Below are 57,671 nucleotides of genomic sequence, written 5' to 3' on the forward strand. Positions count from 1 at the left end.
GGTATAACTTCTGTATCAGTTTCTGATAAGAATTCATATCCTTTACCAGTTAACCATTCTCTTAATCTCATATAGTTTTCAATAATTCCATTATGTACAACACTAATTGTTGCATTACCATTTGAATGTGGATGAGAGTTAACATCTGATGGCTCACCATGAGTTGCCCATCTTGTATGACCTATCCCTATATGTCCATTTATTGAATTAGCATTTAGATCATTTTCTAAATTAGCTAATCTACCTTTTAATTTTCTAACGCTTATTTTTTTATCTTCTATGATTGCAACACCTGCTGAATCATATCCTCTATATTCTAATTTTGAAAGACCTTCAACTAATAAATCAGCTGCTTGTCTTTTCCCTATATATCCTACTATTCCACACATATTTATTCCCCTTATTACTATGATTTGTAGTACGTTTAATTTCTTTTAAATGTATAGTAATTATAGCGCTTTATTTATTATGAATATACACGATGTACTTCAATATATATGATCTAATTGGGTTATATTATATATTTTTTTATTTATATTTATAATATCACCACGTTTAAGTAAAAAAATATAATTTATACTCTTTCTATTTAATTCATCTTAACTTCCAAGCAATAAACTTTTTAATACCTTCCTTAAAAGTAGTTTTTGGATTATACCCTATAGTTGCCTTAGAGTGAGTTATATCAGCACAAGTTCTATTAACATCGCCAGGTTGCATTGGTAATCTATTTAACTTAGCTTTCTTTCCTAAAACTTCTTCAATAGTTTCTACCATTTCAATTAAAGATACAGTCTTATCTCCACCAATATTAAATATTTCAAATACTTTCTTATCAGTATTTACATAGTTAATACTTCCAATTATTCCAGTAACAATATCTTCAACAAAAGTATAATCTCTTGAAGTAGTCCCATCACCATAGAACGGTATCTCTTTATCTTCTAATATTAATGAAGTAAATTTATTAATTGCTAAATCTGGACGTTGCCTTGGTCCATATACTGTAAAGAATCTTAAACAAGCAAAGTTTATATCAAATAAATGATGATATGTATGACATAAAAGCTCACCTGATTTTTTTGTTGCTGCATATGGTGATATAGGATTGTCTACTCTATCAGCTTCAGAAAATGGTACTTTTTCATTATTTCCATATACTGATGAACTTGAAGCAAATACAAATTGTTTAACTCCTGTTTCTCTACATCTTTCTAAAAGATTAACTGTTCCAGTTATATTTACATCATAATATAATGATGGATCTTCTATTGAAGGTCTAACACCTGCACATGCAGCTAAATGCATTATTGAATCTATCTTGTTAGAAAATACTTTTTTTAAAAATTCATTATCTCTAATATCACCTTCAAATACTTTATAATTATCTAAAGATATATTATTTTCTATACAAGTTTTCTTAACTTCTTCTACATTATTTCTTTTTATTGATGGATCATAATAATTATTAAAGTTATCTATAATTAATACTTTATTGCCTTCTTTTAATAATCTCTCTGATAGATGAGATCCTATAAAACCAGCTCCACCTGTAACTAATATTGTTCTCATATAATATTCCTCTTTCCTTTATTTAATTAAAATAGTAATACCCTAAAGTATTACTATTTTATATATTAATGTCTATTTTTAACCTAAGCTAGTCCCTATTAAATAAATCTCTAGTATATACTTTTTCTTCTACATCAAATAATTCTTTTGATAATCTATTTGATACTATAACATCAGATACTGATTTAAACTCATCTAAATCTTTAATTACTTTTGAATGGAAAAACTCATCTTCTTTTAAAACTGGTTCATAAACTACTACTTCAATTCCTTTAGCCTTTATTCTCTTCATTATTCCTTGAATAGAAGAAGCTCTAAAGTTATCTGAATCTGTTTTCATTGTTAATCTATATATACCAACTTTTTTAGGATTTTTAGCTATTATTTGATCTGCAATATGGTCTTTTCTAGTTCTATTGGCATCCACTATAGCACTAATTATATTATTAGGTACATCATCATAATTAGCTCTTAATTGTTTAGTATCCTTCGGCAGGCAATATCCCCCATATCCAAATGAAGGATTATTATAATGAGTTCCTATTCTTGGATCTAAACCTACCCCTTCAATTATCTGTTGGGTATTTAATCCTCTAAGTTCTGCATATGTATCTAGTTCATTAAAGTATGCTACTCTTAATGCTAAATATGTATTAGAGAATAATTTAACGGCTTCAGCTTCAGTACTATCTGTAAATAATACTGGAATGTCTTCTTTAATTGCACCTTCTATTAAAAGATTAGCGAACTTCTTAGCTCTTTCAGATTGCTCTCCAACTATTATTCTTGAAGGATGAAGGTTATCATATAAAGCTCGTCCCTCCCTTAAGAATTCTGGTGAGAAAATTATATTATCGCACTCAAACATAGCTCTTACTTTTTCAGTATATCCAACTGGAACTGTTGATTTAATAACCATTGTTGCTTCTGGATTAATTGAAAGTACATTTGCTATTACAGCTTCAACACTTCTTGTATTAAAATAATTCTTTTCTGGATCATAATTCGTTGGAGTTGAAATTATAACAAACTCTGCATCCTTATATGCTAAATATACATCTGTTGTTGCTACTAAATTTAACTCTTTATTAGTTAAGTAATCTTGTATCTCCTTGTCCACTATTGGAGATACTTTATTATTAATCATATCTACTTTTTCTTGGATAATATCTACTGCTACTACCTCGTTATTTTGAGCTAATAGAACCGCATTAGATAATCCAACATATCCTGTTCCTGCTATTGCTATCTTCATTTTCTATTTTCCCCTTTACATTTAATTAGTACAAACTTTGCAGATTCTATCCTTATTTAAACCATTTATACACTCTCTCGTAAATCTACACAATAAAACTAATTTCCTATTTTTATATTATAATTTAATCTCAATTAACTTATATCAACTTCTAAAATCTATATGTCACTACAACTTTTATTCACAAACAAATTATCATTTGTATTTTTTCCGACTTTTTTACATCCTAACTATACAGAAATTATATTTTATAATTGTTTTCATAATTATTTATTTTTTATATGTGTATCTATATTCCATAATTCCCCTAACATTTTATCATATTCTTCAGGAATTATTTTATCTAATCCACTACCATTAGTAAATGTCATTTCTCCAAAATATATTTTTCCATCTATATTATAGAAATCAACTCTTACATGTGAAAATCCTTCTGATAAAATCGTTGCTAACTCTATCATTTTATCTAAGTTTTTAGGCTTTGGAATAGGCTTTTCATAAACACCATACGTAGCTTGATTCCAAGGTTGCAATTCCCATTCCATATTATATACATTTCTTGTATGCTTAGAGTAACGCCCCATATCCACCCAGCAAAAATATGGCTTTCCATCAAAACATAAAAACTTATAATCTTGTAAATCTCCTAATTCTGTTTCTATATATTCTTCTGCAATTATTTTAGGCGCAATTTTTGAGTAATGTAATTCAAAACCTGTGTTATATCCATAATCTGTCGCTAACCAATCTGAAAACATAACCCTAGCTTTTTTTTTATCTAACTTATTCTTATCTTTTACTATGAGTATTGTTCCTGATCCATGATTAGTTTTTAAAACAAACTTATTCGGTAATTGTGCAAAATTTATTTCATTAAAGCAATTCCAGCATCCTAATATTGGAATTAGATATTCTTTCCCTATTTTTTGGGATATCCACTTTCTTACTTCATATTTATCAGCTAATACTGACTTATATGGATTATTATTAAATAACTTTTCCCATTGCATTTTTTCTGTATATGTAATTAAATTATCCCAATTTAATTTATGACCTATCTTATCCTCATATAATTTTTCAAGTATCTTTTGATAAGTCCCAATCGGCATTGCCTTTATTTTTTCAATTTCTTTTATTTTTCTCTGTCTTTTTATATGTAAATAGTATTCATATAAACTTGGAAATTTACTTTTTAATTTTTTTTTCATTTTCTACACCTCATTTTATTTATTTTGAAAAATATTTACCTTTTTTTTAATCTCATTTCTAATGTTGGAATTAACTAATATAGTTATAATTCCATATGATAAGATTCCAGTAAATACAATTAGTATAACTCCTATAATAGATTCATTAATAAGATTATTCACTATAAATGTACATCCTAACATAAAAGCTGTTGAAATAAATACTGATTTTTGAGAGAGCAGAAAATCTTTTATATATATTTCATCACGTACATAGTATATTTGATAAATACAAACAACTATTTCTGTAATTACTGTAGCAATCGCAGCTCCTATAGCTCCGAATTTAGGTATTAAAAAATAATTGATAATAACATTAATTATCGCTCCAGCTATAACTGAATTTACAAATATTTTATCTCTTTTCAAAGGAATTAAAAATTGTGTTCGTATAACATTACCTAATGAAATAAAAGGTATTGTTAATGCTAAAATAGACATAATATATCCACACTTGATAAAATTCCTTCCATAAAATAATACACAAAACTTTTCACTAACAATTATTAATCCTACGCACATTGGTAAAGCAATAAGTAAAACAAATCTAAGTGATTTATTTACAAGTGAATTTGCCTCTTTCATCTTGTTATTAGCATATAAATTTGACATTCTAGGCAACATTACAGTTCCTAGTGCTGTAATTATACCAAGTGGAGCACTTATGATCTTATATGCATAATCATAATATGTTACTTCTTCCATTGATGAAATATTTCCTAGTATTATCTTAGACATATATGCATATATGCTTACAGCTAACACTGGAATAAAAAGAATTAAAATTTGTTTAATGTGCTTTTTAACTTCATGTAGACCTACAATTCTAAATTTCTCTTCCTTAATCGCCATAACCCATAATGCTACTTGACCAACTAAGGTAAACCCAGACATTATAATTGTATATATATATATATCTTCTTCATTTTTTACAAATGTAAATATACAGATTACAGCTAAAATTTTAATAATAATATTTCTTGTCACAGAAAGCTTAAATTGTTCTCTCCCAAAAAGATACCAACTTACATCAAAAACAGCTGATATTACATAAAAAAACTGTATAATATATATATATATATCTATATTGTCATTTTTAATAAATATAAATAAAATATATATTATAGATATAATTCCTCCCCATATAAGCTGAAAGGTATAAATTTCAGTAAATACTTTATTTCTATCTTTCTTATTTTCTGTAGCTGCTATACACCTATTTCCATAATTAGAAATACCCATCATAACAAACATAACAAAATAATATGCAATTGTGTATGTATAAGTATATTGCCCAAGTAAATCTGCTCCAAGTATTCTTGAAACATATGGTGCAGTAATTATCGGTAACAAAATAATTAATAACTGATATACACAACTGTATATAAAGTTACCTTTTAATTTACTCAATTCTATAATTCCCCTTTCTGCTATAAGCCCATATACTACCAATTATTATCCACAAAACTATATCACAAAAGTGTGCTTCTCCAATACAATTAATAATCATTTCTAAAAATATTCCTAATAACATTAATCCACTTAATCCTAATTTATATTTTTTAAAGCATTTTTTAAAAGTTATAAGAATTAAAATTACAAATGGTATTAATCCAAATAACCCCAACTCTCCCCATGCTTCAATAAATAAATTATGTGTATGCGCATAATTCCTATTAACTAAAGGACTTACGATTAATGATGAACAATAATGTCCTGGACCATATCCAAATAACATATACTTTTGAATAATTAACTCTATTACTTTTTTCCATAAAGTCATCCTATTAGTACCGCCACTTTCAGCTAATTCAACGTAGTTAAATCTCGCTAAGTCTATTCCAAAACTTGGGAGTATTATTAATCCAATAATCATCAGTACACTTCCTATTATCATCATTTTCATTAATCTTCCTATAATTCTCCCCTCTCTCTTTGCATTAATAATATATACTATCACAAGTGATCCTATAAGCCCTAAAAATGCATTACGAGAACCCGATAAAATTGTGATCATAATAGCTATTATCAATATTATTTTATATGCCAGCCTAGATTTTTTTATAATAAATACCTTTACTCCTAATATAACTCCCATTTGAGCAACCGACATACCAAATGTATTAAAATCAACTAGTTTTGATATTGACCATCTTCCATATTCATTAACGCCAAACAACATCATAACTACTGCATACATTAATACTTGAGTGCAAGCTAATAACGGCAAGAAGTTTGTTAATGTATCACTTTCAAATTTAATAGAAATCATTATTATAATAGCAATAGTAATATTGTATATTAATAAGAATAATCCGTTTTTATAATTAAATTCCGAAAGATTATATGAAATAATTGTTGCAATTACTATTAATAGAAACAATATAATATTCTGCTTTTGTATTCTTTTTGTAATAACTATATTTATAAAAGCTAGTATTACTAAAATAGTATATATACTCCAAATTCCTTCATCCGCTCCAATAAAATAATAAGCAATTGTTGATATAATATAACAAATCATTAAATATTTATCTAAATGTTTTATAAATGGTATTGCGCACACAAAATAGATAATATATATTAATATATTATCTTGTTTTAAAAAAAGAGTTACACTAAAAACTATTAAAATATATGCTATTCCCCAAATATAAATAATAAAATTAGAGTTTGTTGCAACATTTTTATTTTGTTTCACTATTCCATTTTTTTCTTCTATGTATCCATCCACTATAGCTACCTCCACTAATTACATATAATAATAATTTTTATTATTACTATTTATGAATATACTTTAGTAATCCATTTTTTTGAACTTCAACTTTAAAATACATTAATATATAAGCTAATTTAAAATATTTTCCTTTAATTAACTTATATATAATTTTTTGATATAACCCTAAGCATATAGGTAATTCATTTTCTAACAACTGCGAACTATTAACAGTATCTTTTATCCATTCAATTCTATTTTTTTTATCCAATCTAAACTTAGGAGAAAATGACAATTCCAAAGATTTTATAACTCCACAAATAAATTCTCTATATACTAACTCCTTTACGGTTTTATTATTTGGATTCCAAGTCAAAATATTTTTATTTCTTTCCGCATATAACCCTTTAACTGCTTCAATATAGTCGATTGGGTATTTATCCCATTCGCTTGATAAATCATTAGTATAATACGTATATAGGACATCAGGAATAAAATGAATGCTATTTGCATACGTCATATACCTAGCTATAAATCCTTCATCTTGGTGCCTTCTTAGATTTGGATATTTAATATTATGCTGCTTAATTAATTTCATATTAAAAAATTTGTTCCATGGGGCCCCTTGGATTCCATATTCAGATGATATTGTCATATAATCAGCATAATCATTTCTAACTTCATCCCCATACTTAATAATATCAGGATACCTTTTTATTTTTTTTACCTTATCGTTTTTTAATACACTTTTAAATCCAAAAACTACCAAATCATGATTGCCTTCTCTCATTATTTTTTCTAAAATTTCTATCGTATTTGGTTCAATATAATCATCTGCATCTGGAAAATATACATATACTCCACTTGCTCTACTTATACCATAATTTCTCGCTGGTCCTGATCCCATATTTATTGTATGAAACACTTGTATTCTAGAATCTTTTTCCTTTACTCTTTCACAAATAGATGCACTATCATCCGTCGATCCATCATTAACCAAAATAATTTCTATATTCTTATAAGTTTGCATAATTAATGATTTAACACATATTTCAAGTTTACTTCCCATATTATAAATAGGAACTATAATACTTACTTTATTCATTGTATCTGCCCCTTTATTTTTTCTACTTACTAAATATTCTGTATTCTCTTTCAATATATTCTTAATATTATCTGTTCTTACTTCTATCTCTTTATACTTTTTATAAAAATCAAATTATATCTTAAATACATAGTATTCTATATTCTTTCAGTTTAACATATAATGTAAAAAATCCATCTAAATTATCGTCTAACCATCCCTTTAATCTTTGCCACAACAATAATTGCCCAAATCATATTAGCTTTTATCATAGGCAATATAACTTTCACTCTATATTCTAAAGAATCCAAGTCAATATTAAATCCATAATTCTCTTTAAAATTATTTAAAGCGTTTTTTCCTTTAGATAAAGCTTCAAAAAAGCTATAATTTTGCGATATTCTATTAATAGATACTAATAAAGCTGTAATTGCAAAACTATTTATTGTTTTTTCATAAACTTTAATAATTCCCTCCGACTTTAAATATTCACATAAATTATTACATACCCCGCCCCATGGATCATCATTACCTTTTTTAGATTGACTATCTGGATGATTTACATAATGATAACAAATTTTATCAACAAAAGATATTATCTCTGAATTATACAATATCCTAAAACTAAATAATGCTTCTTCTCCAACATCTCCACCAGAGTATCTTATGTTATTTGCTTTAACAAGTGATGTTCTTACAACCTTTCTTACTCCCCCCCAAGGTAGTTTTCCAGTCATTTGATGTCTTATTATCATATCCTTAGAACATTCTTTATATTTAGACATTAATTCATTCTTTAAAATATTTCCATTTGTATCTTCTTGTATTATATCTATAAAAATTATATCCGAGTTATTCCTTATTATGCATTTATTTATTTCCTCAAAGTAATATTCCTCAATATAATCATCAGAATCTATAAAAACAATATATTTTCCCGTAGCATACTCTATTCCCTTATTTCTCGCAGCTCCAGGTCCTTGGTTTTTTTGAGTATATACTTTAATTCTTTTATCCTTAATAGAATATTCTTTTAATATTTTATAACTATTATCACTAGATCCATCATCTATAGCTATAACTTCCCATTTATCATATTTCTGATTTCTTATACTCTCTATACATCTTTTTAAATATTTACCTGAATTATATACAGGTATTACTACCGATATTTTCATACTATACATCCTTTATAATACCTAACTCCTTAACAACTTCTTATATAACCAATTTTGAACTATTACTGGGCATAAAAACATTATAACTTGTCCTATAAAAACTATAGTATAATCCGAAACTCCTGAATATCCAAGCTTATGTAATTTATATATAGTAGTTATATAGCTTTTTGTATTTTCCCAACTTTTGCGTCTCTTTGCAAGATCTCTATTTGACCTAAACAATAGAAGTGATTCTCCCACATTTGCAGCTTTGTTTCCTACAAATAACATCCTTCCAAATAAATCAACATCCTGATTTCTCCTTAAATCTGAGTAACCTCCAACTCCAAGTACTGCACTTTTTTTATACATAACAGTTGGATGATTGAATGCACTCCTTCTCTTAGCAAATTTATATATTTCTTCATGGCTAGTAGGAACTATTCTTGATGATATTATCTCTTCAGGATTATCATAAAACTCATCTACCATTGCTCCAACTATACATAACTCTTTATCCATATTAAATGCTTTTAATTGTTTTTCACATCTATCTGCTAATGATATATCATCAGTATCCATTCTAGCTACCAATTCATTCTTACAATTTTCAAGACCTAAATTCAATGCTTTTCCTAAGCCAACATTTTTCTTACTAACAATTACATTAATTAATGTTGGATATGTATTTTTATATTCATCTAATACCACTTCTAATTCACTTGTTAACGGTCCATCTTTTACAATAACAATTTCATCTGGTTTAACAGATTGATTTATCATACTTTCTAAGCTTAATCTTAAATATTCCGGTTTTTCTTTGATGTAAAGTGACATTAATACACTATATTTATCCACTCTTTCTCCTCCATTTTATAAAACTGTATCTACTATATACTTAATATCTTTTAAAAATGAATATTCATTTATATACTGAGAATTAATATAAACTTTATCCCTAAATATAACCTCAATACTATATCTCTCTGGATTACTTACTTTAGCTAATATCTCTTCTTCATTTTTATACTTTATAGAAGCAGGACCTGTAATCCCTGGCCTAACAGACAGATAAACCTTTTTTTCTATAGGACTTAAAGTATTAATTACTTCCTCCACATCTGGCCTTGGTCCAACAAAACTCATTTCTCCCTTAACTACATTAATTAATTGGGGTAATTCATCAATTTTAGTTTTTCTAAACAGCTTACCTAATTTAGTAATTCTAGGATCATGCTCTGTCGTAACTGTAGTATCATATTTAATCTTAGATGACATACTCTTTATCTTAAATATTTTAAACTTTTTACCATCTTTACCTACTCTCACTTGAGTAAAAAAGCCTGATTCTCCATAACAAATTCTAAATAATAAAGCACTTATTAATATAATAGGTAATGCTATTACTAATCCAATGCTTCCTATAATAATATCAAAACTTCTCTTTAATATTTTATTACCTTTGCTTATCTCAATTATTTCATTACTACTTTGAACTAATGCTTCCATTACTCCTCCTAATTAAATAATTCTTTAATAATATTTATAACCTTATTAACTTCATTTTCACTCATCTTAGTATCAGACGGTAAACATAACCCCCTATTAAATATATCTTCTCCAACACTAATTTGTTCATTATGACTAAAGAAATCAAACTCATCATAATATGGTTGCATATGCATTGGCTTCCATATTGGTCTTGATTCAATATTCATCTCTTCTAAAGCTAAAATAATATCAATAGGTTTAATATGACTTTCTTCTTTTAAAGTCATACAAGATAACCAATAATTAGGTTCACCATATTCACATATTGGCATCATTTCAATATCACTAATATTTTTAAAAGCTTCACTATACCTTTCAAAAATATATTTCTTTTGAGCTATCCTTTCATCTAAAACTCTAAGTTGACCTCTCCCAATTCCAGCTGTTATATTAGACATTCTATAGTTATATCCAAGTTCTGTATGCTCATAATGTCTAGCATTATCTCTAGCTTGAGTAGACCAAAATCTAGCTTTTGCTATTTTTTCTTTATCGTCGGAAACTAACATTCCACCACCCGAAGTAGTAATTATTTTATTTCCATTAAATGAAAATATTCCAAACTTTCCAAATGTCCCTGTTTGTTTTCCCTTATATGTGGCACCTAAGCTTTCTGCTGCATCTTCAATTATTGGAATATTATACATATTGCATATTTCCATTATTTTATCCATATCTGCGGATTGTCCATAAAGATGAACTACTATAACAGCTATAGGCATTTTATTTTCTTCATTAGCTTTAATAAAAGCTCTTTCTAAAGCTATAGGTGACATATTCCAACTATTTGGCTCAGAATCAATAAATACTGGTTCACCTTTTTCATACATTATTGGATTACAACTTGCTGCAAAAGTTAAACTTGTACAAAAAACTCTATCTCCAGCCTTCATTCCTAAAGCCTTTAATGCTAAATGAATTGCTGATGTTCCTGAAACTAATGCTGCCGCATCCTTAGATCCAACATATTCCGCTACTTCTCTTTCAAACTCATTAACATTTGGTCCAAGTGGAGCAACCCAATTAGTATCAAATGCTTCTTTAACAAATTTCTGCTCCATTCCTCCCATATGAGGAGATGCTAAATATATTCTCTTATTTTCCATGTTCTCTTCCCCCATTTTTTTATTTTTATATCAGAATACTTTACATTACTATCTACTAACATAAAATTTATCTTTTATTAATAACCTTAAACCACCTTACTATTAACTTCATCCGGTTCCTTAAAAGTATCAACAACACTCTTAAGTTGCCTTTTAAGTCTAACCTTACTTCCCTTAGTCGCATACATAAGAAGTTCATCAGTCTTTTTAGCAATGTCAGATATTTCAAAATCACCTGGTTTACCAATAAATATCTTTTTATGTTTTGTTTCAGTTAAACCTTCTTCATTCATAAGAAGCTCTTCATAAAGCTTTTCTCCTGGTCTAAGCCCTGTAACTTCAATCTTAATATCCTTATTTGGTTCAAATCCACTAAGCTTAATAAGATTTTCAGCTAAATCATATATTCTTACTGGTTTACCCATATCAAGAACAAAAATTTCTCCACCTTCAGCATAAGCACCTGCTTGAAGTACTAATTGAGATGCTTCAGGTATAGTCATAAAATATCTAGTAATATCTTTATGCGTTAAAGTAACAGGGCCACCTGCTGCAATTTGCTTTTTAAATAAAGGAATTACAGAACCATTACTTCCAAGAACATTACCAAATCTAACTGCAACATACTCTGTATCACTTACTTTATTAAAGGCTTGAACTATCATTTCACACATTCTCTTAGTTGCACCCATTATATTTGTTGGGTTAACTGCTTTATCAGTAGAAATAAGAACAAACTTTTCTACTCCATAACTATTGGCAAACTCTGCTGTATTAAATGTACCAACAACATTATTTTTTATTGCTTCTTCTGGACTAACCTCCATAAGCGGCACATGCTTATGGGCTGCTGCATGGAATACTACATTAGGACTATATTTCATATAAACTTGTCTAAGTCTTTGTCTATCTCTAACAGATCCTATAAGAGTTATTAAATCTAACTCTGGGAATGTTCTTTTTAATTCATTTTGTATTTCATAAGCATTATTTTCATAAATATCAAAAATAATAAGCTGCTTAGGCTTAAATTTAGAAATCTGTCTACAAAGTTCTGAACCAATAGATCCTCCCCCACCAGTAACAAGAACTACTTTTTCTTCTAAATAATCTGCTATACCATCATAATCTAACTTAATTGATTCTCTTCCTAATAAATCTTCTACATCTACATCTCTTATTTTATTAATAGAGAACTTACCATCTATCATTTCAGCAACACCTGGCATAATCTTTACTGATATATGAGCATCCTTACAACAATGTATTATTTCCTTTAGGACACCTTCCTTAATAGATGCAATTGCAATTATTATTTCATCGACCTTTTTAGCCTTAGCAACTTCTATAATGTTGTTTCTATTTCCCAACACCTTAATACCATTAACATAAGTTCCAAGCTTTTGCTTATCATCATCAATAAATGCAACTACCTTCTTACCTAAGTTAGGGTGTTTCTTATACTCATTAGAAACAAGAGCACCACCTGAACCTGCTCCTACTATAAGAATCTTTTTAAAATCTTGATTCTTTTCAATTTCAGTATACTTAATAGCTCTTCTTAATACTCTCCAAGCGATTCTTACTCCATTACAAAGAACTAAAATCATAATTCCAGCAAGTATATTTACCATTAATGGAATTCTATCAATACTAATCAGTGAAATTCCTAAAGTTAAAGTAATACCAATAATTACAGCTATTACTCCATTTACAAGTTCATCAATTCCAGCTAAAGTCCATACACTTTTATACTGTTTATTAATATAAAAAGATATAATATAAGTTATTGCAAAAAATATAACCTTAGATATATGTCCTCTAAAATAAATAATAATTTCATTTAAACTATTATTATCCAAGTAAAGTCTAAATATAAAAGCTAAAAAATATGCTAATAATATTAATAAAAAATCTACTATTAATAATGTTGCTATCTTTAACTTTCTATTACTAAATACCCTTCCTACTAATCTCTCTTCTTCCACATATATTCCCCCGCATCTATTAAATTAAAATCTAATTTCATTACTTTATCTCAAAAAAAGGCAAATTATTCGTCCCCTAATAATTTGCCATCTTAAATTATAATTACACCCTAAAATTTATTTTTTACTATTAACTCTTCTTCCTGTTCTACTATTATCGTCTCCATAATGATAGTAGTATTTATCTTTTTTATTTTCCGCTGCATTAAGAACAGTTCCAATAATATGTCCATTAACCTTTTTAAGTATAGAAACCGAATTATGAACATCATCTTTTTTAGTTGCTCCAGCTCTTACAACTATTAATGTACCATCAACCTTAGTTGATAATATTTGTGCATCCGCAACAGCTTGAAGTGGTGGAGTATCTAAAACAATATAATCATATTCCTTTTTCATTTCTTCTAAAAAACTAGCCATTGCTTTAGATGCTAGCATTTCAGCTGGATTTGGAGGTACATTTCCTGCTGTTATAATAGATAAATTAGATTTTACCTTATTTACAACAGTTTCTAGCTTTTGCTTACCAACTAATAAATCTGAAATACCATATGTATTAGTAACTCTAAACTTCTTATGCATAGAAGGCTTTCTCATATCACAATCAACTAAAAGCACCTTGCTCTCCCCTTGAGCTAATACTAAAGCTAAATTTCCTGATACAGTACTTTTACCTTCTCCTGGATTGGCACTAGTAACAACTAAAGTTTGATACTTCTTATCAAAAGAAGAATATTGTATGTTAGTTCTTAAACTTCTATAAGCTTCTGCAGCTATAGACTTTGGTTTTCTTTCAACTATAAACATTTAGCATCCCTCCTATACTTCTTCAACATCTGGAATAATTCCAACTACAGGTATATCTAATTCTCTTTCAAGTTGTTCTTTATTCTTGAAAGTATTATCAAGATATTCAATAAGGAATACTAATCCTACACTCACCATAAGTCCTAATAAAAATGCAATTGCAACATTCATTGTTTTATTAGGAGCAACTGGGTGTTCTGGTAATTGAACTGCTTCAATTATTCTAACATTCCCATTTGGAACAAGTTCCTTTGCTAAAACAACAAATTCATTAGTTATATTTTCTAATATAGATTTTGCTACTTCTGGATTTTTATTTTGATATTTAATTTGAAGTATTTGTGTATCAGTTATTGGTGTTACTGTTAAACTGCCTTTGACATCTTTAACTGTTAAATCTGAATTTGTATTATTAATTGCAGCTTGTGCAACCTCATTAGTCTTTATCATTTCTGCATAAGTTTGTAAAAGTTGCTTATACATTTGAATATCACTACTGTTATATCCCTCTAAGTTAGTTTCTTCCTTACCTACGAAAACCTTAGTGCTTGTCTCATAAGTTGGCTTAATTACAAAGAAGCTTAATACCCCTGAAATTAATGTAGCAACTAAAGTTATTGAAACTATAAGAGTCCAACGTTTTTTTAATGCTTCAAAAATTTCCGATATACTTATTACTTGTTCTTCCATTTCGTTCATCAATATACTCTCCTTTTCTTCTAATAAGTAAAATTATTCCTTTTTAATTTTACCTTTTATAGTTTTTATTTAAATTTATAAAAAACTTTAATTTAACCATCTTTAATTTTAATTTTAATAATATTCTACATTTTTATCAATCTTTTTTTTCTATTTTTACCTTTTTTCTCTAATTTTATCTCTTTTTCAACATCTTTCTGCCATGAAGTATTATATCATAAAAAAAAATTTCTTAAAAGTTTCTTAAAATCTAACTTTTTACTTTAAGTAAACGTTTGTTATAACTTTTATGTTTTATTTTGTAATTAAAATTGTTTTATTTATTCATTTACTGCCTTTATTTAATAATTTTATTTAAGATTTTTTAATTTATATTTTTTTACGCTTTAATTTTTTTCTTTCTCTTGTCGAAACTTGTTGTACATTTTTTTGTTAAAAATTTTTAAACAATAGTGATATTCTACAAATATTCAATTTCCACTTCCATTTTATTGAATATATGTTATAATAAACATATGTTCTAGAATGTATGTTCGTTTCAACTTTTATTTTAATGTTATTTTTGAATTAAATATAAATATTTATAAAAAAGGGGGAATTTATTTTGAAATCTTTATGTATAGAAAATAAAGAAACTATTAATTTAAAGAAAAAGTTAAATAATCTAAACTACTCTTCTAATAATTTATTTAATACTTTATGTAATGCTAAAAATAATGATAAAAATGCCATTCTTTTTTTAATTGAAAAATACCAACCTTTAATAAGAAAATATGCTTTTAAATATAAACTTAAAAACTATGATAGTGATGACTTAATTCAAATTGGAAACATATCTGTTATTACCGCAATAAATAAATATAATCTCGCTAAGGGTAATGAATTTATTGATTCTTATATTATTAATACTATTAAAAATGGATTTAGAAACTTAGCTAGAGGTGAAATTAAATATACCTCTGAATCTAGTCTTAATATTACCGTTGATGAAAATAATGAAATTGAAGATTTAATTAGTGATTCTCTTGATTTAGAAGACTACATTATTAACTCCATGATGCATGACTTATTAAAAACTATTCTAGCTACCCTTTCTCATGATGAACATGAACTAATTCGTATTGCTTATTTTACTCCTAATACTACTTTATATAGATATTGTCTTGATAATAATTTAAACTATCCAAAGAAAAGAAGAGAACTTATTGCTTTAATAGAGAAGCTTCGTAAACTTATTGAAATTTAAAATAAAAAAAGAATTACTTAATATAAGGTAGGTGAACCTTTATTAAGTAATTCTATCTTAAATGAGATTTTTAAATATATAATATCTTACTATAAATATATTATATAAGTTATATAATTATTCTATTGATTTTTAGGTTTTTATTATCTATTTTAAAAATATACTTTTAGAAAATTCCTAAGAATTTTTTTTCTTTAACTAAAATTCCTTTAAAATCTATCTCTTCATCTTTAAGCATTGCTTTTCCATTCTCATCAAAAGTACTTCTTTGATTTAATTCTAAAGTTTTTAAAGCTTCTGTCATATTAGTATCTCTACCCCTATCTCTATGAGCATCAGATCCAATAAAGCTATATATGTTATTTTCTAAATATTTTACTGCAGTTTTTTTAACATCTTTTCCAAAGGTTCCAGTTATACTTCCTGCATTTAATTGAAATAACATTCCTTCTTTTATAAGGATATTAATCATTGATGGCTTCTTAATAAATGGTTTATATCTTTCAGGATGAGCTATTATTGGTATAATCCCTCTTAATTGAAGTTCATATATATTATTTATTATTTCATTAATATCAAATTCTAACATAGGAAGCTCTATTAACATATATCTTGTATTATTAATTGTTCCTATCATTTTATCATTATAGTATTCTAATATCTTTCTACTATAATAAACCTCCTGGCCAGCATATATGTTAATATCTATATTATTCTCTCTTGATATTTTCTTTAATTTTTCTACTCTATTAAGAACTTCATTATACTCAACTTCAAATCTGCCTCTCATAAAGTGTGGTGTTGCAATTATATCAGTTGTTCCTGATAGCTCTGCCTTCTTTAACATACTTATTGACATTTCTATATCTTTAGAACCATCATCTATATCATTTAATATATGTGAGTGTATATCTATCATTCTCTTATCCCCTCTTCGCTTTCATACTTATATTTGTATTATATAGTACATGCTGCCTATGAGAAAAGAGTATTATAGTATATACTTTTATTCTTAATTATTTATTTGCCATTATCCTAACCCTGGAACAACAACATTTTCACTCTTATCTGTTGTATCTTCATCATCGGGTATTTCTGGCCATGTTGGTATATCTGGTTGTTCTGGAACTTCAGGAGTTATACCTTCACCTCCACCAGTACCTTCATCAGACTTGTTAATATAAACAACTATTCTTTGGACTGAATCGCTATAATAATATTCCATAGCGGTATGATCTAATTCATTACCTGTATATTGCATTCCTTGTTCATATATATTTTTAATTGCTTGCAATAATTCTTTATCCTTTGCTCTAAACTTGTTAGGTGAATATCCTTCTGTAACACACCAAATTGCAATTTGTGTTGCAAAATATGCATTATTATCTGTTGAAACTCCAATTTCGGCTGCACTTTTGTTAGGGTAACCTGCTGCCATCATTCCAACAACTTCTCTTGCTGGTTTACCCGCAAATTCAAAGCGTTGTCCTGATGGATAAGTTTTTTCTACTTCTAAACAATATCCTGGTCCAACACCTGTTTCTATTCTTTTCACTTCTAAAATAAAATTTTCATAAGATATTTTATTGATTATTTCATCACCTACTGTAATAGTAACGTGATTAGGAATTGATAACTTTTCTGTTGGTAATGCCATTACATTAGCACTTAGATTTGTTATTAATAATATTAATGTAAATAGTATAATAAATATATTATTTCTATGTTTTTTCATCAGATTCACCTCCAATAATATTTCTAATTTTAGTGTTATCTTTATTTAGAAATATATTCAAGATAAATTTCTTAAATCTTAATTAATTATTATCTTTCTGAAATATCCCTTAGCTTTGCCACTAATATAGTTCGAGCACCTGTATATTCATAACTACAAGTTACTAATGTTATTATTTTATCCTCATTATTTATCTCAATATCCTTATTAAACATTGATTTTTTTCCTTCATTTAAGGCATAGTTTACAAAGCTTTCATTATCTACAAATTCTGTTTCTATATTAACTTTATTTTCATCTTCAACATATACCGAAAATACCTCATATTGATATAATATATTATTCCTTACTATATTTATTATGTTGTTATTATTAAAGAAACTCTCTTCTTTAAAGTTGGTTACATTATTAAACATAGTTCCATTTCTCATATTATGACCATATAAAATAATATTTTTATCTTCATCTATATTATTTCTATAATCCACAAATACTGTTCCTGAAATATTACTTTCTTTCTTAAAGCTATGTTTTAAATAGTATTCATTATCATCAGCTTGAACTACAGGATAATTAATTTCTGTATTGGGAATTTGAATCCACATTTCATAATTATTATTTATAGTTTTTAACTCTCCTTCATTTGCATTTATTACTTTACTTTTATCATTCATTATTTCATCTGATTCCTCATTACTCTCCTCTGAATTGGTATCTATTTCTTCATTATTATTGTCTGATAAATATACTTCACTTATATTAGGTCCAAAGCTTTGAATTTCACTATTTAATTTTTTATCAATAAAATAATTGTAAAACTTATAACCAATTATTGATAAACAGCATACAATAATAACAAATAACGTTGTATTAGTTACCCTCTTCATTAATTTCCTCCTTTTTTTATATAAATATATAAAACACAGAACTTTGTTGTATTTACTTAGTTCTGTGTTTTATACTTTATCTCAAATTATTTTATTTTTTCTTTCTATTATTTATTAGCAATCCACCACTTGCTAATATTAATATTCCAAAAACTCCTGCCAAACCAACTTCACCAGTCTTTGGATTTGATGGCTTCTTATTTGTAGTATTTGTTGTGTTGCTTGGTTTTCTATTTGTAGTTGTTGTTTTATTTTCTTCCTTTTTATTTGTATGAGAAACCTTTATTATTTTCCCATCTTCTTTTATTTCAAAAGAATGTTCAGTATCATCTAATACATATCCTGTTGGAGCAGTAATTTCTTGATAAATATATTTTCCATAAGGAAGCTCTATAAATTTAACTACTCCATCTTCGTCTGTTTTAGCTTTTGAAACTACTTCACCTGATTCATTTTTTATAACAAACTCTGCATTTTTTAATGGTTCTTCCTTTTCATTAACTTTAGTTATTTCTATACTTCCTTTTATTTTTTTATTTTGAGCTGTAATTTCTAAAGCTACTTGTTGATTTGATTCTATATTAAAATACAATCTATTAAAATCTTGGACATATCCTTCTAATGGTTTTGTTTCTATAAAGAAATATCTGCCTGGGGCTAAATTGCCTACAGCTATTTTTCCATCTTCTCCTGTTACACAATCTGATATTTTATTTAAAGCATTGTCATAAAGTTCATACTCAACTCCTGAAAGAGTTTTAGCGTTATCCTCTGAATCTACCTTAGTTAAAACTACTGAACCACGATCTTTTTTATTTGTAAATACTAAGTTTAAGCCTTCTGTTTGTCCTGGCTCTATAGTAAGTTGTTGTTTCCCATTAACTATTAGATACCCTGATGGCGCCTTTGTTTCTTCTATTGTATAGCTTCCTGTTACTAATTTTGCACTAGCTACACCATTTTCATTTGTAGTAATAACTTTTATTACATTTCCACTTAAATCTTTTATAGTGAACTCTGCATCCTTAAGTGTAATTTCATTATTAGCTTCATCAACCTTTTTTATATTTACATTTCCAAATTGAACTTTATATTCAAAACTCTTTGATATATTGGTATTACCTGACTGTATTCCAATTAAGCTTTGAGAACTCCCTCTTCCACCCTCTGGAGAATAAAAGAATACATCTGTTCCAACATCTTGAACTCCTAATACCACAAGTTTTATATTAGTATCTTCTTTTATATTAGTAATCTTAATATGGGTATATCCTTCATTATCAACACCTGATTCTATAACTTCCGACCCTTCTGGCTTGCCTTCTATATTATATTGCAAGGCTATACTACTTCCATCAGCATTTTTACCATCAGCCTTAAACATATATTCTACATCCCAACCTTGATTATTAGCATGAATTATAGGGTCTTTAGCTATAATATTTGCTACTGAAGTTTGTCCTTTAACACCATCTAAATTTATTAAATAATTATATAACACCTCAACATTTCCAGTTAAATTAGCTGGTGTTTGAGTAGCGTTAGCGTATTTCCAAATTGCTAATTGTGTTGCTGCTATAGCCTCTTCTTTAGTTAAGTTTTCTAACTTCAAAGTGCTTGCTATTGTTTCAAGATTTATAAATGGATAAGCATTTCTTACTATTGCTCTTATATGTTTAGCACTATCACTATCGTAATAACCTGAACTTTCTACATTAACTCTTGAATAATTATGCCCTTCTTTTACTAATGTATCTAAATCTACACAATATGCATATGATATACTTCCATCTGGATTTTGAACCTTAAATAAAGCTGTTCCTGATTCTCCTCCATTTACACTTACAGTATTTCCCCATGTGTCTACCCCTACATAAGTATAATCATAGCTTTCATTTTCTTCTGCTCCTACTATTGATGTACTTAATCCTAATATAGTAAATATAGCTGTTAAAATTGCTATTAGCTTTTTAACAGTATTTCTTCTGATTGTTTTGTTTGAATTCTTACTTCTCTTTTTATTGCTTCCCTTCAAAATACCATCTCCTTCATTTAAATTATAATCTTCATAATTTAAATTATTACCAATTATTTACTATAATATAACTTTATTGTTATTTTTTATAAATAAATATACGATGGTCTAAATTTTGATTGAAAGCAATTTTTTATAATTCTAATTATATATATCTGATAACTCTAGCTCTGTATTAGCTTTATTAAATTCATAAATTACCATTGGTGAATCTTCTATTAATACATTTGGTAATTTAACTTCAAAAACGCTCCCCCTATTTAATGAACTCTCTACAGATATACTTCCATTGTGAACTTCTATCATAGATTTAACTATACTTAGTCCTATACCGCTGCCCTCATTTACTCTCTTTAAGGAGCTGTCCACTCTTGAAAATCTATCAAATATTTTATCTTTTAACTCATCTGGAATTCCTATTCCTGTGTCTTCAAAGAATATTTCTAATGTCTCCTCTTGTAGTGTTATATCAATTTTAATATAGCCTTCATTTTTAGTATATTTAATTGAATTTGATACTAAGTTTAATACTATTTTTTCAATCATAGCAGGATCACATTTTATAAAGTGCTCTTCAACATTTGTATCAAACTCTATACTTATATTTTTAGATTGAGCAAATGGAACTGTTGAAATAACTATATCCTCAATAATTGAAACTATCTCGTAATTTCCGAACTCAGCCTTAAATACCCCGGAATCAATTCTTGTTGAATCTACTATATTATTTACAAGTCTTAGCATTCTTTTACTATTTAATTTTAATGAACTACTATATTTATCATAGGTTTCCTTAAACTCTTTTATACCAATAGACTCTGTTTTATCTAACAACTGTATTATTGAATAAAAAATATTTAATGGAGTTTTTAACTCATGGGAAAGTGTTGATATAAATTCAGATTTTTTAATATCATTAATTCTATGAGATTCTATTTCTGAATGTAATTTAATATTTTCAGACATATCAAGATAAGTAACTAATATCTGCTGTTCATCTTTTTCTGAATTTATTAGCTGAATAGAGCAATCTACCATTGCATTTCTTTTTAAATTACTAATTATACCTCTCCAGTTATTTCTGCTATATAATTCCTCCATAATTTCATCTACCTTTTCTTCAGATGCCTTAATCCTTAGTAATTCATTCTTAAATTCATTATTATCTATTTTATAGTTATAATCTTCTTTTATCTTATTATTCATAAATGATATATTACAATCTTTATCACAAATAAACATATACGTATGGTTATTGAAATTAGCTAAATTATAAAACTTTTTCAGCTCTCCATTTAAATACTGGGATTCTTTATATAATAAATATAATTCAACTACAGCTCCAATGATAACAGTAAAGAATGATATATATGTTAATAATGCTGACATTAACTTCATATTAAATGAATTACAATTAACTGTATATAATATATAAATCGACTTAACCGAAATTAAAAATAAGCTTACACTAAAAGCTCCAATAACAACTTTATTTTTATTTATACAAACTATTAATAACTTCATTGCTACTAATGTATATGCAATGCAAATAAACATATTAAATATGAAAAGTAAACTTTTATTACTAAAAATTTCACCTACAAAGAAAATCTTTTCTATTTTCCACGCAATTAAAGAATAAATAGCTACAAAAACAAATGATTCCACTTTGTATTTACTTATAAATTTACATAGCCTAGAACTTGGCATAATAGCACTAAAAAGCAAAATTATTCTTAGTAATGATGTTGTCATACTTATATAATTACTAACATTAAATTTATAATTAAAAAATGTATAATAATCTAACTGTCCACTTAATACAGCTATAGCTAGTCCTAAATATACTAATACCAATATATATAATATTGAATCCCTTGTTTTCTTATATAATATTAGACAACTTACTATGGAAATTACAGCCATTAAACCATTCACTGTTCTTGTAAAAAAGGCAATAGAAGTTATATATCTAACGTTTTCATTTCCCCTAAATATTTTAAATATAAAAAGAATTATTAATATAGTTCCTACAATATAAATATACTTAATCACTTTCTTTGATTGCTTTTTAACAACATTATCATCAAAGGCTTTAATCTCCATTGTCACTCCCCCATTATATATATGAAATTTATTCATTTATTATAAAATTTTGTCTCTTGATATTATACCACATTTTGTTTGTTTTTTCTTTTTATTGGATATTTTGTAGAATAATATTTTAAAATTAAAATATTTATAATAATAACAATTTATTTTAGTAAAAAAGAGAGTATATAGATTTTTTTATTTTATAAATCTATATACTCTCTTTCTATTACATATTTAATTATTCGTCGCTTTTACCAACACCAGAAAGCACTAATCCTTTATTATGGTCAAGTGCCCAGTTAATACCCCAGTCATTTTGGAATATTATTAGATCTCTATCCTTAAAGTCCTTAACTCTCTTAGCATCTGAAGTTAAGTTTAACTTATCAACCTCTCCATCATAACTTTCTATCCATCTTACATATCTAAATGCTAATCTATCCATCTTTATATCAACATTGTATTCATTCTTAAGTCTGTATTCAAGAACTTCGAATTGAAGTACCCCTACAACACCAACTATTATTTCTTCCATACCAACATGGTTTTCTTTGAATACTTGTATTGCCCCTTCTTGAGCTATTTGAGTAACACCCTTAACGAATTGTTTTCTCTTCATAGTGTCAACTGGTCTAACTCTAGCAAAGTGTTCTGGAGCGAAAGTTGGAATTCCTTCAAATTTGAATTTTTTACTTGGCGCACATAAAGTATCTCCAATTGAGAATATACCTGGATCGAATACCCCAATTATATCTCCAGCATATGCTTCTTCAACAATTTCTCTGTTTTCAGCCATGAATTGTTGAGGTTGAGCAAGCTTAAGCTTCTTTCCACCTTGCATGTGGAATACTTCTTCACCCTTAGTGAATTTCCCTGAACAAATTCTCATAAAAGCAATTCTATCTCTATGAGCCTTATTCATATTTGCTTGAATCTTAAATACAAATGCAGAGAACTTATCATCAAATGGATCAATTTCTCCTATATTTGAGTTTCTAGCAAGTGGTGAAGTAGTCATTTCTAAGAAGTGCTCTAGGAATGGTTCAACACCAAAGTTTGTTAAAGCTGATCCAAAGAATACAGGAGTTAACTCTCCAACTCTAACCTTTTCCATATCAAGGTCATCACCAGCAATATCAAGAAGTTCGATATCTTCCATTAATTTATCATGAAGTGCTTCACCTAATATTTCTCTAAACTTTTCATCTTCTACTGAACCTTCAATAGCCTCAACTTCTGTAGAACCGTGGTTACCACCGTTGAATGCTATGATTCTCTGGTTTTGTCTATCATAAACACCTTTAAAGTCTTTACCTGAACCTATTGGCCAATTCATTGGATAAGTTTTAATTCCAAGTTCTGCTTCAATATCCTCTAATAATTGGAATGGATCTTGAGCTTCTCTATCCATCTTATTGATGAATGTGAATATTGGCATTTCTCTTAATGAACAAACGTGGAATAGCTTTCTTGTTTGATCTTCCACCCCTTTAGCAGCATCAACTACCATTACTGCAGAATCTGCAGCCATAAGTGTTCTATATGTATCTTCTGAGAAGTCTTGGTGTCCAGGAGTATCTAATATGTTTATGCAGTGTCCTGAATAGTTAAATTGCATTACTGATGAAGTAACAGAAATACCTCTTTGCTTTTCTATTTCCATCCAGTCAGAAACAGCATGTGTTGATGCTTTTCTAGCTTTTACTGAACCTGCAAGTCTAATTGCTCCTCCGTATAATAGGAACTTTTCTGTTAATGTTGTTTTACCAGCATCAGGGTGAGAAATAATCGCAAAGGTTCTTCTCTTTTTTATCTCGTTTATGTAATCAGCCAATGTTATGTCCTCCTAAAATTATTTATATATAAATTAAATTTATTTCTTTATTAAAAGGTAAATTCACCTTGCCAAACTAAAAGTTTATAGGCATATTTTAATGAAACTAGACTCCTTTTCGCCTCTAAATATACCATAGTATAACTTCAACTAAAGGAATTTAAATTTTAAGTCTCACTTAACTTACTTATTATATACTTTTTTCTTTCATAATACAAGAATTCCACTAAGCAAAGGCAATCATTACCTTAACTCTATCCAATTTATAAATATACTATAACAATCCATATAATAAAAAATATTGTTGTCATTATTACAAGATACATCTATGTTATCTCAATTTCAATACCTAAATCATACAATATTATGACACTAATTTTTTAAATATAAAATTTATGTAATTTAGGAGAGTATATATGAAAAACAAAAGAATAAAAGAATGTAGTAAACCTAAAAAATATAAAAAAATTATAATAAGAAAAATATCAAACCCTACTAAAAAGGAAGGAAATGCAGATGGCTTTATTCCTGGTGGAGATAGAGCAAATGGATATGCTTGGGCCATGGCTGAATCTAAGAATTATATTTATATAGGAAGTAATAGAAATATAATATTTTCGCTTATTAAAGGCATTTTTAATCAAGGTAATCTAGCCGAAATTATAACTAATATTATCTTTAAAGGCGATGTCTCAACTGAAAATACAGATAGTGCAGCTGAAATATTTAGATATAATAAATTAACTAAAAAAATAGATCTTGTTTATAAATCAGAAACTAGCCCTGACGGGCAACTTTATGAAATAGGATATAGAAGCGCTGTAACATTTAAACCTTATAATGAAGATAAAGAAAGCGTTTATATAGGTGGATTTGGTTCTAAGTATGCTAGAATATTAAAATTTAAGGAAGATTATGTTATAGGAGTTGATAAACCTGAAGTTGTATTCATTGATAATACTGGCTCATCAAGTATTAGAGCAATGATACCTCATGAAGATAAGTTATACTTTGGATTATTAATTAACGATACTGACTTAAGAATTATGGAAAGTGCTTCTCCTAGTGAGAACACCTGGAATATTATTGCTGAATTAAAAGATTTTAATAATATCCCTAGTGTAGATGCAGAATCTGCTGGTGCTGGCGGTATATTTGATTTAATTAGTTATAATGGATATTTATATGCAATTATTGGTTCTGGAAGTAAGCCTATTGATGAATCTGGTTTTTTAGTATTTAAGGGAAAATATTTAGGACTAATGGCTGAAGGTACAAATTCATATGGCTGGAAGTGGGAAATGATAGTTGGCCCTAATGCTAAATATGAAGCTGGCATGGGAGTCCCTTCTTACGCTATAGCTACTCCATTTAAGTATAAAGCTGCTGATAATAAAGAATATGTTTATATTGGAACATTTTCAAATGTAATTCAAACTGCTCAAAAATTAATATCCTTTGATTTTAGTTATTTATATAAAAACTTTGTTAAACCTACTCAACTTTATAGATTTGATGAAAACGATAATTGGGAAATGGTTGTTGGTACCCCTCAAAAAGGTGAGCCATTACAAACTCGAATAGGCAATTATAAAGCAGGCTTTGTTCCTGAAAAATTTTTAATAAACTACTCCTCTAATCACTATACCTGGAGAATGGCTGAATATAATGGAAAACTTTTTTTAGGAACTTTTGATTCATCAACATTATATGATTATTTTGTTCCTAAGAGTATTCCTAATTATATAGATAGCTTTGATGATATATTAAAAATTATACTAGAATTTTTATCGCATATTCATGCTATTAATTCTAGTGATGCTGAAAGTATACTCAATCTTTTTAGCGACTCTCAATACTTTGATGATATCTATGATAATAAATATAATCATAGATATAACGAAATTTCACTTTCATATGCTTGTTCTCATTATAACGAAGTATCACCAAGTGATTATTTAGAAGAAGCTATTAATAATATATCTATAAAATATGATCTAAATATATTAAATTTCTTTAAGGCACTTCTTCCTAAAGAATTAAACTCTAAGATTGAAAGCTTAATAACAGATGTTAATTATGTTAATTGTAGAAATTGTCTTAATGAAAGTGTCCTATTATCTTTAGATTCTATTTCCGAAAAAATCCCTACTTCAATGTCATTAGATAATGATAAATATTTAAGAGCTATATATAATAATTTATCTAACGAATTTGGTGAATCAGCTAGTGAAGCTATTGAAAAAACTATTGATAAGCTAAATAGCAATAGTAAAAATTTAAGCTTATTACTATCTGAAATTGAAGCTTATTTTACTTCTACAGAATTCTTAAAGCAAATATATTATATGAAAGCAATAAGAAGAATGATAGATAACTCTAAAAAAGGCTTTAATCTATATATGTCTAATGATGGTATTAATTTTTATATGATTAATAATAATGGTTTTAATGACAAATTCAATTATGGTCTTAGGACTTTTCTATCAAGTGAAGATGGATTTTATATTGGTACTGCTAATCCATTCTATGGCGGACAACTTTGGAGATTAAATTTCGCCTCTGAGGAACATTGTTAATACTGTATATAACTAATATAAATATATATTGAAACCCTTAATAATTTATCATTAATTCAAAATAATTATTGCCTCCATGGTGAATTATTGTCTTATCTTCTCCTAGGAGGCACCCCCAAACAAATATATATTGACTATATATATAGTTCAATTGTATAATGTTATTCCCTGCGTAAAATTTGCGTAATAAACTAAATACTCACTTCTAAATAGATATTTTTTTGAAAATTAAAAAGTTATCCACAGAGACTCATAGTTTTTCCACAGGCATTTTTAGTTAGCCTGTTGATTATTTTGAAAAATTTCTAATTTTGTCTTCTATTTTTCAATATCTCTACTCCGTAACCACTTAAAATAAACTCTTTATCCACATTCTTATCAGTTAAAACACTAATGTATTCATTTACATCTAAAACTACCTTTTTATCCTCTGAAGAATAATTTTGTACAAATAAATACTTAACACCATTACTTTCTCTCTTAGTAACAGTCACTCCATCTTCAAGCTCGGTTTCTATATTCCTCTCAACTCCTATTTCCTTAATTAACTCATTAAAGAAATCAAAATTAAACTTATCTTCATTTCTTGAAGCTATATAGTAAGCATTTCCCGCTCCAAAGCTATTTCTCGTAAGTGCAGGTCTCCCTTTATAAAAATCACTAGTATATTCAGCTAAAACTTTAGCTTCATTTGCATAAATTAAATCACATATATGAGTGCATTTATATACTTTCTCCATTTTAACTTCATAATCTTCGGCATTTTTAAATATACCATCACAAAATTTCACTCCATTTTCTTCTTCATCATAAAGGGCATCAACTTCTTCACTTCTTATTCCGAAGACATCCATTAACTCACCAGGGAATCCCCCTAAATAACAAAGATCAGTATCATTAACTATTGAAGAAAAATAAGTCATAACAAAGTTTCCACCATTATTTACAAAGTTTCTTACCTTATCTTGATATCCATCTCTAGTCATATACAAAATAGGTGCTATAACTAAGTCATATTCATTAATTTCACATTCCATATCAACAAAATCTACATTAATACCTAATTTCCAAAATACCTTATAATACTCTGTGACTATATCATTATAGTTTAATCCTATATTTCTCGGTCCTTGTGAATCATTTAATGCCCACATGTTTTCCCAATCATAAACTATAGCTACCTTAGATTTTATTTCACTATGACAAATATCATTTATCTTTTCTAAGATTCCACCGACTTCTGATACATCATTAAATACCCTTGTATCTTCTTTTCCATAATGATCAACCACTGCACCATGAAGCTTTTCACTTGATCCCCTACTTTTTCTCCATTGGAAATACTGTACTGTATCTGACCCATGAGCAACTGCTTGAAGTGATGCTAATTTATGCATTCCTGGCTTTTTAAGCTTACTTATACGTTGCCAATTTGTCATACTTGGAGTGCTTTCCATAAGCATAAATGGCTGCTTTTTAATACTTCTCATAACATCATAAAAGGCTGCTGTCTTATATCCAACCTCTATATTATCCTCACTATGCCACTCTGGATAACAATCAAAAGATACTATATCAACTTTATCTTTAAACTTAAAATAATTTAATCCTTCATAATAAAGCATAAAGTTTGTTGTTGCTGGAATATTAGGATTATACTTTTTAACTGTATCTATTTCATGAGTCATAAAATCAATAGTTCTACTTGTAACAAATCTCTTCCAATCTAAATTTAATGCATGAATTTGATTTTCTCCAATTTGGGATGGACTTTCAATTTGTGTCCATGAAGTAAAAGTATGACTCCAAAAAGTTGTCCACCATTGCTTATTTAAATTATCTAAAGTTTTATATTTTTCCTTTAACCATTTTCTAAACTCTTCTTGACAAAGCTGACAGTGACACTCTCCACCAAACTCATTTGATATATGCCATAAAATAACTGCCGGATTATTTGAATATCTTTCTGCTAATTTACTATTTAATATTCTAGTTTTTTCTCTATAAACAGGTGATGTATAACAATGATTATGTCTAAAACCATGTAAATTTCTAACTCTATTTGCTTCAACTCTTAATACTTCTGGATACTTTTCTGATAACCAAGCTGGTCTTGCTCCACTAGGAGTCGCTAAAATTGTATAAATTCCATTTTCATATAATCTGTTTATAACATTATCTAACCAATCAAACTCAAATACTCCCTCTTCTGGTTCAATCTTTACCCATGAAAATATGCCAATAGACATCACATTGCATTTTGCTTTCTTCATTAATTCTATATCTTTTTCAAATATTTCAGGATAGTCTAACCATTGCTCTGGATTATAGTCTGCTCCATGTAAAAATCCATCAAAAACTTTTTTCATTTCTTACCTCTCTATTTCACATTATATATGTAGTAAAATTTTATTTTCTGTATAAAACTTTAATTTTTAAACTTATATTTTTTAATATTTAAGGATACTTGATTAATCCAAGTATCCTTAAAGTTTTATATATTAAAGCATTAAAATATATTTGGGGAAAATATATTTTTATAAAAATTCACATTATAACTACTTAGATTTAGCAATTATTTTGTAAAGTTTTTAACCTTTTTACTTCGTATTAATATAGCTCCTCCTACAATTAATAAGATTGTTGTATATATTAATACATTTGACTCTTGTCCAGTTTGAGGTAATTTTCCAGATGAATTATTATTTCCGCTATTTGGATTACTATTGTTACCATTATCCGGTTTAACTGTACTATCTGGCTTATTAGTATTATCTCCATTTCCAGAGTTACCACCGTTATCTGGCTTACCTCCATTATCTGTATTCTTTTCAGCTAAAGAATTTATAGCTACATTTAATTTTTCTACTGCTGAATCTATACCTTCTTGAGTTACATTTTCGTCAGCTAATACTGCTTTGGCAACTTTTAATACATCTTTTAAATTTGACCAAGATTCTTCTGTATACTTATCTCCACTAAGCCCTTCAGCTTTATTTATTAAATCTTCTAGCTTATCCTTATTGGGTTTTAATCTTAATTGTAAGAATGCTCTTAATAAGCTTTCATAAGTTTCAGATACTTCCTCTTCCATTGCATTTATATCTGCAACTACTTTATTAGCAATAACTAATTGTTCTTGAAGCTTATTCCACGTTGAAGCTATATATTCTTCTCCATTTAGCCCATTAATTCTTTCTATTAATTCTATTAATTGAGTTTTATCACCTTTTTTATACTCTAGTAATTGCATTACCTCACTTAATCTATTAAATGATGCATCTACTTCTTCTTGAGTTGCAGCTTCATTTGCTAATACTTCTTTAGCTTCTTTAAGTGCTGCTTTCAATTCATTAACAACTACTGGAACTACATTAGAAATCTCTTCTTCAGTTACTTCTTCAGCCACTTCTACAGCTATTTCTAAATGAGTCTTAATTGCAACTACTGGTGGTTCAACTGCATTTTCTTCTAAAGCATTAATTGCTTCTTCAAGTACCGTTTTAGCTCTATTTACTTCATCTTGAGTTGCTGATTCATTTACTAATACTTCATTTGCTTTATCTAAAGCATTCTTAAAATTATTCCAGCTCTCTGTTGTATATTGATCTTCAACTAAATCCTTAACTGAATTTACTAATTGTTGTAATAACGTTTTATCAACAACTACACTGTAATGTGCCATTTCTAGCTTATCTAACTTAATTGCAACATCTGAATTGTTAAAGAACTTAATAGTATTTTCTCCTGCTGTAAGATTAAGTTCCATAGCAGCTACTGAAATTCCTGTAGTTGATGGAAGTGTTATTGTATTTGTTTCTCCACCATTTACAGAATAACTTAATACAACTTCTTGTTCAGAATTGTAATGTATTGCTGTATCATAAAGCCCTTCCTTTTCTACATTTACCATTACATCAACTGAGTTGTTTTCACCATTAGTTACTTTATTTACAACTCTTCCATTTGAAGCTGAAGATTCTGATTCAATCTTAGTTAATCCATTAAATTTATTTAAGTATGACTCAAACTCTACTGTTGTATTTTTAATAGCTGTTTCATTTCCATCTAATATAATACCTACAACACCATTAGCTCCTATAGTATCTACTGTTACTACTAATGATCCATCTTCTTGAACTGTTGCACTAGTTACTTCTGGTTCCATATCAATTGATGAATCTGTTGTCATTGAATATACTTTTATATTAACCGTATCCCCAACTGCATAAGGAACATTGCTCATGTTAACAAAAACATCACCATATTCACTACCTGAGTAATTAGTTAAGAATGCAACTGGCTTACCATTAGCATTAATAGCTCCAATACCATCACTGATTTTGCTATTTGACATATTTGCTGATTTTACCTTAAAGTCTCCATCTCCTAAACCTAATTTCTTAGATAAAAGATTCCAAGTCTTTGTGAAAGTTGCTAATGTTGGATTACCATTATTCCAAGCATAAACACCCTTACCTCTTTCAACCCAACCAGCACTTGCTTCATAATCATCCATTGGTACATCACTTGGATAACAAGTGTAGTATCCACCACCTTCATATCCATCAACCATCATATCAATCATAATTCTTCCATGATATGACATACTCTTAGCTCCACTATGATATTCATGAGGCTGTCCAGTACTTGCATTATATTCATTTAAGAATATAGGTAAATCTTTTCCTGTTTTTTGTCTTAACCAATATTTAAAGTTTCTGCTGTTAGCACCTTCATTGCTGCTATCTTGGTTTGCAGGTCTTGTTCCATATTTATGAATAGATACGAAATCAATTCTATCATGCCATTCCTTTGAATATTCATCTGATAATAATGTTCCTAAAACTCCATAGTTTCCACCCCAGCTATCATCAGCTCCACCACCTAATTTCATAGTAGGCTTTCCACCTTCTAATTCATAGATAGCATCCATTGCTTGGTACATTGTATCTGAAGCAATTAAGTTAACCTTATTGCTATCTGGATATACTGTACCATCTGGTCTTCTTTGATCTCCACCCTTTGGTACATACCAATGTGGTTCATTTAAGAATTCATAGTAATCTGCATAAGGCTTAACCATTGTATAAACCTTTTGAATTATATCTCTAAAAATTTCCCAATCCTTAGGTGCACTATTACAAGCTTTTTCTGTATGTGGTGCTCCTGGTAATGGATATCCTGATGCTAACCACTCTGGAATTTGGAATGTCATAACCATTACTTCAAATCCCATTTCATCTGCTTTTTTAACCCAATTCATAAGTCTATCAGTATTCCAATTTTCTGGATTTGACATACCATTTAAGTATTCACCAGTTTCAGCGAAGTGATCCATATCTGCTCTGTATCCTTCTACTGTAAATTTTCTTTCAACCCCATCTGGTCCAGTTACATAGTAGTAATCTGCCTCTACATAGTTTGGTTGACCTGGTTGAATATCTGAATTTGCTGCCCAGTTTGTATTAGGAGTCTTTGTCCAAATTGGAAGTATTTCTTGAAGACGAGCATCTGCTCTCATAAACTTAACTCCCATATCATCTCTTAACATTTCCCAAACAACTGAATGATCTCCAACATCACTATCAGTTTTATTAATACTTGGATAGTGAGTAACACCAAATATTCCTGATGAACCATTTGCAATTGTATTACCATAATCAATATTAATAGAACCTGCTACTTCTGGCTTAACAACTGTTACTGAACAAGTTGCTTCATAACCCCCTTCTACAGTTCTTGCTGTGATTATTGCATTTCCACTTTCACCAATAACTCTTACTTGTGCCCCATTATTATCGCTGCTTACTATTTCAATAAGAGCTGGATTTGATGATGACCAAGTAATATTCTTATTTTCTGCATCTGCTGGTGATATAGTTGCTGATATATTTGCAGTTTGATTATTCTTTAATGTAAGTATTTTTGGAGTTACAGAAATTCCTGATACTGCATTTTTAACAACTAACTTAAATGAATTTTTAGCTTCTGGATTTCCTACCACATTTGCTGTAATTACAGCTTCACCAACAGCTACTGGATTTAATAACCCTTCATTATTTACAGTTACTACAGCGTCATTACTTGAAGTATATTCAATGCTATTTGAACCTGCTGCATTTTCTGGGAATATTCTTGCATCTATTTTAAAGTCTTTACGAGCAAGTGGAAGTATATACTTCTTATCAGCCCCTTCACCTTCAGAAGCAAGAGTATTTAAGTTTTGGAATCCTATTGATAATTTAATATCCTTTGCAACTAATACTAATCTATCTGGTCTTAACTCTCCAGATGTTGTCCATATCTTAATAGTATTTTCATTACCTGCATTTAACTCTATATCAAATTCAGCTGCCTTGGTTAATGTTGCTGAACTTGCATCAACTGTAATTGGCTCTGCACCATTTACTGATACTTTTACTGAAGAACTTTTTGAATTTGTATATAATTTTGCTGTATATATCCCACTACCATCAGCAGCTACCTTCTTTAAGGTAACAAAGTTATTTTCTCCACCAAAGTTTCTTACAACTCTATTGAAAGACGCTCCTGATTGCCATGTAATTTCTGTGTTTCCACCAAAATGATTATCTTGGCTTTCAAATTCATACATAGTTTGAGCTGGTAATTCTCTATTAGTTCCACCCTTTACTACGATTCCTGTTGCTCCATTAGCAGGAATTGAAGGTATTTTTGCATTAATCATTCCATTAACAACTTCAGCTTCAACTGTTGCATATGGTGTTGCTGAAGATACACCATCTTTTGCAACATAACATTCTAATTGAACTTTTCCATCTTCATATGGAACATTCTTTAGCTCAACATTAACATCTGTTTTTTCTGAACTAAAGTTAGTTGCTAATATTATAGCTTCATTACTACTATTAATCATTGCAATTGAGTCATCAACTATCCAGTTATCACCCATGTCTGTAGAAACTACTTTAAAGTCACCTTTTCCTAACTTAAGCTTGTTTGAAAGTAAATCCCAAGCTTTTGCAAATGGATTTAACTTAACTTTACCACTGTTATCTACTGTATATGTGTAACTTCCAGTTGCATTTTTAGATGATGTTGTGCTTTCAAAAAGAACCATATCCCAACCATCTCTCATTGCTTTAAATAAACCACTAGCATGTTGTTTTATACCATTAGAGCCAGTTATGTTACCATCACCACTTGATGCACCTTTAGAAGAAGTTGTCCATCCAGTCATGAAAAGAGGTAAGTCTGCATTGTTAGACCATTCTCTTATTTTCTTTCTACCTTCTTTAAACTCTCCAAAGTAATCTGCAGTCCAAGATTCAGCATTAAGGCTATAAGATCTTACAGATATATATTGTAATAAAGTTTTATCTTCTTCACTATTTAATCTAGTTAATAATCCTCTTATTTTTCCTAAAGAACTATCATTTGTTCCTGTTAATTCATATCCTGGTCCACCTATAGTATAATCTGGACCTAATGATCTTACTGCCTTTGCAGTTGTATAATATACATCTACAAAATCATTTTCACTTAATGATGGAGCTGGGGCTATTTCTATAAACTTAATTATACTTTTATAATCTGATGATGCTTCTAAAAACTCTTTTATCATCTTTGTGTACTTTGCTTAATCATCATATTTCTTATCATTATTCTTATCTAACCATAATGGTAAATTTACAAACTCAATCATAATATCCATATCTGCACCTTGAGCTCTTGTAAATTGTCCTGATGCAACATGTAGATATTCTTCTTTTACGTTTGTATCAACTTCCCCATTTTCATTTGGATAAAGTCTTGCTAAGTCAACTGGTATCTTAACTAGCGAAACTCCCATTTCACTATTCATAGAAGACCACGCTGTAGCTTCATCAGTAGAAGGTATACCAGATCCTCCAAATAAATATTTATTACCTGTTCCAATACTTGTGTTATAGTCCACTGTTATTTGAGCCTTACTTGAACGTAGGCTGGCAGCATCAACATTTACTGCCAGTGATGATATCATTCCTAACGCTACTACTGAAGATACTGCTTTTTTGAATGACTTTGTTATTCTTACCATTCCTCTTTATCCCCCTCATAGTTTTCCATTTTTATTTTATGTTTTCTCTATTTTCAAAAAGTTAAACTACTTAACAGAACCTGCAATCATACCATCTACAATATATTTTTGAGCAAATAAGTAAATTATTAATATTGGTAATATTGTTAATATAATAAATGCACATACATAGTTCCACTTATAAGTCATATATCCAACGAAGCTGTAAATACTCATTGGTAATGTATTTTTTGCTTGATCTGTTATGAAGTATAGTGATATTTGGAAGTCGTTCCAAACACCCATAAATATTATTATTATGTTTGTAAATGTGGCTGGTTTTAATAGTGGGAATATTATTTTAAAGAACATTTTTAAAGGTGAGCAACCATCAATCATAGCTGCTTCATCTAGTGATTTTGGAATTCCCTTAATAAATCCAGAGTAAAGCATAATACTTAGTGGAAGCTTAACAGCTATATGAATAAATATTACTGAAAGATATGTTCCACTTAAGCCTAAAGCCTTTATTATTGCAACCTCAGGAATTAATGCAATTGGAGCTATAAGTCCTAATATAAAATAATTTCCTGCAAATTTTGCTATTTTATCAGTTCTTCTTGATATTACAAATGCTGCAAGAGAACCAAAGATAACAGTTAATAAAACAACACTCCCAGTTATGAAAATACTATTTAAGAAAGCTCTTATAAGTTTTCCTTCCTTAATAACATAAGGATAGTTTTCAAACATGAATTTTTCTGGCATTGATAAACCAACTACTGCTGATTCAGAAACTGTTTTAAAGGAGTTTAATAAAACAAGGTATAGTGGTATTAAAACCATGAAAGCTATAACAGAACAAGCTGCATATATTCCTACTTTTTTAGCTATTTCTTTATTCTTCTTTGTCATTGCCATTATACTTCCTCCCCTCGTCTAAGTAACTTTAACAGTGGTGATATTATAAGAATTATTAATAATAATTGAATAACATTTATTGCAGATGCATATCCCATAGTTCCTGATCTCATTGCATCATAAGATAATTTACTTATAACTTGTGTTGCTCCATTTGGACCACCATTTGTCATTGACATGATGATATCAAATACGTTAAATCCACCAATTACACATAATGTTATTGTTGTATTTATAGTTGGTCTTAAGAATGGTAGTGTTATTTTTCTAAATCTTTGCCATGGTGTTGCTCCATCAATACGAGCTGCTTCATAAATATCTTCAGGTATAGATTGTAATCCTGCTAAAAGAATTGCAACGTTAAACCCTATCCATATCCATGATTCAACTGCCGCTACTGAATATAGTGCAATATCTGGATTTCCTAACCAGTTTAATGCTAAATTTTCAAGACCAATACTATTTAAAAATATGTTTAATACTCCTGTATCTGGCTGTAAAATAAAGCTAAACACATATCCAATAACTAATGTACCGATAGTACATGGTAAGAATGAAACTGCCCTAAAGAAATTTCTACCCTTAAATTTGTTATTTAATAATAAAGCTATTATTAAACCTATTCCTACTTTTAAAACTGTTGTAACTATTGCAAATATGACTACATTTTTTAATGCTGGTAAAAAGCTTATAGATGTAAATAAGTCCTTAAAATTTTCTAACCCTATAAATTGTGGATTTTCAAAGTTATAAATATTCCAGTTTGTAAATGAAAATACAATACCACCTACAAGGGAACCAACATAGAAAATTGTAAAAATAACTAATGCAGGTATAAATAGATATAGTGGATAATATTTCTTTTCTAGTTTTCCCAATCTTGTCACTCTCCTTCAAAAAATAACTGATGCAAAATAATCATTTTAATTTTTTCAATTAACACTACAAATTATTATTGCATCAGCCTTTAACTCTTTAATTTCTCTTAATTATTTTATTTTGTGAATCCATCAAAACCTAATTGCTTTCCTACTTTTATTACTTCATCACTCCAAATTTTTGCAGCTTCTTCTGCAGATTTTTGTCCTAATAATACAGATAATAATGCACTTTCAGCTTCTGCTGGAGGAACTATAACGTAAGTTTGATTATAGTGTTTTTGACTCATGCCTTCATCAAAGTAAACTTGTGAATCTTTTAATGTTTCACTAACCTTATCATTAGTTATACCTTTCCAAACTGAAGTACATGCTCTTTTTTCAATATCAGCTTTAATAGTGTCTTCTTCTGCTAAGTAGCTTAAGAAATCTTTAACTTCTTCAACATTCTTAGTTTCTTTAGAAACATATATTCCACCAGGACCTGCTGCTGCTAAGTAGCTTTTTCCATCTTCTGAAGGAGGTGCAAACATACCAATTTTGCCTTCAGCTTCTGGTGCTGTCTTAACATACTCTGGATCTGCCCAGTCACCCATATACATCATAGCTGCTTGTCCAGAACCTATAGCTTTTTGAGCCATTTCATAACTAGCTGTAGCTAAGTCACTATTAATATATCCTTTTTCTACCCAACTATTTAATCTTTCAAATAATTTTACGAATTCAGGAATTTCATCCCATCTCATTTCATTGTTATTTAATTTTTCTAAAGCATCTGGATTTTTAGCTAATATATTTGGCCATTCTGCATTTATTATTTGGTTTACAGTCCAACCATCTTTCATTGATACATATAATGGAGTTATTCCTGCTGACTTTAACTTTTCACAAGCAGCTTCAAATTCAGTAATAGTCTTAGGAATTTCTATATTATTATTTTTAAATACTTCTCTGTTATAAACTATACCGAAAGAGTTAATACCTCCATATGGCAAACAGTAAACCTTTCCATCAGAGTGAGTAGCAAATTCTTTTCCTATATCGCTTAATCTTCCAACCCATTCTTCTGAAGATAAATCTAATAGATTCTTTTCATGATTGTACTTAGTAGCTTGTGTTCCTGTATCTCCTACGAACATATCCCACATTCCACCTGAAGTCATTTTAGTAAGTAATAATTGCTCAAACTGATTATCGTCAACAGCTTGAATTTCTAATGTATTTCCTGTCTTCTCTTCCCATACTTCTTTATGATGATTGATATTTGAAATTTCAACTTGTGTTGCTTTCATACCAATTGTTATAGTTTTTCCGCCTTTTGAACCTCCTGATGTACCTGTATCGCCAGATTCTGTTTTCGCTCCACAGCCTACAACTGAGAAAGATAATAATCCTGCTGCAATTGCTGCAACACTACATTTTAAAAATTTATTCATCTCAACTTCCCCCTAGATTTTTTATTTATTTTTAACCTTTCCACGTTTTTATTATATATAAACTGTAAATTACATAAAATGTACTTTTCTGAAAAGGTTTAATGTATTTTTTTGCATTTTTTGTTTTTGTTTTGATTTTTACATGGCATGTGATAGAATGTTTTTGGTAACGTTTAAATTAAAGTAGGGGATGGGAAAAACATGAAAAAATTTAATTTTAAACATAAACTCACTATTGCTATTACAGGAATAATAACAACTTTAGTATTTTTTTGCTTTATTTTATATGGATTTATCGCAAGAAAACAAACTGAAAGAAATGAAAGTATTAATAATCAAATTATCGCAGAACGTATACTTACTCAAATAGAACAACTATATAACCAAATGGATACATCAATTTCATATTTATCCTATAATCCTGTTCTTAAGGATATTTTATTTGCTATAAACAATGAAAATACTCCTATGTCTGACCTTGACTTATTAACTATTGAAAAATCTATTGAACGTAATTTAGGAACAGTATTATTTTATCCTAATATATCTAATATTTATTTGTTTAATAAAAATCTTAATTACTTTTATTATTCTGGATATTATCTAAATAATAAAAGCCACATAAAGGATACTCTTAAAAATAATAATTACCTTGAAACTATTAATAACCTTAATAAAGAAACAGAAAATATTATGCTTCCACCCCATGTTAGCCCTTGGAATGATTCAAATAGCTATGTTATTTCTACTTATAAAAGTTTTTCTGACAATGATTTACTTAAAGATACTATTATAGAAGTTGAAATACCTTATAGTGTTTTAAATGATATTTGTACACAACCAACATTTGAAAACAATAAAGAAATAATAATTTTTGATGATAACTATAATGTTATTTATCCTATAAATAATGACTTTAGTGTAATAGATGAATTAACATTGAAAAAAATTAAAAATAATATTTCAGAAAATAAAACTGAGCATTTTAGTCATGACTACTCTTATTTAATTGAAGAATCTAAATATACTAACTTTAATGTAATGCTTGTATCTAATAATAAATATTTAAATAGACAAAGTACAATAGCTGTTGTTCTATCTTCAAGTGTAGCATTATTAATATTAGTAGCAACGCTTGGTACATGCTTCTTTATATTTAGAAAATTACTTACCCCTTTAAATGAATTGATAAATCATATTAATAAAATAGATATAGATAATGACACAAAGCTTAATATCCATGTTGAAGGTGTAGATGAATTTACCATAATTAATGACTCCTTTAATAATATGGTTGATAAACTTAAGGAATCTATGGCTTTAGCATATGAGTCTGAAATTAAGGAAGTTGAAGCTAGCTTTGTAGCTCTCCAAGCTCAGGTTAATCCTCACTTTTTATATAACACATTAAATGCTATAAGTGCTGCTAGTGATATTTATGGAAGTGAAGTAACTCAAAAAATGTGCCAAGAGTTATCATTAATGCTTAGATATACAACCTCTAACAGTAAGGAAACAAAATTAATTGATGAAATTAATCATACTAAGAATTACTTAGAACTAATGAAAATTTCTCATGTAGATGATTTTGATTATGATATTGATATTCCTATTGAGCTTTATAATGTGCCTTTACCTAGACTTATAATTCAACCATTGATAGAAAACTGTTTTAAACATGCCTTTGCTGGGTGTACCCCCCCTTGGCATATAAGTATAAAATGTGAGTTTAGCTGGAAATCTGATTATAGTTATTGTCCAAAATCTGATGAATATGATATTGATGATATAAACTATGACTTAACATTTAATTCAAACATTCATGAAAGTAACCCAACTTGTGAAACAACATCTAGCCAAAACTTTTATAGAATAATAATTCAAGATAATGGTATTGGATTTAATGAGGAGGCATTATCTGAACTAATGGAATTTATTAATAAATATAAATCTAATAATTATAAGGATACATATAAAGAGCTAAGTATTGGTGGATTAGGCTTGAAAAATATCTATTCAAGACTTGCTATATTCTATAAATCTAATTTTAACTTTTATGTTACTTATGAAAATGGCTGTAAAATTATTATAGAAAGGATGATTAACTTTGATTAATGTAATTATTGCTGAAGATCAACAACTAATATTAAAGGACTTATGTAATAAAATCTCAAAAATAGATAGCGAGATAAATATAGTTGCCACGGCTATTAATGGACAAGATGCCTATGAAAAGGTCCTTGAGTTTAAGCCTGATATTGTATTTACTGACATTAACATGCCTATCCTAAGTGGAATCGAAATGATAGAAAAAATTAAAACTCAAGGATTATCTACTCATTTTGTTATTATAAGTGGTTATAAAGACTTTGAATATGCTAGGGGTGCAATGAAGGCAGGCGTTGATGACTATCTTTTAAAACCTATAATAATTGATGACATTAAAAATATATTTGATAATTTAAAATCAAAGCTGTCCATGAAGAAAAAGGATTATGAGCAACATATAATAGATAAATTAATTAACTCACCGGTTGCTGATTCAACATCCATAAATGTAAATTTAAATTATAAGCATTATTATGTAATGTTATTTATAGCTGGTCCTTATTCTAGCTTTACTATAGATTTAGCTACTCCATTTAGTGAAACTTGGAATAAAATTGACTTAAAGCTTATTAGTAAAAGCTATATTGTTAATGACTCTAAATTCTTTTTAATTCCAGGGAAAAAAGGTAATGAAGTTTTTGGAGTTTATGCTAGTAATAATGATACCCATACTTGTATTAATGAATTTTGTAGCGAAGTTTTAGGTGTTTGTAATGATAATAAAGTACCTGTAACTATTGGTATAAGTAATATTTTAAATAATATAAGTGATTTAGGTATTACAGCCCAAATAATTAGAACTATTGTTAAAAAGAAAATTATATTTTCAAAATCAACTATAATAGATTGCTCTCAAAGTAAGTTGTATCTACATAGACATAGAAATTTTCTTAGTGATGATATAGAAAAAAGTTTTAAATTTATGCTACAAAATAATCAAAGCTCTAGCATTATTAATGAGTGTAATACTCTTCTTAATAATCTTAAAAAAAATGATGCTACCCAAGCTGAAATTGATAAGTGTTTTAAGATGTTAATTGATATTTGTGATATTAATAATATTACAGAAAATTATGTTTCTGATATTGCTCTTGAATTAGATGAATGTATATCTTCTTGTAGCAACTATGATGAATTACACTCTGGAATAAACATTATATTTAATAAATTAATTGATGAATATAATAACAATACCCTTAAAAATAATTATATGGATGATATTATTGAAGCTTCAAAGGAATATATTAAAAACCATTTTTCCGAAGATATAAATGTTAATAATATAGCTAATTTATTTGCTGTTTCTCCTACCTACTTTAGCAGGTTATTTAAGAAGGAAGTTGGAGTTCCACCTGTTGTATTTATTAATAAGTATAGAATGGAAAGGGCTTGTTCATACTTTAATGAAACAGACTTTACCGTTAAGGAGGTTGCTGAACTTTGCGGATATTCTGATCCATTTTATTTTAGTAAGGCATTTAAATCTATAGTTGGAGTTCCACCTAAAGAATATAGATTACGTAATTGTTGTAAAGATTCTATGTAGGTTATTTAAATTTATTATTTTATTATAATTGCTTTAAACAATATTTTTTCAGTTTAGTTTGTTAATTCCATGTATGTTATTATTATTTATCTAGATTGATATCTAAGACAAGCTTTCACTGTATTTTATTACTCTATTTTATTAATGTTATTAATAAAAAAACTACATGTAATAGTGATAAAAAAGTACATTCTATTTACCCTCCCTTTGAATTATCATTTAATTATGATTTAACATTTTTAACTATGGTAAGAATTTTGGAGGGTAATTTTTATATGGAAAAATATAATTTAAAGATACTAGGAAACATATCAACTATCAATATAGACACACAAATAGAAACTAAGGATTCAATAGAATATATGACACTTAATTTTACTAGCAAGGATAAAATTATCTTTCCTAAGCTTACCTTAAAATTATCAGTGCCTGCTATTGATATACATTATAAATGGAATTCTAAAATTCATTTATTAAAGGCATTAAATCTTGATTGGTTCAATAATCTTCATATTTGCAACGGCTTTACTGGAGCACCTACAGAGTGCTTAATGAACTATAATAATACAAATAAATTTACTATTGCATTATCTGATACTTTAAACACAATAAAATTCCAATCATTAATTAGTGAAGAAACTGCAGAATATGAATATAATATAACCTTATTCGAAGGCTGCAATATAGCTAGAGATTCTTATTCCTTAACTATAAGAATAGATACTAATGAAATTCCTTACTATGAAGCTTTAGATAATGTAGCTAAATGGTGGGAAGCTTTAGATGGTAACAAACCTGCTTCAGTTCCAGAGCTAGCAAGAAAAGCTATGTATTCTTCTTGGTATAGCTTCCATCAAATGATTGATGAAAAGGAAATCTTAAATCAATGTAGATTATCTAAAGCTCTTGGCTGTGAATCTATAATAATTGATGATGGTTGGCAAACTGATGATAATAATAGAGGTTATGCTTACTGTGGTGATTGGGAAGTTGCTACTTCTAAAATTAAAAATATGAGAGCCTTTGTTGATAATGTACATACAGAGGGATTAAAGATATTATTTTGGTATACAGTTCCTTTTATAGGTGAAAAATCAAAGGTCTTTGAAAGATTTAAAGATATGCTTATTGATCCTATTAATAATAGAAGATGGTATGTTCTTGATCCTAGGTTCCCTGAGGTTCGTGAATACATTATAAATATTTATGAAAAAGCATTAGTTGAATGGGATTTAGATGGATTTAAATTAGATTTTGTTGATGAATTTGTTGTTACTCCTTTTAGTGGTAATCCAAATGATGAGAGACGTGATTTTGAATCCGTTGCTGATGCTGCTGATAAATTATTAAAAGATTGTATTAGTAGATTAAAAGCTATTAAGCCTAATATTATGCTAGAATTTAGACAAACTTATAATGGTCCAATGATGAGGACTTATGGAAATATATTTAGAGCGGTTGATTGCCCTTTAGATGATTTAGAAAATCGTCTAAGAATATGTGATGTTAGATTATTAGCTGGTAATTCAGCTGTTCATTCTGACATGATAATGTGGAATACAAATGATACCGTTGAAAGTGCTGCACTTCAATTTATAAATATACTATTTAGTGTTCCTCAAATATCAATGCTTATAGATACTCTTCCTAAACATCATTATAATATGTTGAAATTCTACTGTGACTTATGGAATAAATATCGTGATGCATTTATTAATGGTACTTTTGCTCCATTAAATCCTTTCAACAGATATAATGTTTTATCTGGAGTTTTTGATGATACCTTTGTTTGTAGTTATCATAGTAATGAAGTTATAACTTTAAATAATTTATATAAAACTATGGTATTTGTAAATGGTTCATGTAGTTCAGATTTACATTTAAATATCGGAAATGATTGTAAATTAGATAATAAACATATAACAATTTACAGCTGTGAAGGTGAAATTTTATTTTCTGATAATATTCTCCCTAATAAAGGATATAATCATTTTACTATTCCAAGCTGTGGAGTTGCTATATTTAATTAAATATCATATAAAAAGGCTACCCAATAAGTTAATAACTTGCTAGGTAGCCTAAGTTTTGTCTTATGCTGTTACTTCATCTTCAACATCTAATTCTGCTTTACCTGTATATAATTGATAGTATCTTCCCTTTTCTTCTAATAAAGAATCATGATTTCCTCTTTCAATTATTTCACCTTGTTCAAGAACCATTATTGCATGAGAATTCTTAATAGTAGAAAGTCTATGCGCAATTACGAAAACAGTTCTTCCTTCCATAAGCTTATCCATACCTTCTGCAATAAGCTTTTCTGTCCTTGTATCAATTGAACTTGTTGCCTCATCCATTATTAAAACTGGTGGATTAGCAATTGCTGCTCTTGCAATAGCAAGTAATTGTCTTTGTCCTTGAGATAAACCTTCCCCATCACCAGTAATAACTGTGTCATATCCGTGTGGTAAATGCTTGATGAATGTATGGGCATTAGCAAGCTTAGCTGCTTCTTTAACTTCTTCATCAGTTGCATGTAAATTACCATATCTGATATTATCAGCAATTGTACCAGTAAATAAGTGGGTATCTTGAAGTACTATTCCAAGTGATCTTCTTAAATCATCCTTCTTAATATCCTTAACATCAATTCCATCATAAGTTATTGTTCCTGAATTGATTTCATAAAATCTATTAATTAAGTTAGTAATTGTAGTTTTTCCTGCTCCTGTTGAACCTACAAAAGCAATCTTTTGTCCTGGCTTAGCAAATAAACTAATGTCCTTTAAAACAGTCTTTTCTTCATTGTATCCAAAGACAACATTCTTAAATCTAACATCACCAGTAAGCTCTCTTAATATTGGCTCATCAGTTAATGATGCTGCTGATTCTAAATGAGAATCTCCTAAATTTTCAGTAGTTGCTGCCATTTCTGAAATTGATGAATTCTCCATACCATTTCTCATTTTAGCTACTACTGATGCAGGTACCTTCCAAGCCCAATGCCCCGTATACTTGTCAGTTTCAAGTAATTTACCATCTTCTTTAACTTCAACCCTTGTTAAAGTAACCTTACCTTCATCAACCTCAACTTCTTCATCTAAAGCTGTAAATATTCTTTCAGCACCAGCAAGAGCTGCTAATATCATATTTACTTGTTGAGAAACTTGAGCAATCGGGTTAGAAACTTGCTTTGTGTATTGTAAGTATGAAACTAATGAACCAAGGTCAAATGCACCTGCAATAGTCATTAATCCACCAACACAACATGTTACTGCATAATTCATATGAGAAAGATTTCCTAACATTGGCATCATATATCCACCAAATGTTTGAGCTCCTGTTGAAGCTTTTCTTAACTCTTCATTATGATTTTTGAAATCTTCAATTGCCTCTTCTTCATGACAGAATACCTTAATAACCTTTTGTCCTTCTATCATTTCTTCAACATAACCATTTAACTTTCCAATATTCTTTTGTTGCATTCCAAAATAATATTTACTCTTAGCTCCAACCTTACTTATAACAAATATCATTATTGCTAAGAAGGTTATTGTTATTATGCTTAGAATTGGACTTAATACAAACATCATTATTATTGTTCCTATAAATGTAAGCCCTGAGGCTAATATATTTGTAAAACTGTTATTTAAAGCTTCACCAATATTATCTATATCATTAGTGTATAAGCTCATTAAGTCCCCATGGGTATTTCTATCAAAGTATTTAATAGGAAGCTCTTGCATCTTATTAAATAAATCTGTTCTTATATTACTTATTGTATTTTGTGATATATGAACCATTATTCTTGCGTATCCATAGGCTGCAATTGCACCCAATCCAAATATTGTCCCTAATAATACTAACATCTTTGCAAGCCCAGAAAAATCACCTGGTAAGATATAATTATTTACTAATGGCTTTAAAAAATATGAACCAGCTACCATAGCAAATGAATTTATAACTATTAGAACCATTACTATTGTTAGCAATACTTTATATCTGCCTACATATTGCATTAATGTCTTTAATGTTTTTTTCATATTCTTAGGTTTTGGAGGTCCTGGTTTTTTTCCAGGTTTTCCATTAATTTTATCCTTATTCACGTAAACCCACCCCTTCCTGTTGAGATTTGTATACATCCTTATAAATTTCACTACTTTCCATTAACTCATCATGAGTTCCAATTGCACTAATTTTACCATCATCCATAACGATAATCTTGTCTGCAGTAGATACTGAATTAACTCTTTGAGCAATTATTATCTTAGTAGTGTCTTTTAAATCTTCTGCAAATGCCTTTCTAATCTTAGCATCTGTTGCTGTATCAACCGCACTAGTACTATCATCTAAGATTAAAACTTTAGGTTGTTTTAATATAGCTCGTGCTATACAAAGCCTTTGCTTTTGTCCTCCAGATACGTTAACTCCACCTTGTTCAATATGCATATCGTATCTTCCTGGAAGTCTATCAATAAATTCATCAACACATGCTGATGTTGCTGCTGCTTCAATTTCTGTATCAGTAGCATTTTCATTACCCCACATAAGGTTTTCCTTAATAGTTCCTGAGAATAATGTATTCTTTTGAAGTACCATAGCAACTTCATTTCTTAATGTTTCAATATGGTAGTCCTTAACATTAACTCCACCAACATAAACTTCACCTTCAGTTGCATCATAAAGTCTTGGTATAAGTTGAACTAAGCTTGATTTACCTGAACCTGTACTTCCAATAATACCAACAGTTTCACCAGCTTTTATCTTGATATTGATTGCTTCTAAGTTATTTTCATCACTATCATCTTCATATCTAAAATTAACATTTCTAAACTCAATTTCTCCATCTTTAACTTCTGTTATTGGATTAACTGGATCCTTAATATCTGGATTTTCTTCTAAAACTTCAATTATACGTTGTGCTGATGCAACTGCTCTTGACATCATCATAAGAACCATTGAAAGCATCATAAGAGACATTAGTATTTGGAATGAATAAGTCATGAAACTTGTAAGCTTACCAACTGTTAATGTACCTGCATAAACCATATTTCCACCAAACCAAAGAATACCTATAACACTAGCAAAAACAACAACTTGCATAATTGGCATATTTAAAACAACTATGCTAAACGCACCTTCTGAAGCTTGTAATAAATCTTCATTACTAACCTTGAATTTTTCTTTTTCCTTATTACGTCTTACAAAGGATTTAACAACTCTAATACCAATTAAGTTTTCTTGAACTGTAGTATTTAAGTTATCTATCTTTCCTTGCATTGCCTCAAATCTTGGCTTAACATTCTTAATTATAAGACCAATTGAAATAATAAGAACTGGCATTGATACTAAGAATATCATTGCTAACTTAGGACTAATTGTAATTGAAAGAATACAAGCAACGATAAGCATCATAGGAGCCCTTACTAAAAGCTTTATTCCCATTGTTAATGAGTTCTGTATCATTGTAATATCTGTAGTTAATCTTGTTATTAATGATGCCGTACTAAACTTTTCAATATTCTTAAATGAATAAGATTGAATTTTTTCATATTCAGCTTGTCTAAGTTCTGCACCAAATCCTTGTCCTGCTATAGCTGAAAACTTTGATAATCCTAGACCAAAGCTTAATGATATAGCTGCCATAACAACCATTAATAATCCCATTTTAATTGTGTAACCTGTATCTCCTGTAGAAATACCAACGTCAACTATTTGTGCCATTACTAATGGTATTAATAATTCGAAAGTAGCTTCTAATGCAGCACATAAAACACCTAAAATTAAAGGAGTTTTATATTTCCTCATATAAGGAGCTAATTTTTTTATCATACATTTCACCTCTCCTTTTAATATCTTGTGTACTTGCTTATACATATACATGATTGATTTTATATCTATTAATTTATATAATCCCGATTTATTGTGTATTTATTTGTCTGGAATTTAGTTTGTATCTTGTATATGCTTGTACATAGATTTCACTTTTTATAAAAACATTGCTGCTAATGTACCTGTTGTTTTTACAGACATCAACACTCATGTTATTTGGCAAATTTATTATTTTAAATAATACATAGTTAGCTATGTATTAAATTAAAAATAAGAGGAATTTATTCCTCCATATTTTTTAATGATCTATATAGTAAATCTTTTAACATTTTTACTTCTTCGTCAGTCATTCCTTTAACTAACTGTTTTTCTATATGATTCGCTCCAAATTGAAAGCTCTTACATATAACTGCCCTTCCCTTTTCAGTTACATGAAGGCATTTATATCTAGCATCATTACTACTTGGACATCTAACAATCATTTCTTTTTCTTCTAATCTCTTTACTATGCCTGTTACGGTAGGATTAGTTAACTTTAAACATTTTTCTATATCTTTTTGAAAAACATCTCTTTCTTTTTCATTTCTATCAATATAGCAAATAATTTCATGTTGAACACCTGTTAAATTAAATTGTTGTAGGTTTTTATTTATCTTATTTACTATTTTCCCATTAACAAATTTAACCAAAAGTCCAACATGCTCCTTTGGATCAAAGTTACGCATTTTCCATCCTCCTCAATACATAGCATACTATGTATATTAACATTTAATCTTTTGTAAGTCAATTTTTATATTATTCATTATTATTTCATCTTAAATCATTTTATACTAATGTAATCAATTTCCAATTGCATATACTTGCTTATTTATACTTTATATCTACATTTTGATATAGCAACAATTTTTCCCTTGCTTTTTTGCTTTATATAACTCCATATCAGCTAAAATATATGCATTTTCAAAATCAAATTTATTCTTAATATCAGCTATATATAATCCTTGGCTTACAGTTACTATATCTGAAACCTTTGAGCCCTTATGAGTAATATTTAAATTAGCTATAATTAATCTTATTTCTTCTGCTATAAATTCACCTTGCTCTTTCAAATCTAAATTTTTATATTGATTATTTATATTTTGCTTTTCCTTCCAGACAACAAGAAACTCCTCTCCACCTATTCTTCCTATTTTAATATCATTAAGTAGAGAATATTCCCTTAATTTTTCACCTATCTTTTTTAATAACAAATCTCCTTTAGGATGTCCATATAAGTCGTTATAAGCTTTAAAATCATCTATATCCATTACTAAACAAAACATACTTTTATTTTCACTTATACATTCTGTTTTAATTTTTTCTAACTTATTAAATATTTTTCTTCTATTATATAAGCCTGTTAACTCATCTGTTGCACTGGCATAATATAACTTTTCATTAGCATCGATATAATCAATTTTTTGCTTTGATTTATTCCAAGACATAAACATTCCAACAAATACTATTATTATTGTATGAATAGTATCATAGGTAAATCTAACAGAATCTTTTGTTATGTAACTACAATAAATAAAGATTATTGCACATGGAATTATAATAAGATTTTGAACTGGCATAAGATTAAATACAATTGGAACAAATAAAAATGTCCATATTATAGTAACAGCCAAGTCGTTTCTAGATTGGAATGTCCCTAAATAAATACATGATAAATAACATAAAATAGATGTTATCATAATAATTGAATTTATCAATATGCCTGAAATACGTATATTATTCTTTATTACATATGCACTATATGAGTGAACCCCTAATAAAAGTACTCCCATTATAAAACCACCTATAGCTCGTTCTAATATTCTATTAAAAAATAAAAAAAATAAAAAAACAAAAAAATAAACTATACTGATAATAAGACTTACATCTCTTAGTATTTCAAAATTATTTTTATCTATTATATCTTTATATTTTTTTATTTTTTCCTTATCATAATTAAGATATCTCAATTTTGTAATTATATTTTTTAATGTCATATTTTAACCTCTAATTATTAATTCTCTAATTAATTAAAATTTTATCATATACTTTTTTTTATTTTTAGAGCTAATATTAAATTTTTTTCGATTAAAAATGACAATATTATCTATATTACGGAACGTTTTTTGTTTTTTTTACAACACAGTTGAAAATTATACATATATAGGATATAATTTACTCTTAAAGTTAATTAAAATTTTATATAATTAAATAAATTGAGAGGTGATTTTTTATAAAATTAAAAAATAATTTATTGATTATACTTCTTTTAAATATTTTTTTTATAAATACCTTTTCATATCAAATAAATGCTTCAACTGAAGCTAAGGAAATAATAAAAATAGGAGTTTATGAAGACGAACCTTATATTTCTATAGATGATAATGGAAATATTTCTGGATACTATTATGATCTTATAAATTTACTTAAGAAAGAATATGATTTTCAACCAGAATATGTAATTTGCAACCCTTCTGATGCTTTAAAGATGTTAGAAGATGGTGATATAGATGTTATATTCGGTTTAGCTATGACAGATGATAGAAAAGAAAAATTTATCTTTAATAAATATAGAATTTGTGTAGAAAATAATGCTCTTATTACAAAACTTGATATTGAATTTAAAGATTTGAAAAAGCCTGATGATATTAGACTAGGATTATTAGAACATAATTCGAATTCAGAATTCCTTTTAGATTTTTTCGAATCTAATGGAATTAATTTAATTCCTGTATATGCTACTAATTTTGATGAACTAAAAAAACTTTTAGATAATAATGAGATTGATATAATTCTGAGTTCTGCTATTAATAATAAAGATTATAATATAATTTATAGATTTACCGCTCATCAAGTCTATATAGCAGGAAATAAAAACTCAAAACATATTTTAGATAAGTTTGATAATGCAATTGAAATCTTAGGAAATAAAAAAAATAGTAAAATTTATAAATTATATAAAAAATATTTTTTTACTTTTAATAATACTAATTTAGAAGAGATTATTTTAATTTCTTCTAATGTATGTCTATTATTACTAACTTTATTATTAGTTATTCCTAAATTAAAATTAAGATCAATTAGAAATAAAGTTAAATTAAACTTAAATAATAATTCTTATTTTTTATATTATCAACCAATTTATAATCCTAGAAATAATAGTGTTGTAGCTTTTGAAGGTCTATTAAGATTAAAGGATAGATATAATAATATTATCCCACCGTCAAAATTTATTTCTGAAATAGAAAATAGTGACATGTTATTTGAAGTATCATTATGGATACTTGAACAGGCTATTAAGGATTATAAAATATTAAAAAGATCTACTTATTTTTCTAATAAAGATTTTTATATTTCTATTAATGTTTCTTTATCTGAAATTGAAAGTAAGGAATTTGTATATAAAGCTATTAAAACACTTGCTAACTCTAATATAGGTAATAATAAGATTTGCTTAGAAATAATCGAAAAGGTTAAAATTAATGATTTATCTAAAATTACAAAATATATAAAAACACTTAAAAGTGCTGGATTTAAAATAGCTATTGATGATTTTGGTGTTGAATATTCTAATTTAGATATTATTAGAAAGCTTGATTTTGACATTATAAAAATCGATAAATATTTTATTGATACTATTTGTAAGGATGTACTTCATAAAAATATTATATTATTTATTAATACTCTAGCAAGCTCCCTTGGTAAATCAGTTGTTCTTGAAGGAATTGAAGAAGTTGAACAACATAATCTTATTAAAAGTATAGATAATGAAAATTTATATGTACAAGGATATTTTTATAGTAAACCTAGAACTCTTGCTGATATTTTTTATTCGCATAATAGTATAAACCATAATATAAGTGATTCTTTAAATAGTAATTTAGAAGATTCTTTAAATCATAATTCACCTGACTCTGAAACTTCTAATTAAAATATTTCTTAAAATAATAATTCAAAAAAACATATAATACTGCTTTAAGGTAAAAGCTTAGGAATATATATTTCCTAAGCTTTTACCTATTTATCAACTTATAATTACTTTCCTGTAACAACCTTATCTTCTTTAATTTTAACAGGTTGTATAATTTCTTTATTAATTCCAACTAATTTCATTATTGCTTCTGATCTTTCCTTAGTTGATCCTGTGATTACTGAATATTTAACATTTTCAGCATCTAAGAATCCTAAGATAGCCTTGTCCACCATTTGAGCAACTTCTTCGTCTTGCCATCTAACTCCATCTTTCTTGTAACCAAATTCTCTTGGTACAAAGAAGATATGATCATATTGTGGTAGATCTCTGATTGCTAAGCTGTATAAATCATTTAATATTTCGATTTCTTTCTTAGTTCTCTTCTTGTCTCCAAGCATTAATCTTCCATATATGTAAGGTACAAAAGTAGCATAATCAGTTATAGCATAATCATGAGCATCTAAGCTTTTTTCTAAATGTAATTGACCTAAGTATATTCCATATTGTTCTGAAATAGATTCGATCATACCTTTATCTCTTAAATAATCAGTACTATATTCTGTAGCAACTCCTACATTTATATCTCTAATTTTTAAATCTACGTATAATTGTTGAATTAATGTTGTTTTACCACATCTTGGTCCACCTAGTATAGCAATTCTTACTGGCATTGGCAACTCCTCCAAATATTTATATAAAATTTCTTTTTTTTGTTCGTCCTTATGAGATATATAATTATACCAACAATTATGTTATTTTTCAACGACAATTTTTGCTATATTTTGCGTTACCTCTGGGGCGCCCCGGAGGCGCCCCAGAGGTAGTTCCAAAAAAGAATAAATATTGTAAAACTTGTTAATAATTTTATATGTATTTAAACTATTCAAAGGAGAATTTAAAATGGTAACAAAAAAAAGACCTTGGTTTCCAGGTGCATGCTATCATATTACAAATCGTGGAAATAATAAACAAAAAATTTTTTTAGATGATAACGACTATAAAATGTATATGTACTTTTTAAAAGACACATTAAGATTCTACGAAGAATTAAATTTTAAACTTATAAGTTATTGTCTTATGTCAAACCATATTCATTTACTACTAAAAACAGACTTACAAGATCCTGGTGTATTTATGAGACGTTTAAATAGCTTATATGTTAAATATTTCAATGAAAAATATGAATATGTAGGACATTTATTTCAAGGAAGATACTTCAGTAATATTATTACTTCAGATTATGAATTACTAGAAGTGAGTAAATATATTCACCTCAATCCTGTAAAAGCAAATATAGTTAAAGCTCCAGAAAATTATACTTGGTCTAGCTTTAGCAGAATACTATCAAATACTCTATCTCCCCCAACTACCTTATGTATACATTCAGATGAAATATTAAATATTATAGATATCTATTTTTTAATTGAGAATTCTAGGGATTGCCTAAATATTAATAGAGAATTTAAAAATTTAGATAAAAAAGAAAAATATAAACTTTATGTTAATCTGCCTCTGGGGCGCCCCTGAGGCGCCCCAGAGGCAAATACAAAATTTTACATCGGATAGCTCTTTATTATTTCTACATCACCTTTAACAACATATTCTCCTAATGTTGCAGGTATTAAATAACTATCTCCCATTTTAATTTTTTCACAGAAACCTTCTCCTTCTATAGTTCCAACTCCATCCACACAAGTTAAAATGAAGAACTTTTCTTCATTACTACAATCAGACCATTCTGTTTCTACATTAATCTTTTGCATACCAAAATACTCATTTTCACAAAAATCTACTTTAGAGAATCCATTAAACTTAACAACTTCTTTATTAGAAAGGTTTTCTGCCTCTAAATTAAAATTAATTACATCTAAAGATTTTTCAACATGTATTTCTCTTGGTCTTCCATAATCATAAACCCTATAAGTAACATCTGAATTTTGTTGAATTTCAGCTATTATTAATCCTTCACAGATAGCATGAACTAATCCACTATTAATTAAGAAGCAATCTCCCTTTTTAACATCTACAACATTTAAGAAGTCTTCACATTTTCCTTCTTCTATTGCTTTTGCAAATATTTCTTTATCACAGTTTTTTGTTCCAACAATTAATTTCGCACCTGGTTTTGCATCTACAACATACCAAGCTTCTGTCTTTCCAAATTGATTTTCAACTCTTTTAGCATACTCATCTCCTGGATGAACTTGAACTGATAATTTTTCTTTTGAATTTATTAACTTAACTAGCAATGGGAATTTTTCTGTATTTACCTTTGAACCAACTAATGCATGTCCAAATTCAGCAATAACTTTATCAAAGCTTTTACCCTTTAATTCTCCATTTGCAACTATTCCTGTTCCATTTGGATGACATGCAACATCCCAAGACTCACCAATTTCTCCTTCTGGTAAGTTATTTCTAAAGGCTTCTAAATCTCTTCCACCCCAAATTTTATCATAATAAAGGTTCTCAAATTTAATTGGATACATACTCTCTTCTCCTTCTCGTCTTCTTTTATACTTAATATTAATAATATCACTTACTATAATATCACTTACTATAATATAACTTTTTACTAATTTAATTTTTTTACATATATTTTCATTTTAATTTTATATTATTGTTTATATAAAAACAATGTGTTTAATTTCCTATTTATTTGCTTTTTTTCATATTTATATGTGCAAATTCAAAATTTCTTTAAAACACTTTTATTCTTAATGTATATTTTTTGTACAACCTTCAAACAATATATATATGCTTAGGAATAAAACTTTTTAGAAAATAAATCTAACTCTATTTATTTTTATAGTAAAAACTTAAGCTTACCCAAATTAAATTTACATCAATATTTTTATTGCAAGGAGGGAGCATCTTGAAAGATAAATCTAATGTTTATTTACCACACGTAAGAAGCTATTATGAACCAAGTAAAGACTCTTTAGTAAGTAAGTCTCCAGAAGGAGTTGATACACCCTTAGCAAATACTGTTGAAGATTCAATAGTAGTAAATAATATAGCATGTCAAGAATTTAGTTACATAGATGATGACGACACCGATAGTACCATAGATTAATACAACAAAATTTATTAGTTCAATTCAACAATTAAATTCATATGTTTTAAAGGAGAATTAGTATTATGGCTAAATCTAACGATAAACAGCATAGAACTAGAGGCGTTATACCTTCTAGCAATACCGAACTTCCAAATCCTCTTAACAGTTATAATAGTCCTCTTGGTAGTTTAAACAATAAAAATAAAGAAACTATACAAAAGGAAAATAAACAAAATACTTTATTTTAATTAATACCTGAAAATAATTAGTATCTCAAAATTAAAAATACTATGATAAGATTTAATACTTATCATAGTATTTTTATTCATTAATAATTATATTTTATTATTGACTTTAAGAGTTACTATTAGCTCCTTATACATCTCTAAAAAATGTTGCTTTTTAATTTTCCTTTGCCCCTATGTATTATTTAGAGAGAACCTTTATTATTTCTGATGCTGGTAATGGACGTGAGAAATAATATCCTTGGAAGTAATCACAGCCAACATCGCTTAATATATCAAACTGGGCTTTAGTTTCAACTCCCTCAATAATAGTTTCCATTTCAAGTAAATGTGCAATATTTTTTATATTATTTACAATCTTGAAATCAAGATATGATCCATTATCTATAAATATTCTATCAATCTTAAGAATATCAAGTTTAAATTTCTTTAAATAACTAAAGGAAGCATATCCTGTACCAAAATCATCTAATGCAATTTTAACGCCTCTTTTATTTAATAAAAGTAAATTATCATGAATAATTATATTATCATCAAGAACTGCTGATTCTGTTATTTCAAAACATAGGCTTTCCCAACTGACATTATATTTATTAAGTATTTTTCCTACTATATCTATAAAATCAACTTCCATAAGTTGAATTGGAGAAACATTTATACTAATTTGCAACTTATATCCGTAATCAAAGAACTCATTAAAATTTCTACAAACCTCTTCAATAATCCAATATCCAATCTTAATTATATCACCTGTTTTCTCAGTATATTGAATAAAATCATCTGGCTGTATACACCCTAACTCCTTGTTATTCCATCTAATTAATGCCTCAAGCTTGTTTATAGATTTATTTTTATCTACTATTGGTTGATAAAATAAAACAAACTCATTATTATCAACTGCTCTTTTTAATGAGTCTTTAATTTTTTCAATTCTAAGTATCTCCTTATAAATAACATCATTAAAGAATAACAACTGCTTACTGTTACTTTTCTTACTTGAATACATCATAAAATCACTTTTATCTATCAAATCATTAAAATTGTTAGCATCCTTAGGATATACAGAGACTCCTGCAGCAAAATCAACAAATAACTTCTTTCCATTATTAAATAATATTGGCTCTTTAAAAGCTTCTAATATTACTTCTTTATAAAACTTTAATAATTTATTGTTATCTTCATAATCACTATATATAATTATAAATTCATCTCCAGAATATCTTGTAACTATTCCTCTATTATTTAAACAATTTTGAATCCTTCTACTAAAATTAACTAGTACCTCATCACCTGCACTATGACCAAAAACATCATTAATATATTTAAATTTATTTAAATCAATAAATATTAATGCAAATTCATTTTTACATTGTATTAAGTCATTGCATAACTTAGATAATAATTTTCTATTAGGTAATTTGGTTAATTCATCATAATAGATAAGTGACTTTATCTTTTTATCAAAAGAATTTCCTAACGAATTCGAAACAAGCTCTAATTGCTCAAATTCATCCATCTGCTCAAAATTCAGCTCTTTGCTTTCTAAATTTTTAAATAATATTTTTAACTTATTTAGTGATTCCAGTATTGGTTTAAATGTTGCTCTAATTAATAAAATCAAAATTATTAAATATATAACCCCTAAAATAGAAAAAATTACAATTCTAAATCTATTAATAGATTTCATTTCCTTATTATAAATTATGGAGTCCTTATCATATTTTAAAAATATTGGTAGCTTATCACCAAATTCGCTTTTTAATTGTATTACATAGTCATCATTATTATTACCAATACTATTAACAATACCATCTTTGCAAAGATATTCATCATCATTAATTTTTATATATGTATCTAAATGCCCCATGTAAAATCCTGAATTTATATCTTTAATTAAATCCTCAAGAAAAACTTCTAAAATAGTTGCTCCCAAAAGCTCATCATTATCATCTGAATAAATAAGTTTAACTATTAAAATAGCATATTTCCCTGTATCAATATGTT

General features: G+C 27.9%; 42 protein-coding genes (2 of these 42 cut by a window edge). 9 read left to right on the forward strand and 33 right to left on the reverse strand.

The window, feature by feature from the left end; translation table 11 throughout:
• The 14 genes from glmS to I4V51_RS02225 form a co-directional block, all read right to left on the reverse strand.
• Window positions 1-389, reverse strand: partial view of a glutamine--fructose-6-phosphate transaminase (isomerizing) gene (gene glmS, locus I4V51_RS02160; RefSeq protein ID WP_195986694.1) — the beginning only. Its footprint begins 1,444 nt before the window's first position; 389 of the gene's 1,833 nt are visible here — the first part of the coding sequence; the start codon lies at window positions 387-389; the stop codon falls past the left edge of the window.
• A 205-nt stretch (window positions 390-594) separates the two neighbouring features.
• Complete coding sequence (locus I4V51_RS02165) at window positions 595-1,572, reverse strand: SDR family NAD(P)-dependent oxidoreductase (RefSeq protein ID WP_195986695.1); 978 nt, start codon at window positions 1,570-1,572, stop codon at window positions 595-597.
• A gap of 88 nt (window positions 1,573-1,660) precedes the next feature.
• Complete coding sequence (locus tag I4V51_RS02170; protein ID WP_195986696.1) at window positions 1,661-2,827, reverse strand: nucleotide sugar dehydrogenase; 1,167 nt, start codon at window positions 2,825-2,827, stop codon at window positions 1,661-1,663.
• A gap of 266 nt (window positions 2,828-3,093) precedes the next feature.
• Window positions 3,094-4,035 (reverse strand): ATP-grasp fold amidoligase family protein, encoded by a 942-nt coding sequence (locus I4V51_RS02175; protein WP_195986697.1) that lies wholly within the window; start codon window positions 4,033-4,035, stop codon window positions 3,094-3,096.
• Between the two features lie 15 nt (window positions 4,036-4,050).
• On the reverse strand, window positions 4,051-5,484 hold the full coding sequence (locus I4V51_RS02180; RefSeq protein ID WP_195986698.1) for a flippase: 1,434 nt from the start codon (window positions 5,482-5,484) through the stop codon (window positions 4,051-4,053).
• Window positions 5,477-6,808, reverse strand: a complete 1,332-nt coding sequence (locus I4V51_RS21460) for an O-antigen ligase family protein (protein WP_195986699.1) — start codon at window positions 6,806-6,808, stop codon at window positions 5,477-5,479. The genes I4V51_RS02180 and I4V51_RS21460 overlap by 8 nt, the downstream gene beginning before the upstream one ends.
• Before the next feature lie 46 nt (window positions 6,809-6,854).
• On the reverse strand, window positions 6,855-7,895 hold the full coding sequence (locus tag I4V51_RS02190; RefSeq protein ID WP_195986700.1) for a glycosyltransferase: 1,041 nt from the start codon (window positions 7,893-7,895) through the stop codon (window positions 6,855-6,857).
• A gap of 182 nt (window positions 7,896-8,077) precedes the next feature.
• On the reverse strand, window positions 8,078-9,052 hold the full coding sequence (locus tag I4V51_RS02195) for a glycosyltransferase family 2 protein (RefSeq protein WP_195986701.1): 975 nt from the start codon (window positions 9,050-9,052) through the stop codon (window positions 8,078-8,080).
• 21 nt (window positions 9,053-9,073) lie between these two features.
• On the reverse strand, window positions 9,074-9,892 hold the full coding sequence (locus tag I4V51_RS02200) for a glycosyltransferase (RefSeq protein WP_195986702.1): 819 nt from the start codon (window positions 9,890-9,892) through the stop codon (window positions 9,074-9,076).
• Window positions 9,893-9,907: 15 nt separating this feature from the next.
• The gene (locus tag I4V51_RS02205; protein WP_195986703.1) at window positions 9,908-10,543 is read right to left on the reverse strand and encodes a sugar transferase; all 636 of its coding nucleotides are present in this window, start codon (window positions 10,541-10,543) and stop codon (window positions 9,908-9,910) included.
• A gap of 8 nt (window positions 10,544-10,551) precedes the next feature.
• Window positions 10,552-11,691 (reverse strand): aminotransferase class I/II-fold pyridoxal phosphate-dependent enzyme, encoded by a 1,140-nt coding sequence (locus I4V51_RS02210; protein ID WP_195986704.1) that lies wholly within the window; start codon window positions 11,689-11,691, stop codon window positions 10,552-10,554.
• An 86-nt stretch (window positions 11,692-11,777) separates the two neighbouring features.
• Window positions 11,778-13,679, reverse strand: coding sequence for a nucleoside-diphosphate sugar epimerase/dehydratase (locus I4V51_RS02215; RefSeq protein WP_195986705.1), 1,902 nt, complete (start codon window positions 13,677-13,679; stop codon window positions 11,778-11,780).
• A gap of 117 nt (window positions 13,680-13,796) precedes the next feature.
• Entirely contained in the window at window positions 13,797-14,486 is a 690-nt protein-coding gene (locus tag I4V51_RS02220; RefSeq protein WP_195986706.1) for a CpsD/CapB family tyrosine-protein kinase, read from the reverse strand.
• Window positions 14,487-14,498: 12 nt separating this feature from the next.
• Window positions 14,499-15,176 (reverse strand): Wzz/FepE/Etk N-terminal domain-containing protein, encoded by a 678-nt coding sequence (locus I4V51_RS02225; protein ID WP_195986807.1) that lies wholly within the window; start codon window positions 15,174-15,176, stop codon window positions 14,499-14,501.
• A 613-nt stretch (window positions 15,177-15,789) separates the two neighbouring features.
• Between I4V51_RS02225 and I4V51_RS02230 the strand changes: the two genes are divergently transcribed.
• A complete protein-coding gene (locus tag I4V51_RS02230; protein WP_195986707.1) occupies window positions 15,790-16,431 on the forward strand; it encodes a sigma-70 family RNA polymerase sigma factor in 642 nt (213 codons plus the stop codon).
• 166 nt (window positions 16,432-16,597) lie between these two features.
• Here I4V51_RS02230 and I4V51_RS02235 read toward each other — a convergent pair whose 3' ends face one another.
• The 6 genes from I4V51_RS02235 to I4V51_RS02260 form a co-directional block, all read right to left on the reverse strand.
• Window positions 16,598-17,350 (reverse strand): CpsB/CapC family capsule biosynthesis tyrosine phosphatase, encoded by a 753-nt coding sequence (locus I4V51_RS02235; RefSeq protein WP_195986708.1) that lies wholly within the window; start codon window positions 17,348-17,350, stop codon window positions 16,598-16,600.
• A gap of 111 nt (window positions 17,351-17,461) precedes the next feature.
• Complete coding sequence (locus I4V51_RS02240; protein ID WP_195986709.1) at window positions 17,462-18,166, reverse strand: thioester domain-containing protein; 705 nt, start codon at window positions 18,164-18,166, stop codon at window positions 17,462-17,464.
• An 89-nt stretch (window positions 18,167-18,255) separates the two neighbouring features.
• The gene (gene srtB, locus I4V51_RS02245) at window positions 18,256-19,053 is read right to left on the reverse strand and encodes a class B sortase (protein WP_195986710.1); all 798 of its coding nucleotides are present in this window, start codon (window positions 19,051-19,053) and stop codon (window positions 18,256-18,258) included.
• Window positions 19,054-19,144: 91 nt separating this feature from the next.
• Complete coding sequence (locus tag I4V51_RS02250; RefSeq protein WP_195986711.1) at window positions 19,145-21,088, reverse strand: SpaA isopeptide-forming pilin-related protein; 1,944 nt, start codon at window positions 21,086-21,088, stop codon at window positions 19,145-19,147.
• Between the two features lie 141 nt (window positions 21,089-21,229).
• On the reverse strand, window positions 21,230-23,194 hold the full coding sequence (locus tag I4V51_RS02255) for a HAMP domain-containing sensor histidine kinase (protein ID WP_195986712.1): 1,965 nt from the start codon (window positions 23,192-23,194) through the stop codon (window positions 21,230-21,232).
• 226 nt (window positions 23,195-23,420) lie between these two features.
• Window positions 23,421-25,016 carry a peptide chain release factor 3 gene (locus I4V51_RS02260; RefSeq protein WP_195986713.1) on the reverse strand — a complete coding sequence of 532 codons (1,596 nt, stop codon included), beginning with the start codon at window positions 25,014-25,016 and terminating at the stop codon, window positions 23,421-23,423.
• Window positions 25,017-25,432: 416 nt separating this feature from the next.
• Here I4V51_RS02260 and I4V51_RS02265 point away from each other — a divergent pair, with 416 nt between their 5' ends.
• Complete coding sequence (locus I4V51_RS02265; RefSeq protein ID WP_195986714.1) at window positions 25,433-27,595, forward strand: hypothetical protein; 2,163 nt, start codon at window positions 25,433-25,435, stop codon at window positions 27,593-27,595.
• 305 nt (window positions 27,596-27,900) lie between these two features.
• Here the strand turns inward: I4V51_RS02265 and I4V51_RS02270 are convergent, their stop codons facing one another.
• The 6 genes from I4V51_RS02270 to I4V51_RS02295 all read right to left on the reverse strand — a co-directional run bounded on the left by I4V51_RS02270 (window position 27,901) and on the right by I4V51_RS02295 (window position 38,871).
• On the reverse strand, window positions 27,901-29,964 hold the full coding sequence (locus I4V51_RS02270; RefSeq protein WP_195986715.1) for a beta-galactosidase: 2,064 nt from the start codon (window positions 29,962-29,964) through the stop codon (window positions 27,901-27,903).
• Between the two features lie 206 nt (window positions 29,965-30,170).
• A complete protein-coding gene (locus I4V51_RS21325; protein ID WP_195986716.1) occupies window positions 30,171-35,201 on the reverse strand; it encodes an Ig-like domain-containing protein in 5,031 nt (1,676 codons plus the stop codon).
• Between the two features lie 15 nt (window positions 35,202-35,216).
• Window positions 35,217-35,657, reverse strand: a complete 441-nt coding sequence (locus tag I4V51_RS02280; RefSeq protein WP_195986717.1) for a hypothetical protein — start codon at window positions 35,655-35,657, stop codon at window positions 35,217-35,219.
• Between the two features lie 66 nt (window positions 35,658-35,723).
• On the reverse strand, window positions 35,724-36,557 hold the full coding sequence (locus I4V51_RS02285) for a carbohydrate ABC transporter permease (protein ID WP_195986718.1): 834 nt from the start codon (window positions 36,555-36,557) through the stop codon (window positions 35,724-35,726).
• Complete coding sequence (locus I4V51_RS02290; RefSeq protein ID WP_195986719.1) at window positions 36,557-37,435, reverse strand: sugar ABC transporter permease; 879 nt, start codon at window positions 37,433-37,435, stop codon at window positions 36,557-36,559. The genes I4V51_RS02285 and I4V51_RS02290 overlap by 1 nt, the downstream gene beginning before the upstream one ends.
• A gap of 116 nt (window positions 37,436-37,551) precedes the next feature.
• Window positions 37,552-38,871, reverse strand: a complete 1,320-nt coding sequence (locus I4V51_RS02295; protein WP_195986720.1) for an ABC transporter substrate-binding protein — start codon at window positions 38,869-38,871, stop codon at window positions 37,552-37,554.
• Window positions 38,872-39,072: 201 nt separating this feature from the next.
• Here I4V51_RS02295 and I4V51_RS02300 point away from each other — a divergent pair, with 201 nt between their 5' ends.
• The 3 genes from I4V51_RS02300 to I4V51_RS02310 all read left to right on the forward strand — a co-directional run bounded on the left by I4V51_RS02300 (window position 39,073) and on the right by I4V51_RS02310 (window position 44,556).
• Entirely contained in the window at window positions 39,073-40,986 is a 1,914-nt protein-coding gene (locus I4V51_RS02300; RefSeq protein ID WP_195986721.1) for a sensor histidine kinase, read from the forward strand.
• Entirely contained in the window at window positions 40,979-42,526 is a 1,548-nt protein-coding gene (locus tag I4V51_RS02305) for a response regulator (RefSeq protein ID WP_195986722.1), read from the forward strand. Before I4V51_RS02300 ends, I4V51_RS02305 begins: the two co-directional genes overlap by 8 nt.
• A gap of 275 nt (window positions 42,527-42,801) precedes the next feature.
• On the forward strand, window positions 42,802-44,556 hold the full coding sequence (locus tag I4V51_RS02310) for a glycoside hydrolase family 36 protein (RefSeq protein ID WP_195986723.1): 1,755 nt from the start codon (window positions 42,802-42,804) through the stop codon (window positions 44,554-44,556).
• 60 nt (window positions 44,557-44,616) lie between these two features.
• Here I4V51_RS02310 and I4V51_RS02315 read toward each other — a convergent pair whose 3' ends face one another.
• From I4V51_RS02315 to I4V51_RS02330, 4 genes are all read right to left on the reverse strand, one after another.
• Complete coding sequence (locus I4V51_RS02315; protein WP_243281375.1) at window positions 44,617-46,566, reverse strand: ABC transporter ATP-binding protein; 1,950 nt, start codon at window positions 46,564-46,566, stop codon at window positions 44,617-44,619.
• Window positions 46,567-46,621: 55 nt separating this feature from the next.
• Window positions 46,622-48,355 carry an ABC transporter ATP-binding protein gene (locus I4V51_RS02320; protein WP_195986725.1) on the reverse strand — a complete coding sequence of 578 codons (1,734 nt, stop codon included), beginning with the start codon at window positions 48,353-48,355 and terminating at the stop codon, window positions 46,622-46,624.
• Window positions 48,356-48,636: 281 nt separating this feature from the next.
• Window positions 48,637-49,080 carry a MarR family transcriptional regulator gene (locus I4V51_RS02325; RefSeq protein ID WP_195986726.1) on the reverse strand — a complete coding sequence of 148 codons (444 nt, stop codon included), beginning with the start codon at window positions 49,078-49,080 and terminating at the stop codon, window positions 48,637-48,639.
• A gap of 156 nt (window positions 49,081-49,236) precedes the next feature.
• Window positions 49,237-50,184: a GGDEF domain-containing protein gene (locus I4V51_RS02330; protein WP_195986727.1), complete on the reverse strand. Its 948-nt coding sequence runs from the start codon at window positions 50,182-50,184 to the stop codon at window positions 49,237-49,239.
• 461 nt (window positions 50,185-50,645) lie between these two features.
• On the opposite strand from I4V51_RS02330, the gene I4V51_RS02335 reads away from it, so the two are divergent.
• Window positions 50,646-52,322, forward strand: a complete 1,677-nt coding sequence (locus I4V51_RS02335; RefSeq protein WP_195986728.1) for an EAL domain-containing protein — start codon at window positions 50,646-50,648, stop codon at window positions 52,320-52,322.
• A gap of 104 nt (window positions 52,323-52,426) precedes the next feature.
• Here the strand turns inward: I4V51_RS02335 and I4V51_RS02340 are convergent, their stop codons facing one another.
• Entirely contained in the window at window positions 52,427-53,035 is a 609-nt protein-coding gene (locus I4V51_RS02340) for an ATP-binding protein (RefSeq protein ID WP_195986729.1), read from the reverse strand.
• Between the two features lie 229 nt (window positions 53,036-53,264).
• On the opposite strand from I4V51_RS02340, the gene I4V51_RS02345 reads away from it, so the two are divergent.
• Complete coding sequence (locus I4V51_RS02345) at window positions 53,265-53,891, forward strand: transposase (protein WP_195986730.1); 627 nt, start codon at window positions 53,265-53,267, stop codon at window positions 53,889-53,891.
• 26 nt (window positions 53,892-53,917) lie between these two features.
• On the opposite strand, the gene I4V51_RS02350 is transcribed toward I4V51_RS02345, so the two are convergent.
• On the reverse strand, window positions 53,918-54,853 hold the full coding sequence (locus tag I4V51_RS02350) for a type I phosphomannose isomerase catalytic subunit (protein ID WP_195986731.1): 936 nt from the start codon (window positions 54,851-54,853) through the stop codon (window positions 53,918-53,920).
• 386 nt (window positions 54,854-55,239) lie between these two features.
• On the opposite strand from I4V51_RS02350, the gene I4V51_RS02355 reads away from it, so the two are divergent.
• Window positions 55,240-55,440, forward strand: coding sequence for a hypothetical protein (locus I4V51_RS02355; RefSeq protein ID WP_195986732.1), 201 nt, complete (start codon window positions 55,240-55,242; stop codon window positions 55,438-55,440).
• 65 nt (window positions 55,441-55,505) lie between these two features.
• Complete coding sequence (locus I4V51_RS02360; protein ID WP_195986733.1) at window positions 55,506-55,670, forward strand: hypothetical protein; 165 nt, start codon at window positions 55,506-55,508, stop codon at window positions 55,668-55,670.
• Window positions 55,671-55,848: 178 nt separating this feature from the next.
• Here the strand turns inward: I4V51_RS02360 and I4V51_RS21465 are convergent, their stop codons facing one another.
• Window positions 55,849-57,671 carry the 3' portion of a bifunctional diguanylate cyclase/phosphodiesterase gene (locus I4V51_RS21465; protein WP_195986734.1) on the reverse strand. Its footprint extends 478 nt past the window's final position, so 1,823 of the gene's 2,301 nt are visible here — the last part of the coding sequence; the start codon falls outside the window, past its right edge; it ends in the stop codon at window positions 55,849-55,851.

Source organism: Clostridium sp. D53t1_180928_C8, from assembly GCF_015667795.1.
In the GTDB taxonomy this organism is placed as follows: Bacteria; Bacillota; Clostridia; order Clostridiales; family Clostridiaceae; genus Clostridium.

What these genes read in the sequence shown, in the direction of transcription:
- I4V51_RS02165 (WP_195986695.1), bottom strand. Translation starts at nt 1,572, where the DNA reads ATGAGAACAATATTAGTTACAGGTGGAGCTGGTTTTATAGGATCTCAT.
- I4V51_RS02170 (WP_195986696.1), bottom strand. Translation starts at nt 2,827, where the DNA reads ATGAAGATAGCAATAGCAGGAACAGGATATGTTGGATTATCTAATGCG.
- I4V51_RS02175 (WP_195986697.1), bottom strand. Translation starts at nt 4,035, where the DNA reads ATGAAAAAAAAATTAAAAAGTAAATTTCCAAGTTTATATGAATACTAT.
- I4V51_RS02190 (WP_195986700.1), bottom strand. Translation starts at nt 7,895, where the DNA reads ATGAATAAAGTAAGTATTATAGTTCCTATTTATAATATGGGAAGTAAA.
- I4V51_RS02195 (WP_195986701.1), bottom strand. Translation starts at nt 9,052, where the DNA reads ATGAAAATATCGGTAGTAATACCTGTATATAATTCAGGTAAATATTTA.
- I4V51_RS02205 (WP_195986703.1), bottom strand. Translation starts at nt 10,543, where the DNA reads ATGGAAGCATTAGTTCAAAGTAGTAATGAAATAATTGAGATAAGCAAA.
- I4V51_RS02210 (WP_195986704.1), bottom strand. Translation starts at nt 11,691, where the DNA reads ATGGAAAATAAGAGAATATATTTAGCATCTCCTCATATGGGAGGAATG.
- I4V51_RS02220 (WP_195986706.1), bottom strand. Translation starts at nt 14,486, where the DNA reads ATGTTTATAGTTGAAAGAAAACCAAAGTCTATAGCTGCAGAAGCTTAT.
- I4V51_RS02225 (WP_195986807.1), bottom strand. Translation starts at nt 15,176, where the DNA reads ATGGAAGAACAAGTAATAAGTATATCGGAAATTTTTGAAGCATTAAAA.
- I4V51_RS02235 (WP_195986708.1), bottom strand. Translation starts at nt 17,350, where the DNA reads ATGATAGATATACACTCACATATATTAAATGATATAGATGATGGTTCT.
- I4V51_RS02240 (WP_195986709.1), bottom strand. Translation starts at nt 18,166, where the DNA reads ATGAAAAAACATAGAAATAATATATTTATTATACTATTTACATTAATA.
- srtB (WP_195986710.1), bottom strand. Translation starts at nt 19,053, where the DNA reads ATGAAGAGGGTAACTAATACAACGTTATTTGTTATTATTGTATGCTGT.
- I4V51_RS02255 (WP_195986712.1), bottom strand. Translation starts at nt 23,194, where the DNA reads ATGGAGATTAAAGCCTTTGATGATAATGTTGTTAAAAAGCAATCAAAG.
- I4V51_RS02265 (WP_195986714.1), top strand. Translation starts at nt 25,433, where the DNA reads ATGAAAAACAAAAGAATAAAAGAATGTAGTAAACCTAAAAAATATAAA.
- I4V51_RS02270 (WP_195986715.1), bottom strand. Translation starts at nt 29,964, where the DNA reads ATGAAAAAAGTTTTTGATGGATTTTTACATGGAGCAGACTATAATCCA.
- I4V51_RS21325 (WP_195986716.1), bottom strand. Translation starts at nt 35,201, where the DNA reads ATGATAAAAGAGTTTTTAGAAGCATCATCAGATTATAAAAGTATAATT.
- I4V51_RS02280 (WP_195986717.1), bottom strand. Translation starts at nt 35,657, where the DNA reads ATGGTAAGAATAACAAAGTCATTCAAAAAAGCAGTATCTTCAGTAGTA.
- I4V51_RS02285 (WP_195986718.1), bottom strand. Translation starts at nt 36,557, where the DNA reads ATGGCAATGACAAAGAAGAATAAAGAAATAGCTAAAAAAGTAGGAATA.
- I4V51_RS02295 (WP_195986720.1), bottom strand. Translation starts at nt 38,871, where the DNA reads ATGAATAAATTTTTAAAATGTAGTGTTGCAGCAATTGCAGCAGGATTA.
- I4V51_RS02300 (WP_195986721.1), top strand. Translation starts at nt 39,073, where the DNA reads ATGAAAAAATTTAATTTTAAACATAAACTCACTATTGCTATTACAGGA.
- I4V51_RS02310 (WP_195986723.1), top strand. Translation starts at nt 42,802, where the DNA reads ATGGAAAAATATAATTTAAAGATACTAGGAAACATATCAACTATCAAT.
- I4V51_RS02315 (WP_243281375.1), bottom strand. Translation starts at nt 46,566, where the DNA reads ATGAAAAAAACATTAAAGACATTAATGCAATATGTAGGCAGATATAAA.
- I4V51_RS02320 (WP_195986725.1), bottom strand. Translation starts at nt 48,355, where the DNA reads ATGATAAAAAAATTAGCTCCTTATATGAGGAAATATAAAACTCCTTTA.
- I4V51_RS02325 (WP_195986726.1), bottom strand. Translation starts at nt 49,080, where the DNA reads ATGCGTAACTTTGATCCAAAGGAGCATGTTGGACTTTTGGTTAAATTT.
- I4V51_RS02330 (WP_195986727.1), bottom strand. Translation starts at nt 50,184, where the DNA reads ATGGGAGTACTTTTATTAGGGGTTCACTCATATAGTGCATATGTAATA.
- I4V51_RS02340 (WP_195986729.1), bottom strand. Translation starts at nt 53,035, where the DNA reads ATGCCAGTAAGAATTGCTATACTAGGTGGACCAAGATGTGGTAAAACA.
- I4V51_RS02345 (WP_195986730.1), top strand. Translation starts at nt 53,265, where the DNA reads ATGGTAACAAAAAAAAGACCTTGGTTTCCAGGTGCATGCTATCATATT.
- I4V51_RS02350 (WP_195986731.1), bottom strand. Translation starts at nt 54,853, where the DNA reads ATGTATCCAATTAAATTTGAGAACCTTTATTATGATAAAATTTGGGGT.
- I4V51_RS02360 (WP_195986733.1), top strand. Translation starts at nt 55,506, where the DNA reads ATGGCTAAATCTAACGATAAACAGCATAGAACTAGAGGCGTTATACCT.